The organism is Actinoplanes awajinensis subsp. mycoplanecinus, from assembly GCF_001509495.1.
GTDB lineage: Bacteria > Actinomycetota > Actinomycetes > Mycobacteriales > Micromonosporaceae > Actinoplanes > Actinoplanes palleronii.
In genome coordinates, this window is the sequence record NZ_LLZH01000300.1 from 1 (window position 1) to 56,063 (window position 56,063).

The window sequence follows — 56,063 nt, forward strand, 5'->3', positions numbered from 1 at the left end:
CCCGACCGGATCGTCCCCTCGATCTCCCCCGGCCCCAGCCCCGCACGCCGCGCCGCGGCCGCCAGCTCCCGATGCACCTGCCCGGCGTCGAGCAGCCCCGCCCCCACGAACCGGCCGAGCGCGAACGCCGCCCGGTTCAACGTGTCGTTCCGGCAGCCCACCGCGGCTCGGGCGACCCGATCGGACTCCGCCTCCAGCACAACCTCCGCGTACCGATCGGGGTGGGCGATCGGCTGCGGCGGCGCCGGCGGCGGCCCGGCGATCAGGTCCCGCAGCGGCGCCGGGATGAACGGCAGCGCCGAGCCCGGCCGCCGGATCCAGGTGTACCCGGTCCCGGCCACGTGCCGGGACGGCGGCGCCAGCACATACCCACCGGCGCCGCGCCAGTCCAGCCCGGGCACGAGGTGGACCCGGTTGCCGTGACCGGTCGGTTGGAACCACAGGTGGCGGCCGCCCCCGCCGGTCCGCACCTGCGGGCCGGGCGGCATCTCGTCACCGAGCAGGTGGCGCAGCCCGTGCCAGCCCTGCGCCGAGTCGACGTCGGCGACGTCCATGACCACGCCGGTGCGCAGCCCCACGTTGGCCTGCGGCCAGTGCGTCCACCAGAGGGTGATCACGTGCGGGTCGGTGCTCGCCTCGGTCAGGCCGTGCCGCAGCCGGGGATGCTTGCCGGGACTGTCGCATCGGGCTCCTCTCGCGCAGGAACAGACACCACCCTGGGCAGGCGTGTGCACCGGCAGCACCGGGATGCCGTGCCGGGCGTACGCGAGGGCAGCCATGAGCGACATTAGAACAAGCGTACGACAAAATCAGGCCTCCGGTAGCGCCCGCAGCACATGGGAGATGTGGTGCGATGTGCTCCATGCGATCCAGCTCGCCGAGCTGCCCGCGCCCCGGGCGGTGCGCGCCCGCCGGGCGATCTCGGCGTCGCCCCAGGAGAACCGGGCGCCCGCGGCCGGCCACTGCGGCGAGGTGACGAGGGCCCGGCACAGGTCGTGACAGCGATCGTCGCTACGGCCGCCGCGCCGCGCCCAGCGATAGATCCACCAGTCCCGGTCGGTGGTGTAGCGCAGCGTCGGCAGCTGCCGGTGATGCTGCACGCCGAGCCGTCGCACCGGGGACGTCACGCCGTAGTCCGCGTACCCGATCCCGGACTCGTCGAGCCGCGCCCACACCCGCGCGTCCAGCCGGCCCACCGCGACCGGCCGGTCGGTGGGCAGTTCGTCCAGGTTGGGCGGCATCGCACCGGACGCCACGCTCACCGATCGCCACGGCAGGGTCCGGGCCCAGCGCAGCACCCGGCGGGCCCGCTCCTCGACCTCGTCGGCATGCGACCGGCAGGCGGTCTCGGCCAGATCGATGATCAGGTCGACGTCACCGTGCTCGAGCGCCGTGGCGGCCAGGATGTGGTCGGTGACGGCGTCGGCCCGCGCCGGATTCCCGGCGTCGACGTGCGGCTGCAGCCGCAGCATCGCCCGTCGCTGATTCATCCGCGCGGCCAGACCGTGGGCCACCAGGCGGCGATTGCTTTCGTACGGCCTCAGCACCGGCATCGTCGCCACTCCCAGCCGGGCCAGCCGTTCCGTCAGGGCCAGTGGCTGTTCCGCCGGGTGGGGTGGCTCCGGCACGTTGCCGAAGTCCAGCGCCAGCACCCCGGTACGTGGTCGCAGCTCCCGCACCAGCGGAACGATGTCGATCGCCGGATCGAGCTCGACGACCGGCGTGACCCGGCCGGCCTCGTCGGGGGAGAGGTGCGCCAGGGCTGCGAACTCGCCTCGACGTGGCCGGAGAATCGGCTGATAAGCCCCTTTGGGCGTCATCGTCCCACGGTAGCCGGATCGACGGTTACCTGTGGGTTACGACCTGTATAAATGCGCGAGCATCGATTGGTTCGCCTCCCATCCGTCCGGGAACTTGACCGGCACGTTGAGGTGCACCGGCTCGGTCGAGGGGTGTGCGTCTAGCAGCTCGGGGATGCCCGAGCGGGCCACCACCACACAGGCGTGCCGGTGCCGCGAGGTGAGCACGCAGAGCCGGCCGGACTCCAAGTGGAAGGCGGTGGCGTCGCGCCGGCCGGAGAGCGGGTGCAGGACGACGGTCAGGTCGTACTCCCGGCCCTGCAACCGGTTGGCGGTGTCGACGGTGATGCCGGCCGCCTCCGGGGGCAGCAGCGCACGGATCGCCGCGGCCTGGTCGCGGTGCGCGGCGCCGATCGCGATCCGGTTCGGCGTGAGTGCGCCGGTGCCCGCCTCGGAGCCGGCCAGCCCGCCCCGGGCCAGGGCGCGGGCGGCGAGCCGGGCGCAGGCCGCGGCGGCCTCCGCGTCGGTACGCACGGTGAACCGGGCCGGCAGCTCGTGCAGCCCCCAGCCGGTTGCCGCGGCGGTGTCCAGCACCTGGTCGAGCGGGTTCTCGGCGGGTCGCTCGAAGTGCAGCGTGCGCTCACCCGGGCCGGTGCCGGAGCGGAAGCCGGTGAACGGATAGAAAGCCTCGGCCACCACCGGCGCGGCGGACGCCGGCAACCGCCAGGACACCGGCAGCCGATGCACCGGCAGCTCCGGGTTGTGCCGCAGCAGCACGGCCACCGCGCTCTGCATCGGATCCCAGGACAGGCCGGTCCAGCGCTCCACCTCGACGGTGGAGAACGGGTCGAGCTGACCGGGATCCCCCACGAACAGCGCCCGCTCGAACCGCGGCGCGACGCGTAACAGCGCGTCCGACCGCATCTGATAGGCCTCGTCGACGATCGCCCAGGGCCAGCTGCCCTCGGTGATGGTGGCCCACTTGGCGGCCGTCCCGATGGTGATCGCCGGTGAGGCGAGATCGGCCACCTTGGCGGCGACCCGGCAACTCGGATGGTCCTTGACCCGGTCGGTGCGCACGTAGTCGACCGCGGACAACCGGCCGACGGTGACCTCGGGGGAGCGTGTGCCGAGCCGCTCGATCAGGTCGTCGACCTGCTCGTTGGTCTGCGCCACGATCATCAGCGGCGCGCCGGTCGCGGCCAGCTCACCGGCCGCCCTGACCACGAGCGTCGACTTGCCGGCGCCGGGCGGCGAGTCGACGACCACACCCCGGTGCCGGCCGGAGTGAAGGTCACCGAGCACCGCGGCGATCACGGCGGCGGCCTCCTCGGCCGGGCTGACTGAACTCACCCGGGCACGGTAGCGCGGCCCACCGACAAAACCCCTCCGACGTACGGGGTGCGCCCGAGCCCGGCGCCTTCCACTGGGTACGCTGCGTCCTGTCATGGATCATGGTGAATGGGAGTGGCCGCCCGCAAAACTGGCGGCGCTGCGACTCGGCCGACGGCTGGCCGTACTGGTCCCGGCCTCGCTGCCGCACCGCTGGTCCTTCGTGCACATCGTGCCCAGCGGCGCCCCCGCCGACACTGCCGCCCTCCAGGCCGGCGCGGCCCGCAGTGACCCCACCCGCAGCTTCCTGATCACCCAGTGGGAGCACGAGGCCGACCACCTGGAGGGCTACGACCAGGCCCTGCACCCGGTCCGGATCCGCCACGCCGAGGCAGCCGGCGAACCCGAACTCCTCGCCGTCCTCCGCGACTGGCAACTCCCCCCAGAAGCCTTCAACCACTCCTGGGACACCGTCACGTAGGTGCGCTGCGCGCCGAAACTCCCCACGCAGCCCGTGTCCGGTCCTTGTGTGGGGAGTTGTGGTGCGTTGCGCGCCGAAAGTCCCCACGCAGCTCGTGCTTCGCGCCTGCGTGGGGACTTTCGGCTTTCGCGGCGGGAGATCTGTGGAGAACGCGCCAGCCAGCGATAACGCGTCGTAAACGCCGCACCGGGAGTAGCCCGGCGCGCCCGCGGTCGGCGACGGCGTGGGCCTGACCGGCGGCTCGATGGTCACTCGCTGTGCTGGCGTTTCGCTTTCTGTACCGCTTCCATTTCCGCTGGCGCGCGTTTCCCGATTCCCGATCGGCATCTCCGGTTCGCCGATCGAAAACGGAACATAATTGCCCGCATCGGTTCGGCGGTGGCACTGAAAAGTGCGGAACTGGGAGTTCGCCGGAGAGCGTCCGGCATTTCTGGCCGGCGCGGGGCGCTCGGGATTCTTCGGCGTCGTCCGGCTGGCACTTGACAGGGTGCCTCGAGGAGTCGGGCCGGGGGCTCGCCGTGCCTGCCGGGGCGGTTCTTCCGGCACCGGTTCCGCGTCCACCGGCGGGCGTCGGCATAGGTCCATTGTGTACCGGAGCAGCGGCTCACGCCGCGCCGTGCGGCTCTGCAAGATCGAGATGGGGCCGACGGGGCGAGTGGTTGTTCTGAGAGCGTTTGCAGCGGGTATTTGATCAGAGAACAGATGTTCTGACGGGAATCTGACACTTGGCTGTCTCGAGTTGCGCAGAGGTCAGGGGTTTGCCCGGTTGCCGCGTCCCGGGTTCGGGTGTGTGGATCTCGATGAAAGCGGGATACAGCACGTGGAACGTTTTCCATCCGCCGCCTCCACTTCGGAGCGGTCGGGCAAGATGATCATTCGGTTCACCGTCGTGCAGGTGGCGGACTGTTTGATCATGGAGGGTGAAAGGATGTTTGCTTCTTCGTCACCGGTCGGAAATAACTCGGGTGTTGAATATTGGGTGCGGAGGAATAGCGAAGCCGACCTGCAACTTGCGTGTGCGGTTCGCCGCGCAAGTTGCAGGTTTCGCTTCCTCTCGGCTCGATGCCCCGGCGTGGTGGCTAACCTTTGATCGACATGCGAGATTTCATTCATGCTTGTTTTTATGATCTCGTTGCGGCCCCTTCCAGTCGATCATCGGAAGTGCAACTCTTCTAGCCAGCAGTGACGTCGACATCACGGACGGTGGTGGTGGGGAATGCGTCCAGACGTACTCGTCGGTCCGAGTGATTGGCTGGTCGAACAGTTCGGCGACAAGGTCGCCGACGAGCTGTGGACCCGGGTCCCGGAGGCCCTGAGCACGGCAATCGACCGTGAGGTGCACGCCCGCCCGGCCATGACGCAGACCGTGGAGCGCGTGCTGGGCAATCCGCGGTGGCCGTTGCCCTATGAGGAGTTGGTTCTCTTCCTGGGCACGTTGCCGGGTGCCGAGATCATCAGCGTCCCCCGGTCGGTCTATCAGCTGGTCCTGATCAACGGCCATATCGTGGTGCCGTGGTGTTACGGCCAGTCGGCCCGCCTCTCGATGGCGGATGCCGAGGTCGGCCGTTCGTTCGGCCGGCTCGCCCGCGAGTTGCTCGGCCGGTTCGGCCCACCGTGGCGCCGCTCCCCGGTGGAGTCGCCACTGCCGCTCGACGCGGTCGACGAACGCGAGGTCGCCAAGATCTGCGCGGCCATCTCCCAGATCGACCCCAAGCCCGAGGTGGTCATCGCCGGTTTCGCCGGTGCACCCAATCTGGGACTGCTCCGCGCCTGCCTCGGCGAGGTCAAGTCCACCGACAACGGCACCCTCTACTGGAGTCACCTCGACGACCTGCCGCTCCCGCCGCCGGTCATCCCGCGCCCCCGGCGCATGCAGTTTCCCTGATCCTCCGCCCGTGGCGGGCCGGAGCCGCCAGGTGGATGCCGCCCGCCGCCCTGGGCGGCGTCCACCGGCTCCACCTCCGGGCCGGCAGCCCCAACCCCGATCGAAAACGGTCAGCCTGCCAAGCACCGCAGGCTGACCGTTTGCCGTCCGGGATGGCGGAACGGGCCAGCGTTGCGGTTGGCGTCGATCCGACCGCGGCCCGGAGGCGGGGCGGGGCCGCGGCCCTCGGGATCCGGAAACCCCGCAAGGCCAGGCGGAATCCACCCCCCAACCGCACTCACCGATTGCCGCGACCGCCTCTAGACTTCACCGGATGGAGTCGCCCACGACGATCCGGGACCGGGCTGTCGCGGTCGCCGACTACCTGCTTGCGGTGCGCGCCCAGATGGACCGCCCGGCCCGCACCCTGCCCTCCGACGCCCACTGGCTCGACGAGCTGCCGGCGCATCCGGACTGCCTGACCGGCCCGGGCGCGGACGGCGCCGCCTGGCTGCGGGTCGGCCGCCCTGAGCTGCCTCCCCCGGTGACGGTCCCGGCCGCCCTCCGCCGCCGGCTCCGCGGCGACATCACCGCCACCACCGAACCCTCCGCACCGCCGGCCGAGAAGAACGAGCCGGCGTCCGCAAAAGTGGAGACCGAGGACGACTTCGACACCTGGCGCGATCACACCTGGCGCCCCTGGTCCCTCCGCACCGCCGCCACCGAGCAGACCCGTGACCTGCACCGCCGTCTCTTCGACCGGATGCATCAGCTGGACATGGCCGCCACCACCACCGAGCTGGTCTGGGGCCACGGCATCCTGGAGACCACGATCGACGGCGCCCGGGTCCGCTACCCCTTGGTCGCCACCCCGGTGCTGATCGAATACGACCCGGACCGTGCCCTGATCAGCGTCGCTCCGGCCGGGCCGTCCCGGCTGCAGACCGACGCCCTGCACGGTCTCGACGAGCGTCATCTCAGCCAGCTGCAGGGCTTGGCCGGCCCCGGCGGCGTGGTCGAGGTCGATCTCTGGAACGAGCTGGAGCGCCGCGAGTTCTTCGAGCGCGCGCTGACCCGTCTCGGTCACGACCGCGTGGTGGTCACGACCGCTGAAGACAAACCCAAGACCACTTTTGTACGAGATTCTGCCGTTCTCTTCGCCCGGCCCCGCCAGCGTCAGCTCCGCGGTTTCCTGGAGAATCTCCGCAACCGACTGACCGAGAACCGCGGTACCGAGGGGGTCGGCGCCCTCGCCGCGATCCTGGCGCACGAGCCGAGCCGCCTGGCCATGCCCGACGATCATCCGGAGACCTGGGACCGGGTCGGCGAGCGCCTGCTCATGCCGCTCCCGACGAACGAGGCGCAGGAGTCGATCGCCCGCCGGCTGGCCCAGCACCGGAACGTGGCGGTGCAGGGCCCGCCCGGCACCGGCAAGACGCACACCATCCGCAACCTGATCTGCCATCTGATGGCGAACGGCAAGCGGGTGCTGGTGGTCGCGCAGAAGGAGGAGCCGCTTCGGGTGCTCCGCGACGGCTTGCCGCCCGAGGTGCAGGCGCTCTGCCTCGCGGTTCTCGGCCGCACCACCGACCAGCTGGTGCAGTTGCAGCTGGCCGCGCGGGAGCTCTCCGACCGGGCGGCGACGCTGGACAAACAGGCCGAGGCGCGCCGGGTGGAGCGGCTCACCGCGAGCCTGGAGGAGGCCGAGCACGAGCTGACCCACGCGACGGCGGGCCTGCGGCTGATCGCCGAGAGCGAGGCGACGACGTACCAGATCGGTGGGGTGAGCCTGCTGCCGGCGGAGGTCGGCGCGTGGCTGCGGGAGCGTGCCGCGGCGCACGGCGGCATCCCGGATCCGGTTTCCGGTCCGCCGCCGCTGACCATCGAGGACTTCGCCACGCTGCTCAAACTGTCTGCCCGGCTGACGCCGGAGGATCGTGCGGCGTCGATGCGACCGCTGCCGGAGATCATGGATTTGCCGGACGCCGCCTCGGCGGCGGCCCGGCGGGCCGAGATCATCGAGGCGGAGCAGCGTCTGTCCCGGTTGGCGGACCAGGGCGTTGATTTTGCTTCGGTACGACGTGAGCAGCGCGCCGCGCACCTCGAGCTGGTCAGTGATCTCCAGGAGGCTCATGCCTGGTTGCGCCGCCGCGAGGGCACCTGGACCGACCGCCTGGGCCGGCTGATGGACGACCAGCACTGGCGGGCCATGTGGGCCGATCACGTGTCCACCGTCGCCGGGCTGCTCGACGAGCTGGCGGCCAGCGCCAAGGAGCAGGCCGGGCACCGGGTGGTGATCGGTGACGAGCTGATCGCCGAGCCGCGCCTGCTGCTCACCCGGCTGGCCGAGATCCGGCATCGGTTCGCCGCGGGCAAGGGGCTGAACCGGCTGCTGCAGGCCGGGTTGTTCCGGGTCGCCGAACAGATCCGGGTGGACGGCGAGTCGATGCGTACGGCCGAGGACGTCGATCTGGTCGTGGCCCGGGTCCGTCGCGCGCAGGCGCACCGGCGGCTCGGTGACGTGTGGGCGGACTGGGTGGACCGGCTGCGGATAGACGAGCCGACCGGCGGCTGGACCGATCCGGAGGTGTGGGCCGGCGCGCTGCTCGCTGAGGGGGCCCGGTCCCTGGAGTTCGATCTGCGGCGCTGGCCTCCGCTGGTGGAGCGGGTGGCTGCTCGCGTACCCCAGATCGACCTGGAGTCGGACGGCGCGCGACTCGCGGCGGTGGCCGAGATGATGGACGGCGCCGGCGAGGTCTTCGCTCTCGACCAGGCGCACATCGCGGAGCGGACCGTGGCCGAGCGGCTGGCGCCGTGGCCGGAGCTGGCCGAGGCGTGGCAGAGCCTGGACGGGTGGGACGAGGCGGTCGGCGAGGTCCGCCGGGTGGCCCTGCTGCAGCCGGACGTGCTGCGGTTCCACGCCATGTACGACCGGCTGACCGGCGCCGCGCCGGAGTGGGCCGCCCAGATCGCCACCGGGGAGCACCCGGTGGTCTCCGGCCAGGCCTGCCTGGAGGCCTGGGAGTGGCGGCGGGCGCAGACCTGGTTCGACACCGTGATCGGCGACGTCGACCCGGCGGTGCTGGCCCGCCGGGTGGAGCGGGCCCGGGCGAAGATCCGGCGGCTGACCGGTGACCTGGTGGTCGCGTCGGCCTGGCTCGAGGTGGCCCGTGCCCTCGACGACCGGCGGCGCGCCGCGCTGGCCGACTGGACCACCGCCCTCCGCAAGATCGGTAAGGGCACCGGCCGCAGCGCCGCGCTGTGGCAGGCGCACGCGCAGCGGGCGATGGAGTCCGCGGTGAGCGCCGTGCCGGTCTGGGTGATGTCGGTGGACCGGGCGATCGAGCAGTTCGCCGGCGGCGCGAAGTTCGACGTGGTGATCGTCGACGAGGCGTCCCAGGCGGACCTGTTCGCGCTGCCGGTGCTGTCGCTGGCCGAGCGGGCCGTGGTGGTCGGCGACGACCAGCAGATCGGCCCGCAGCTGAGCTTCGTCGGTCCGGTGCAGGGGCTGATCCAGCGGCACCTGTCCGACGTGCCGTCGGCCGAGCACTTCGATCCGGAGTCGTCGCTCTACGACCACGCGGTGCGGCGGTCGCCGGAGCGGATCCTGCTGACCGAGCACTTCCGCAGCGTGCCGCAGATCATCGAGTTCTCCTCGCGGCACTACTACGACAACAAGATCATGCCGCTGCGGGCCGACCGGTCGTCGCTGGCGCCGATCCGGAACGTGCACTGCGCCGACGGGGCCCGGCAGAACCTGCCCGGGTACGGCGACGTCAACCTCGCCGAGGCGGACGCGCTCGTCGACCGGGTCACCAAGATCGTGGCGGATCCGCGGTACGACGGCCGGACGCTCGGCGTGATCAGTCTGCTGAGCCGCAGCGGGCAGGCGAACTACCTGCTCACCCAGATCCGGGAGGCGATCGGGGAGGACGAGATCCAGGCGCGGCGGCTGCGGGTGGGCGACGCGTACACGTTCCAGGGCGACGAGCGGGACGTGGTGCTGGTGTCCATGGTGGTGTCCGACAACGATCAGCGGGTGGCGGCGTTCACCAAGCGCGACTACCACCGGCGGATCAACGTGGCGGCGTCCCGGGCGCGCGATCAGCTGTGGATCTTCCACTCGGTGCGGCCGGCGTCGCTGCTCGCGGATGACGCACGGGGGCTGCTCCTGTCGTACGCGATGGATGTGCCCGCCGAGAACGCCGGGACCGATCCGGCGGCCCGGTGTGAAAGCGATTTTGAACGGGATGTCCTGCGCCTGCTCGCGGTCCGGGGTCATCGGCCGATCCCGCAGTTCCGGATCGGCGGGTACCGGATCGACTTCGTGCTGAACGCGCCGGACGGCCGGCGGCTGGCCATCGAGTGTGACGGCGACGTTTACCAGGGGCCGGAGCAGTGGCAGAGTGACATGAGCCGGCAGTCGGTCCTGGAACGGGTCGGCAACTGCGTGTTCGTGCGGATCCGGGGCAGCGTCTTCGCCCGGGAGCCGGAGGCGGCGATGCGGCCGGTCTGGCAGCGGATCGCCGAGCTGGAGATCGCACCGGTCGGCGATTGACGCTCACGCATCGCAAGCTTGTCGGAACGTGGTGTGCATGTGGACGGTGCCTTGCGGGTAGGACATCGCACAAGGTTCTCCAGCGAATACTTAAAGTGACTGTCCGTCATGGAGTGAGCGACGCCATTTCGGTGGAATTGGGTAGCAAAGCGGTCCGCCGTTCGGTTGTTTCGGTACTCTGGATGGGCGATAATTCCCTGCTCCTGGCCTTGCCCGCGGAAACGTCAAAACATTGACTCTGGCGTCCACTGTTACTACGGCCCGGTGACGGGTCGTAATAGGTAAGGGGTCTTTGGTGGCAGCGGGAGCAGCCGTGCGCGAGGGGGGAGGTGTCGGCGGATGACCGTGCCCGAAGAACGGGAACGTTGGGCCGTCCCGGCGACACCGTTGCCCGAGCAGCGCACGCCGGCCGAGGACCGTGCCGCCTGGTTCTCCTACACCACCGCGAACGACCAGATCGTCTGGTCCGCGGCCCTCTCCGCGTTGCTCGGCCGGGAACCCGCCGAGAAGGAGATGACCCGCCAGGTCCTCGCTCGGTACGTGCACCGCGACGACCAGGCCGTCGCGCTGGGCGCCATCACCGAGGCCTGGACCACCCGGGTCACCGTGCGGGCCACGCTGCGGCTGATGCGCAGCGACGGCGGCTGGTTCGACGTGGACTGCCGGCTGGAGCCGATGATGAGCCCGGACGGCACGGTCCGCGGCATCCGTGGCACGGTCCGGGACGTCACCAGCCGGGAGCGCGCCCGCCGCGAGGACGCCCGGCTCACCCGCCGCGGCGAGACCGTCCAGTCCTCGCTGGTCGAGCCGGACCCGGCCACCGGGCTGCTGACCCGGGCCCGGTTCGCCGACGAGATCGACCGCGCCCTGCGCCGCGCCGCCGGAGCGCTGCTGGTGCTGCGGGTGCAGGCCGAGGAGGCCGGCGACGGCGGCGAGGGTGTGCGCCCGGAACGCAACGCCGAGCTGCTGCACCAGGCCGCCCGGTTGCTGGAGGACCGGATCGGCCCCGATCAGCTGCTCGGCCGGGTCGGGCCGAACGAGATCGCCGTGCTGCTCGCCGCGGCCGGCTGGTCGTCGGCCCGCAAGCAGGCGGCCACGCTCGTCGAGGCGCTGCGCGCGGAGACCGGGGCACGGGCCTGGGGCGGCCTGGTCCGGTTCCGTACCGACGCCGAGGCGGGCAGCCACGACCTGTTGATCGACGCCGAGCAGGCCTGGCGGCAGTCCCGGGAGACCGACCAGCAGATCACCCTGGTCGCGCACCCGGTGCCGGCCCGGGACCGGCAGGGGTCGTACCGGAACCGGGTCGCCGACGCGCTCGGCACCGACCGGTTCACGCTCTACTCCCAGCCGATCCTGGAGCTGCAGACCAACCGGGTGACCCGGCACGAGCTGCTGCTGCGGGTGCTGGACGAGGCGGACGGCCCGCAGTCGCCGATCCAGGTGCTGGACACCGCGGAACGGCTGGACGCGGTCTTCGACATCGACCTGTGGGTGGTGGAGCGGGCCATGCGGCTCGCCGCCGAACAGCCCGAGATGGGCCTGCAGATCAACCTGTCCGGCCGCTCGGTCGGCGACCCCCGGCTCACCGCCGAGGTGGAACGCCTGCTGACCCAGTACCAGGTGAACCCGGAGCAGCTGACCTTCGAGATCACCGAGACCGCGCTGATCGGCAACCTGAGCGAGGCCCGCCGGTTCGCCGACCGGATCCGCGACCTGGGCTGCTCGCTGGCCCTCGACGACTTCGGCTCCGGGTACGCGTCCTTCCGCTACCTGCGGCTCTTCCCGATCGACCTCGTCAAGATCGACGGAGAATACGTCGTCGACCTGGTCGACAACCCGCAGGACCAGGTGCTGGTGCGGGCGCTGGTGCAGGTCTGCCAGGCGTACGGGATCCACACCGTCGCCGAGTTCGTGCAGGACGAGGCGACGCTGCGGATGCTCCGGGAGCTGGGTGTGGACTACGTCCAGGGATACCTCATCGGCCGTCCGTCACCCGTCGTTCCGGGCCGTCTGCCGAGCGCCTGAAAGGTGATGTTCTAGGACCCAGAGGTACACGACGCCGGAACCGGCCGAGGCCCCCCAGCCAGCCGGTTCCGGCGTCGTGTCGGGGTAGAAAGTCCTCGGACAGCGTACTCGCTGAGGTTCACGTAAGTCGATCGATTCGATGACCCACCGTGGAATGCTGTCCGCCCGGCCCATCCCGGACTGTCCGAACGCTACTAACCTTCCAGCATGAGTGAGCCCCGCTGGTTGACCCAGGAGCAGCAGGGAGCTTGGCGGCAGCTGGTTGAAGTGCTGGTCAAGGTGCCGGCGGCACTGGAGACACAACTGCAGCGGGACGCCGGGCTGACCCACGTGGGTTACCTGGTGATGATGACCCTGTCCGAGCACCCCGAGCGTCGCCTGCCGATGAGCCACCTGGCGAAGCGGGCCTGCGCCTCGCTCTCCCGGCTCTCGCACGTGGTGGCCCGGCTGGAGGAGAAGGGCTGGATCCGGCGCGAGCGCGACCAGGTCGACGGCCGGGTGCAGATCGCGGTGCTCACCGACGAGGGGTATACGAAGGTGGTGGCGACCGCGCCGGGGCACGTCGAGACGGTCCAGCAGCTGATCTTCGACCGGCTGTCCCCGGCGCAGGTGTGCCAGCTCACCGAGGTTGCCGAAGCGCTGCTGCGGATTCCGCCTGCTCCATAGTCTTGATCTGACCGTTCGATGGTGAAAGGTGCGTGCGGGAACATGAGTCAGCGGGTTCAGGGCGTGATCGCCCGGGAGAAGGGCAAGCCGGTCGAGGTGACCACGATCGTGGTGCCGGACCCCGGGCCGGGCGAGGCCGTGGTGCAGGTGAAGACGTGCGGGGTGTGCCACACCGACCTGCACTACCGCGAGGGCGGGATCAACGACGACTTCCCGTTCCTGCTCGGCCACGAGGCGGCCGGCGTGGTCGAGTCGGTCGGCGCCGGGGTGACCGACGTGGCGCCCGGCGACTTCGTGGTGCTGAACTGGCGCGCGGTCTGCGGCAACTGCCGGGCCTGCAACAAGGGCAAGCCGCAGTACTGCTTCAACACCCACAACGCCACCCAGAAGATGACCCTGGAGGACGGCACCGAGCTGTCCCCCGCGCTGGGCATCGGCGCGTTCGCCGAGAAGACGCTGGTGCACGCCGGCCAGTGCACGAAGGTGGACCCGGAGGCCCGGGCGGCCGCGGTCGGCCTGCTCGGCTGCGGCGTGATGGCCGGCCTGGGCGCGGCGATCAACACCGGCGGGGTGACCCGTGGCGACTCGGTCGCGGTGATCGGCTGCGGCGGGGTGGGCGACGGCGCGGTGGCCGGTGCGGCGCTGGCCGGAGCCACCACGATCATCGCGATCGACACCGACGACCGGAAGCTCGAGTGGGCCAAGGGCTTCGGCGCCACCCACACGATCAACGCGCGTGAGCACGACGTGGTGGAGCGGGTCCGCGAGCTGACCGGTGGCTTCGGCGCCGACGTGGTGGTCGAGGCGGTGGGCCGGCCGGAGACGTACAAGCAGGCCTTCTACGCCCGCGACCTGGCCGGCACCGTGGTGCTGGTGGGCGTGCCCACCCCGGACATGACCGTCGAGCTGCCGCTGCTCGACATCTTCGGCCGGGGCGGCGCCCTGAAGTCCAGCTGGTACGGCGACTGCCTGCCCAGCCGGGACTTCCCGATGCTGACCGAGCTCTACCGGCAGGGCCGGCTCGACCTGGACGCGTTCGTCACCGAGGAGATCCCGCTGGACGGGGTGGAGCAGTCCTTCGCCAAGATGCACACCGGTGAGGTGCTGCGGTCGGTCGTCGTCTTCTAGTTCTTCTCCGCTTTTACGCGTTCTTCTCCGCTTTTTACGCGGCTTTGGAGCAGTCGGGCTTTTAGGCGGCTTTGGAGTAGGCGGGCGCCGACCTGTCGGCCAGGAGATCGAGGCACAATGCCGCGGTCCAGCTGAAGGTCGGCGCTCCCAGGCCCTCCCCGGTCTCCGGGTGGAAGTACTCGTAGTGCCCGTGCTCGTGCACCAGGCGCAACATGGCCCGGCGCAGCTCCTCCGCCTCGCCGCGCAGCCCGTGCACCAGCATCCCGCGGCGCAGCAGCCAGTTCACGTTGATCCAGACCGGGCCGCGCCAGTAGCGACGGGTGTCGAAGGTGGCCGCGGTCCGGTCCGCGCTCGGCGCCGGCAGGCCGAACCGCTCCGACCGGGCCTCCTCCATGATCGCGGTGACCCGGTCGGCGGGCAGGTCCGGCAGCATCAGCGGCAGCAGGCCGCTCACGCAGCGCGCCGGGCTGAGCCGGCCGGTGCGGGCGTCCCGGGCCCGGAACGTACGGGTGACCGGGTCCCACAACCGCCGCGCGATGGCCGCGGTGATCTCCCGGGCCCGGTCCCGGTGCCGCCGCGCGTCGCCGGTCAGCCCGAGCACCCCGGCGATCTGCGCGAGGGCCAGCTCGGCGGTGCCCAGGATGCTGTTGAACGCCGGGCACTCCACCGCGAACGGGTGCCGCTGGGTCAGGTCGGTGTCGGAGTACCCGCCGTCCCGGTAGTTGCGGACCAGGCCGATGTACCGGGCGTAGTCCAGGTCGGTGGGCCGGTGCGCGGCGTGCGCGACGGCCAGGTCCCGGCGCGGGAACCGCTCCAGCAGGGCGAGGTCGGCCGGCACGTTGCCCAGCGCCTCGTCCCAGGCCGGGCTGTTGTCCAGCCCGGACTCCCACGGGTGCACGATCGAGGCCAGCCCGCTGCCACCGGCGTCACGCCGGTCGGTCAGGTACTCCTGCTGCGCCACCAGCCGCGGATACAGCCAGGCCAACGCGGTACGGGCCTCGCTCACCCCGTCCGCGCCGTGCGCCGCCGCGTGCCGGTAGACCTCCCAGGCGGCCAGGGCGTGCAGCGGTGGCTGGACGATGCCGGTGCTGCCGCGGGCCCGGCGACCGGCGTACGCGGGCACGTTCCAGAACCCCGGCCCGGGGAAGTAGTCGTCCTCGGCGGTGGCCGGGTCGAAGACGATGTGCGGCACCCGGCCGTCCGGCCACTGCGCCTCGAACAGGCTGCGCAGGTCACGCCAGGCCCGGGCCGGGTTCACGAAGGCCAGGCCGACCGCGATGAACGCGGTGTCCCAGCTCCACTGATGCGGGTACAGGCGCCGGGACGGCACCATGTGGTCACCGGACCAGTTGGTGTCCAGCACCCGCGCGGCGGACTGCCACAACTCGGCGGAGGGATCGGAGACGGCGACGGGGGGCGACGGCGGATAAGGGTGCATCTGGTCTCGGGGCCCTTTCCACTGCGGTCGCCGGTAGACCCCCGCCATCGGGCGCGCCGCGGTGCTTCTGAACGAACTGCCGGTTGCATCTTCGGTACCGCGGTGGCGACGGATGTCACCGGGGTGCCTCAGATCACGTCCGGGCCATCCTCGATTCTGCCCGGCCCGGGAATGTCGTACCCCGGTGGTTGGCTGTCGGCATGCCGTCGCTGGTGTTCCTTGCGCAATTCCCGGGTCTGCCCGTCGCCGTTCCGGCGGCCGGGGTCCGCCGTGTCATCCGCGCGCGCCGCGCCGTCGCGCTGGCCCGGGCGGGCCGCGCGTTCGCCACTGTGGAGGTGCCCGGCAGCGTGACGCCAAACCGGTCGACAGCATCGAGCTCCCCGCAAAACGGATTCGATGTTGATCGTGGGTTTCCTGTGACGGTGGCGCGCGGTAATGTTCTGGCTCCGACGCGTATCCATCGACAGGAAGGCGTTGGCCGATGACGCTGCGCATCCTCGTGGTCGGCGCCGGCATTGCCGGCTTGTCCGCGGCCCGGGGTCTGCGAGTCGCGGGCTTCCGACCGGATGTGGTGGAGGCGCTGCCCGCCACCATGAGCCCCAGTGCCGGGATCTATCTGCCCGGCAACGCCTCACGCGCCCTGCGCCTGCTCGGCCTCGACGTGCCGCTGCGCCCGCTGGGTGACCTGATCTTCCGGCATGTCTTCCTGGACGCCCGCGGCCGCGAGCTGTTCGAGATGGACGTCGCCGCGCTCTGGGCGGGTGTCGGCGAGTCCCGCGCGCTGTCCCGATCGGACCTGCAGCAGGTGCTGCTCACCGGGGTCGGCGGCGAGGTGCGCTACGACACCGAGGTGCGCGACCTGCAGATCGTCGAGGGCGCCGCCAAGGTCGAGTTCGCCACCGGCGCCATCGCGGAATATGACCTGGTCGTCGGCGCCGACGGCCGCCGCTCGATGGTCCGTGACCGGATCGGTCTCGGCGGACCGGCCACCCCGACCGGGCAGATCGTCTATCGCGCGGTCGTCTCCGGCGGCCCGCCGCTCACCGACTGGACGGCGGTGCTCGGCCGGCGATCGCAGTTCGTCGCCATGCCGATGGGCGGCCGCAAGATCTATGTCTACGCCGACGAGACCTCACCGGACTCTCCCGACCCGGCCGACCCGCGCGAGCGGCTGCGTGAGGTGTTCGGGTCGTTCGGCGGCCCGGTCCCGGCGATCCTCGACCGGATCGAGAAGGTGTCCGTCGCCCGGACCGACGAGGTGGTCCTGCCGACCTGGTCGCAGGGCCCGGTGGTGCTGGTCGGTGACGCCGCGCACGCCACCGCGCCGACCCTGGCCCAGGGTGCCGCGATGTCCTTCGAGGACGGCTACGTGCTCGGGCAGGAGCTCCGTCAGGCAGATGGGGACATTCCGGGCGCGCTGCGCGCCTATGAGGATCGCCGCCGGCCGCGCTGCGTCGACGTCCGGGATCGCACCCGGGAACGGGACCGCGCCAGGGACGTGCCACCGTCCCTGCGGGACCCGATGCTGCGCCGCCGTGGTCTCCGGATCTTCACCGACCACTACAAGGGCCTCGTCGCTTCGGTGTGACGCTGCTGTTCGTCCTAGGTGGCCCTTTGGTCACCCCGCGAAGGTCGAAGGTCGGCGGGGGACTATTCTGCCAGCGAGGTACGCCTGATCATTGGTGTGCCGAGTGGGACGAACGAGACAACGGAGGCAATTCGTGACGACCGTTGCGCCGTCGCCGATCGCGACCCGTCCATATCCGGTCAGGCGGCAGGTAAAGGGTTCGGCGTTCGCCCGAATCCTGCGCACGACGGACGCGAAGCAGATCGGGATCATGTACATGATCACCGCCTTCGTGTTCTTCCTACTGGGCGGCCTGATGGCGCTGCTCATGCGCGCCGAGCTGGCCCGGCCGGGTATGCAGTACCTGTCGCCGGAACAGTTCAATCAGCTCTTCACCATGCACGGCACGATCATGTTGCTGTTCTTCGCGACACCGATCGTGTTCGCGTTCGGCAACTACATCGTGCCGATCCAGATCGGCGCGCCGGACGTGTCGTTCCCGCGGCTGAACGCGTTCGCCTACTGGCTCTACGTGTTCGGCGGCCTGATCACCATCGGCGGGTTCCTCACCCCGGGTGGCGCGGCCGACTTCGGCTGGTTCGCGTACACGCCGCTGAGTGACTCGCTGCACTCGCCGGGCGTCGGCGGGAACATGTGGGTGGTCGGCCTGGCGATCTCGGGTCTGGGCACGATCCTCGGCTCGGTGAACCTGATCACCACGATCCTGACCCTGCGGGCACCGGGCATGACCATGTTCCGGATGCCGGTCATGGTCTGGAACATGCTGGTCACGGCGCTGCTGGCGGTGATGGTCTTCCCGTTCCTGGCGGCCGCGCTGTTCGCACTCGCCGCCGACCGCGTCCTCGGTGCGCACGTCTTCGACGTGGCGACCGGCGGGCCGATGCTGTGGCAGCACCTCTTCTGGTTCTTCGGGCACCCCGAGGTGTACATCATCGCCCTGCCGTTCTTCGGCATCATCACCGAAGTCATCCCGGTCTTCAGCCGCAAGCCGCTCTTCGGCTACAAGGGCCTGGTCGCCGCGACGCTGCTGATCGGCGCGCTGTCGATGTCGGTGTGGGCGCACCACATGTTCGTCACCGGTCAGGTGCTGCTGCCGTTCTTCAGCTTCCTGAGCTTCCTGATCGCGGTGCCGACCGGCATGAAGTTCTTCGTCTGGATCGGAACGATGTGGCGCGGCCAGATCAGTTTCGAGCCACCGATGCTCTTCGCGATCGGCTTCATGGTGACGTTCCTCTTCGGTGGTCTGTCCGGCGTGCTGCTGGCCTCACCCCCGATCGACTTCCACGTCTCCGACTCGTACTTCGTGATCGCGCACTTCCACTACGTGCTCTTCGGCACGATCGTGTTCGCGGTGTTCTCCGGCATCTACTTCTGGTTCCCCAAGATGTTCGGCCGGTTCCTCGACGAGCGCCTCGCGAAGGTGCACTTCTGGCTGACCTTCGTCGGCTTCCACACCACGTTCCTGGTGCAGCACTGGCTCGGCACCAAGGGCATGCCCCGCCGGTACGCGGACTACCTGCCGACCGACGGCTTCACCACGCTGAACACGGTCTCCACGATCGGCTCGTTCATCCTGGGCCTGGCCACGCTGCCGTTCCTCTACAACGTGTGGAAGTCCTACCGGGTCGGCCGGGTCGCTCTCGCCGACGACCCGTGGGGCCACGGCAACTCGCTCGAGTGGGCGACCAGCAGCCCGCCGCCGCTGCGCAACTTCGACAGGATGCCGCGGATCCGCTCCGAGCGTCCGGCCTTCGACGTGAAGTTCCCGGAGCTCGCCGCCGGTGACAACCGCGGGCTCGCCGGTCCGCCGGAGGGTGGTGCCCGCCCGCTGACCTCTGAGTCGGACGGCGGCGCTTCCTACCAGGAAGACACCGCGAGCAACAAGGATCACTAGGTTCTCCCGACGCGGCCCGCACTCCACTCGGAGTGCGGGCCGCTTCGTTTTCCGGACTGTTACCGGCGTTTTACGGACAACGTCGGGTTATGGACGTGAGCTGCCTTAAAGCCGGTGGTTTCTGTCGTACCCCTGGGGCAGGATCGGCGGCGGAGGTCAGGATCGTCATGTTGCTCAAGCCTTACCGGGAAACGCTCGCACTGCCCAAGATCCCGTCGCTGCTCGTGGTCGCGACGCTGGCGCGGATCCCCATCGCGGCCGCCGCGGTGGTGCTGACGCTGCACGTCGTCACCGACCTCGGCCGCGGTTATGGCGCGGCCGGCCTGGTCGGCGCGGCGGCGACGGTCGGCGGCTCGCTCGGCGCCCCGGTGATGGGCCGGCTGATCGACCGGCGAGGGCTCCGCCCGGTGCTGGTGCTGACCACCATCGCCGAGGTGATCTATTGGCTGGTGGCGCAGGCGCTGCCGTATTGGGCACTGCTGCCGGTCGCCGTGGTCGGTGGCTTCCTGGCCCTGCCGGCCTTCTCGGTGGCCCGGCAGTCGATCGCCGCGCTCACTCCCGAGTCGCATCGGCTGCCCGCGTTCGCCCTCGACTCGATGACCACCGAGCTGTCGTTCATGGCCGGCCCGGCCCTCGGCGTGCTGATCGCGACGAGCGTCGCCGGCCCGCGCGCCGCCATGCTGACCCTGGCCGTCGGCATCCTGCTGGGCGGCATCGGCCTGTGGCTGCTCAACCCGCCGATGCGGGCCCCGCACGAGGCGCCCGTCTCGGCCGGCGAGCGGGTTGCCCGGCGGGATTGGCTCAAGCCCCGGTTCGTCGCCATCCTGGCCGTCACGATGGCCGCCACCCTGGTGCTGGCCGGCACCGACGTGTCCGTGGTCGCCGTGCTTCGGGAGTCCGGCGAGCTGGGCTGGAGCGGCCTGGTGATGTCGCTGTGGGCACTGTTCTCCCTGATCGGCGGCTTCGCCTACGGCACGGTCCGGCGCGGCGTGCCGCCTCTCGTGCTGTTCGCCCCGATGGCGTTGCTGACCATCCCGGTCGGCATGGGCGGCTCGCAGTGGTGGCTGCTGGCGCTGCTGCTGATCCCGGCCGGCGCGCTCTGCGCCCCGACCATCACGGCCAGTTCCGCCGCGATCAGCAACATGATCCCGGCCGCGGCCCGCGGCGAGGCGATGGGCCTGCACAACTCAGCCCTGACCGTCGGCGTCGCCCTGGGCGGCCCGCTGGCCGGCCTGGCCATCGACTCGTTCGGCCCGAAGTGGGGCTTCGCCGCCGTCGGCATCGTCGGCGCCCTGGTGGCCCTGGCCGTCCTCCCCGCCGAACTCCGCCGCCGCCGCGCCGACCCCACCACCTCTCCCGCCCCAGCGTCACCCCGACCCGCCTCGCCCAGCCAGGCAGCGTCTCCAACCACCCCACCCGCCTCGGCTGCAGTCACCTCCGCCTCTCCCAGCCCCGCGGCACCCCCAGCCACCCCACCCGGCCCCGCGGCACCCCTGACCACCTCACCCGGCGCGGTGGTCGCCGCATCCGCCGCACCGGGCCCAGCGCGCTCTTAGCCGTGTCGACTGGCTGGGCAGGGCCTTCAGTCGCCTTGCCGTGACCGGCTGCGGGCCCGGTGACTGTCCGGTGCCGCCTCTGTTGCTGTCGCCGCCGCTGTCGAGGCTGCCTCGGCGGGACCCGTCCCGGCCGTTCCCGCGAAGTGGTTGCGGCCGAGCGAGTGCCGGGGCGGCCTGACCGGATTTGTGTAAGGCGGCCTCGGACCATCCGGTCCGAGGCCGCCTTGCTTGGTGCTCTGCCACGTGCCCGTTCCCGCGTGATTGTTCTGGCTGCTGAAGCTGTCCGATCCCGCGAGCTGGCCTCGTTCCGTTGAATGACGGCGGGTAAAAAGCGAGGAATTCTTCTTGTATGAAAATATCTCTTGGTGAATGCGGCTTTTATTGGCATCTGGCAACCTCTGGAACCAGCCCAATCGGGTGATCTGTGAAGCGCATCTCTGCATGACCGGGCAGGACCCCGCGCCTGCTCGCCCTGTTTGCGCGGCTCGCGCTGCTCATCGCCCTATCCGCGCCCTATCAGTGCTGCTAGTTCCGCTCACCTCGCTGGTCTTGCTCGGCTTACTCGGCTTGGTGGTTCCTCTGGTTCTGCTCGCCTCGCCGGCCTTGCTCCCTTCTCTCGATTTTGGTGACCCCCGAGGGGCGGTATGTGCTCGCGATCCCTGATCGCGTGCCCCCACCGCCCCCGGGTGGGTGGTGAAAGTCCGCACTCAGGGATCGCGTGCTCCTGCCGCCCCCTCAGCGTTGATCGCGTGCTCTTGCCGCCCTCTCGGTGCTGGTCTCGTGCTGCTGCCGCCCTGGGCCGGGTTGGACGTGTGTCGCCGCTGTGGTTGCTCCTTGCTTGATGCGACTGCCGGCACCGGCCGCGCCGGCACGGCCGGGGGCAGTGGTGGACCGGGCAGGGAAATCGGTTGGGGGGAGGGGCTCGGGCTGGGTAGGTTCGGTGCGGAACTCCGAATCTTCGGGCCCTGGAAACGTGTCGCAGATGGGTCCGAGACCTCGCCGATGAGCGGGGAGGAGGTGGCGACGTCAGTTCTCGCTGCCTGCTGTTCGAGGAGAAGTTCCATGGAAATCGGTATTGGCCTGCCCATCAGTGACCCTGCCCGCCTGCTGGAATGGGGCCGGCTCGCGGAGGAGCACCGGTTCGCCACGGTGGCCCTGCTGGATCGCCTGGCCTACGACAATCCGGAGCCGCTGACCGCGCTCGCCGTGCTGGCCGGTGCCACCACCCGGATCCGGCTGCAGACCGAAGTGCTGCTCGGACCGCTGCGCTCGACGCCGCTGCTGGCCAAGCAGGTCGCCACCCTGGACCGGATGTCGGCGGGACGGTTCGTGCTCGGCATCGGTGTCGGTGGCCGGGCGGACGATCACGAGATGGCCGGGGTGCCGATCACGCGCCGCGGCCGGATCCTCGACGCTCAGCTGGGGGAGTTGCGGAACATCTGGCGTGGTGAGGAGTACCGGGGCGCCCGGATCGGGCCGCTGCCGGTCACGCCGGGTGGGCCGCCGATCCTGATCGGCGGGTTCGCGCCGGAGGCGTTGCGGCGGGTCGCCCGGTTCGCCGACGGGTTCATCTGTGCGGCGCCGTTGAGCTGGGCGGCGGGCTTGGTTCGTACCGTGCGGGAGCAGTGGGCGGAAGCGGACCGGGACGGCCGTCCGCGCCTGGTGTGCCAGATCAACGTCGCGGTCGGTGACGCCGGGACGGTCGAGCGGGGACGCCGCGCGGTGGCCGATTACTACGCCTTCACCGGGCGGCCCGGCTGGGGCGAGCCACTCAGCGATCCGGCGCTGATCGCCGAGACGGTGGCCGCCTATCGCGAGTTCGGCGCCGACGAGCTGGTCCTGTACTGCTACGGCGACAACCCAGCCCAGATCGAGACCTTGGCCGAAATCGCCCACTGACCGCCGCCGAGACGGTCCCGGCGGCCCACCTGGTCTGCCGGGCCCGCCTCCGCGGTCCGGAGATCAGGTGGTCCGGAGGTCAGCAAGCAGCGGGCGACGCTGCCTCATGAGGGCCGCCGTTCGATTCTGATCGGCCGAATCCGACAGGTCAGAACTCCAGGTACATCACGTGCAGGCCGACTCGGCCGAGCGTCGGGTGCTCGAAGGCGCGCGGCACCGTGCCGATCACTGAGAAGCCCAGGCGGCGGTAGACCTGCACGGCGCCGGCGTTCGACTCGGCGACCGCGTTGAACTGGATGCCGGCGTAGCCCTGCTCCCGCGCCCAGTCGATCGCGAAACGGCACAGCGCGGTGCCGACACCCTGGCCGCGATGACCGGCCGCGACCATGAAGCTCGCGGTGGCGACGTGTGCGCCGGGCCCGGCCTTGTTCGGGCCCATCTTCGCGGTGCCGGCGATGCGTCCGGCTTGCGGATTTTCCGGTACGGCAGCAGCACCCTCAGCCACCACCGTCAGCCCCGGCGGCCGCTCCAGCCACGTCCCGCGCGCCTCCGACTCGGTCATCGCCGGGTCGTACGTGAACGTGTCCCCGTCCCGCACCACCTGCCGCACGATCGGCCACACCTGCGCCCAGTCGGCCTCCACCACCGGCCGGATCACCGACTCCGCCCGGCTGGACAGCTCAGATCGCGTCACCGGATCACGCCGGGTCGACGATCGGCGCGCCGGTGACACCGACCGACGCGGCCCGGAACTGCTCCAGGGCGGCATCGGTGGTCGCCCTGGCCACCCCGGCGGTCAGCTCGAGCACCACGGTCGTCACGAAGCCCTCGGCGGCCGCATCCAGCGCGGTCGCGCGTACGCAATGGTCTGTCGCGATGCCGACCACCTCGACCTCGGTGACGGCCCGGTCCCGCAGCCATCCGGCGAGGGTCTCCCCGGCCTCGGTGTGACCCTCGAACCCGGAATACGCCGCCTTGTGCTCGCCCTTGTGGAAGACCGCCTCGATCCGGTCGGTGACCAGCTCGGGGTGGAAGTCGGCGCCGGACGAACCGACCACGCAGTGCTCCGGCCAGGTGTCGACGTAGTCGGGGTGCGTGCTGAAGTGCGCGCCCGGATCCACGTGATAGTCCTTGGTGGCGACCACGTGGTCCCACCGCTGGCCGGCCCGGTCGAGCACCAGCGAGATGCCCTTGGCGACCGCGGCACCGCCGCCGACCGCCAACGAACCACCCTCGCAGAAGTCGTTCTGCACATCCACGATGATCAGCGCGCGTGACATCGAGAGCCCCTAAGCGGTGGGAATGATGATGACCGGAAGAGCCGGGTCGCCCGCGGAGAGCTTGAGGCCCTCCCACGGGATGGAGATCAGGCACTGCCGGAGGTGTTCGCGGGACTCCTGCAGGCTGGGGCGGTGCTGCGGCTCGCCGGAGGCGATGTACGTCCGCTGCAGCAGCCGGTCGTTGGCTTTGTGGTCGGGCACACCCTGGGAGACGATGATCTCCTCGATGGCGGTGCCGGTGGGTTTGTGCCGGCGCACCGCGGTCTTGCGGCCGCCGACCGTCGCCTTGTTCTCCGAGCGCTTGACGACCGGGCGGCCGGCCACCTCGACCAGCTTGTAGACCAGGCCGGCGGTGGGCGCTCCGGAGCCGGTGACCACCGCGGTGCCGGCGCCGTACATGTCGACCGGCTCGGCGGCGAGCGTGGCGATCGAGTACTCGTCCATGTCGCCGGAGACGATGATCTTGGTTTCGGTCGCGCCGAGCGAGTCGAGCAGCTCGCGGGAGTGCTGGGCCAGCACCGACAGGTCACCCGAGTCGATCCGGACGGCCCGCAGGTCGGGCCCGGCGACCGCGATCGCGTTCCGGATGCCCTGGGTGATGTCGTACGTGTCGACGAGCAGCGTGGTGTTCTTGCCGAGCGCCGCCACCTGCGAGGCGAACGCGGTCGGCTCGTCGTCGTGCAGCAGCGTGAACGCGTGCGCCGAGGTGCCGGTGGTCGGGATGCCGTAGGTCCGCCCGGCCGCGAGGTTGGAGGTGGACGCGAAACCGGCCAGGTACGACGCCCGGGCGGCGGCGACCGCGGCCTGCTCGTGGGTGCGCCGGGAGCCCATCTCGATGATCGGGCGGCCACGGGCGGCGGTGACCATCCGCGCGGCGGCGGCCGCGATCGCACAGTCGTGGTTGAGCACCGACAGGATCAGCGTCTCCAGCACCACGCACTCGGCGAACTTGCCGGAGACGGTGAGGATCGGCGAGCCGGGGAAGAACAGCTCGCCCTCGGCATACCCCTCGACCTCGCCGGTGAAGTGGTAATCCGTCAGCCAGGCGGCGGTCGACTCGTCGACCACGCCGGACGAGCGCAGGTAGTCGATCTCGCCCGCGTCGAAGCGGAACTCGGCGATCATGTCGATCAGGCGGTCGGTGCCCGCGACCACGCCGTACCGCCGGCCGGTGGGCAGGCGGCGGGCGAAGACCTCGAAGACGCATTGCCGATCCGCGGTGCCGTCCTTCAAGGCGGCACTGATCATGGTCAGCTCGTAGTGGTCGGTCAGCAGGGCCGGCGCGATGGTCTCCACGGCCCCACCCTATTGCGCCGAAGGTGACAGTGCGGTGACAGCCCCAGGAAGGGACCTTCGACCTGCGGTTCGGCGCTCCGATTCACGGGTACGGCCGAACCGGTGGCACCATGGGGGCATGGCGTCTCCTCAGGTTGCTCCCGTCGAAACGCCGGAGATCGAGGAAGTCCCGGCGGAGGACCGACCTTGGGTGACCATCGTCTGGGACGATCCGGTCAACCTCATGTCGTACGTGACCTGGGTCTTCCAGAAGCTCTTCGGGTACAACAAGGAAAAGGCCGAGAGGCTGATGATGGACGTGCACACCAAGGGCAAGGCGGTGGTTTCCACCGGTGCCCGGGAGCGCATGGAGATGGACGCCAACCAACTGCACGGATACGGTCTTTGGGCAACTGTGGACCGAGCCTGACAAAGCGGGTGGGGAAGAGCATGTTCCGACGCAGCGGCGGTCAGTGTGTGGCCACGTTCGCGCACGATGAAGTGCGTGTCTTGCGGAAAGTGGCCGCCGAGGTGGTGGGTCTGCTGACCGACGGGATGGATCACACCGATCCGGTGGTCTCCCGATTGTTTCCGGACATCTATCCGGACAAGCCGGAGGACTCGAGTGAGTTCCGGCTGTACACCGAGGGCGATCTGATGACCGCCAAGATCGACCAGGCCGGCGCCATCCTGGCCGCGCTCCCGGACGAGGGCGAGGGCGAGGTGCGCCTGGACGGCGAGGCCGCCGAGGCCTGGCTGCGGGCGATCAACGACGCCCGGCTGGCGATGGGCACCCGCCTCGACATCCAGGCCGACACCGATCTGGCCGAGGAGCTCGACGACGCGGTGCTGGAGGATCCCGGGTCCAGCCGGGTGTTCCAGCTGTCCGTTTATGCCTACCTGGGATACCTCCAGGAGTCCCTGCTCAACGCGCTCCCGGAGATCAAGTAACCGCGAGGAGTGTGTGCCTCGCCACGCTCGGAGCGACGAAATACTTCGGTAATGTGAACGGTGTGCTGACCATCGACAGTTCGATCGTGCGTGCGATCGTCGCCCACGCCCGCCGGGACCACCCCGACGAGGCCTGCGGCGTGGTCGCCGGCCCGCTCGGCACGGACGTGCCGGCCCGGCACATCCCGATGGACAATGCGGCGCGGTCGATGACGTTCTACGAGTTCGATTCGATGGAGCACCTGCGGGTGTGGCGCGAGATGGATGACAACGACGAGGAGCCGGTGGTCATCTACCACTCGCACACCGCGACCGAGGCGTACCCGTCCCGGACCGATGTCTCCTTCGCCGGCGAGCCGAACGCGCACTATCTGCTCGTCTCGACCCGTGAGCCGGATTCCGACGAGATCCGTTCGTTCCGTATCGTGGACGGTGTGGTGACCGAAGAAGAGGTCAACATCGTGGATGCAACGGTGAAGTCGTGAAGGTGAGTGTCGTGCAGTCGTACATGTTCGGGCAGAGCCCGGCGTCGGTGTTCTACGAGTGTTGCCGGGTCCGCTAGACCCCGACCTCAGCACCCGCCTGCCCACATCTCGACTCTCTAGGAGCATGACGACCATGGCTATCGAAGTCCGCGTTCCCACCATCCTGCGCAACTACACCGGCGGCGCGAAGATCGTCGAGGGCGCCGGCGACACCCTCTCCGGCCTGATCGACGACCTGGACGCCAAGCACAACGGCATCAAGGGCCGCCTGATCACCGCCGAGGGCGGGCTGCACCGGTTCGTCAACATCTACGTCAACGACGAGGACGTCCGGTTCCTCGGCGCGCTCGACGCGAAGCTGAACGACGGCGACTCGATCACCATCCTCCCGGCCGTTGCCGGTGGCGCCCTGGGCTTCGCGGCGGCAGCCGCCCTGCTGGGCCGGTAGCCTTCCAACCGCCCTGCCCTCCACCCTTAAAAAGGACAGAAGGCTTATATGGCTCGCTATGAGAGCCTGCTGGACGCGTGCGGGGGCACGCCGCTGGTCGGCCTGCCCCGTCTCTCCCCGGTGGTGCCCGAAGGGGCGCCGCCGGTGCGGCTCTGGGCCAAGCTCGAGGACCGCAACCCGACCGGCAGCATCAAGGACCGCGCCGCGCTCTTCATGGTGCGCGAGGCCGAGGAGTCCGGGCATCTCCGCCCGGGCGACACCATCCTCGAGCCGACCAGCGGCAACACCGGCATCGCCCTGGCGATGGTGGCGAAGCTGCGTGGGTACCGCCTGGTCTGCGTGATGCCGGAGAACGTCTCGGTCGAGCGGACCCAGGTCCTCCGGATGTATGGCGCGGAGATCATCTTCTCGCCGGCCGCCGGCGGCTCGAACCAGGCGGTGGCCACGGCCAAGCAGATCGCCGCCGAGCATCCGGACTGGAAGATGCTTTTTCAGTACGGCAATCCGGCGAACGTCCGCGCGCACTACGAGACCACCGGCCCCGAGCTGCTGCACGACCTGCCCACGGTCACGCACTTCGTGGCCGGCCTGGGCACCACCGGCACCCTGATGGGCACCGGGCGGTTCCTCAAGGAGAAGGTCGAGGGCATCCAGATCGTCGCCGCCGAGCCGCGGTACGGCGAGGTGGTCTACGGCCTGCGCAACATCGACGAGGGTTACGTCCCCGAGCTGTACGACGCGAGCGTCCTGGACCGCCGGTTCTCGGTCGGCACCCGGGACGCCGTACTGCGGACCCGTCAGCTGGTCGAGGTGGAAGGGATCTTCGCCGGCTTCTCCAGCGGCGCGATCCTGCACGCCGCGCTGGCGGTCGCCCACGAGGCGGTCAAGGCCGGTCGCCGGGCCGACGTGGCGTTCGTGATCGCCGACGGCGGGTGGAAGTACCTCTCCACCGGCGCGTACGGCGGCACGTTGAACGACGCGGAAGAGGCCCTCGAGGGCCAGCTCTGGGCCTGATCCGCCTCGGCCGGGTCAGTAACGGACGGCCAGCAGCAGGGCGCCGAACATCGGCGGCGCCGCGCTGAACAGCATGATCCACGGCAGGGTGCGCTGGTGGACGGCGAGGAACGCGCCGGAAGCCAGCCCCACGCTGAACATGGTCAGCATCGCGAGCGCCGGCAGGTACCAGCCCGGCGCTCCGTTGAAGACCGCCACCAATGCGTACAGGCCGACACCGACTCCGGTGAGACCGAGCATTGCGCAGTACCCCGCCATCGCGAGGACTCGAGTCGAATCGGGTGCCGGATCGTCTTCCGCCGGGAACCGGAACACCGCGGGTTCCAGCTCCCACGACGGTTCGAAGGGCATGATTTCGGGTAACGCACGCCGGGAGATACTGGCGGGCTCGACCACGGTCACGTCGCCTCCATCGGATCGCTTTCAGGTACTCACTCAGAGCAACGCGGAGGGCTTACCGGACGTGACGGTGGAAATGGTGACGACCGAGGTCACAGCGGCTGTGACGTGCGTTGTCGATTTAGCGACAAATCGATCAGTTGTTAACGTCAGGCAGTGGTCAGCGCGTACGCTTCGCACCGTGATTGACTGGTCTGACAAGTCCAGCGCAGACCGGTCGGGCGGGGCGTGGACGACCCAATCGTGGCCGACCCAGTGTGAGTCAGAGGGACCCGCATGCGACTAACCGTTCTCGGTTGTGCCGGGAGTTTCCCCGGCCCCGAGTCGGCTTGTTCGGCCTATCTCGTGGAAGCCGAAGGATTCCGGCTGCTGATCGACTTCGGGTCGGGAGCGCTCTCCGCCATGCAGCGGTATTCCGACATGCGCGCCGTCGATGCGATCCTGCTCACCCACCTGCACTGCGACCACATGCTGGACGCGTGCACCTACGTCGTGGTCCGGCGCTACGACCCGGCCGGCCCGCTGCCGCCGCTGCCGATGTACGCGCCGATGGGCGCCGCCGAGCGGATCGCCGCCGCGTACAGCGCCGAGGGCGAGCCGGTCGACGACGTCTACACGTTCTACGGCCTGCAGCCGGGCACGTTCCCGATCGGGCCGTTCCAGGTCACCGTCGACCGGGTGAACCACCCGGTGGAGACGTACGGCGTCCGCATCGAGCACGGCGGTCACGTGCTGGCCTACTCCGCGGACACCGCGCCCTGTGAGGCGCTGCTGCGTCTGGCGGCCGGCGCCGACCTGTTCCTCTGTGAAGCCAGTTACATGGACGGCGTGGTCAATCCGCCCGATCTGCACCTGACCGGCGGCGAAGCAGGCGAGGCCGCCACCAAGGCTGACGTGGCGAAGTTGCTATTGACCCACCTTGTCCCGGCCTGGGCCAGTGAGGCCTCTATTGTGGAAGCGGCCGGGGCCGCGTACGCGGGACCGGTCGAAGTCGTCCGCCCGGGTGCCAGATACGATCTCTGAGCCGGTACGGGGGCGAGATCGGCTTGCACCGCTGCACCTCGTGTCGTGACTTTGGAGTTGTTGCATGCGCATCGTTCGCCTGGCCAACTTCGTCACGGTCCATACCGGCGGGCTGCGGACCACCCTGCGCGAGCTCGGCAAGGGCTACAAGAAGGCGGGCCACGAGCCCGTCCTGATCATTCCCGGCCGTACGTTCAAGGACCAGCAGGTCCGCCAGGGCCGGGTGATCACGCTGCCCAGCGCGCAGATCCCACGGACCGGCGGCTATCGCGTGATGGCCGGGCGACGTGACCTGATCAAGCTGCTGGACAGCCTGAAGCCGGACCGGATCGAAGTCTCCGACCGCACCACGCTGCGCTGGACCGGCACCTGGGCCCGGCAGCGCGGGGTCCGGTCGATGATGGTCTCCCACGAGAGCCTGGCCGGCCTGCTCGGCGTCTGGGGCATGCCGAAGCGCGACGCCCTGGCCGACCGGTTCAACCGCCGGACCGCGGAGGCCTTCGACACGATCGTCTGCACCACCGCGTACGCCGCGGCCGAGTTCCGCCGCCTGGGCGTGCCGAACCTGGTCGAGGTGCCCCTCGGCGTCGACCTGAACACGTTCCACCCCAGCCGGCAGGACCCCGCGGTGCGCGCCCGTTACGCCCGCCCCGAGGAACTGCTCATCGTCTATGCCAGCCGGCTCTCCGCGGCGAAGCGTCCCGAGCTGGCGGTGGACACGGTAGCGGCACTGCGCAACGGCAAGTCGCCGGCGGTTCTGGTGGTGGCCGGTGAGGGCCGGCGACGAGCTGCGCTGGCGTACCGGGCGGCGCGGCTACCCGTACGATTCGCTGGTCACATCGCCGACCGCAAAGCTGTCGCCGCGCTGCTCGCCTCGGCCGACGTCGTCCTCGCGCCCGGTCCGGTGGAGACCTTCGGTCTCTCCGCGCTGGAGGCGCTGGCCTGCGGCACCCCCGTGGTGGTCGACCAGCAGAGCGCGCTGCCCGAGGTGATCGGCGACGCCGGGATAGCGGTGCCGGGCAACCCCGACGCGTTCGCCGACGCGGTCTCCCGGCTGATGGACCGGCCCGCGGACGAGCGACGGGCCGCCGCCCGCGCCCGCGCCGAGCAGTTCAGCTGGTCGCGCTCGGTCGAGGGCTTCCTGGACGCGCACGACCTGCATCCGGCCGTGGCGCCCGCATCGGCTCCGGCGCCCACACTGATCCGCCCGGCGGTCCCGCGGCCGCGTCTGGTGCGCGATGCTGGGGCGGACGAAGCGGGCACGCCCCGTTACGCATAGGGTTGGGGACATGGCGCGACCCGACGGCCGAGCGGCCGACCAGCTGCGACCGGTGACCCTGACCCGGCATTGGAGCATCCACCCCGAAGGTTCGGTGCTGGTGGAGTTCGGCAACACCCGTGTGCTGTGCACCGCCAGCGTCACCGAGGGGGTGCCCCGCTGGCGCAAAGGCTCCGGCCTGGGCTGGCTCACCGCGGAGTACGCGATGCTGCCGCGCGCCACGAACACCCGTGGTGACCGGGAGAGCGTCAAGGGCAAGGTCGGCGGGCGTACCCAGGAGATCTCCCGCCTGATCGGCCGCAGCCTGCGGGCCTGCATCGACCTCAAGGCGCTCGGCGAGAACTCGATCGTCCTGGACTGCGACGTGCTGCAGGCCGACGGCGGCACCCGGACCGCCGCGATCACCGGCGCCTACGTCGCCCTGCACGACGCGGTGACCTGGCTGGCCGGGCGCAAGGCGCTGGCCGGCAAGATCGACAAGGTGTTGCACACCTCCATCCAGGCGATCAGCGTCGGGATCATCGACGGCGAGGCCCGATTGGATCTTCCGTACGAGGAGGACGTCGCGGCCGAGGTCGACATGAACGTGGTGTGCACCGGCGCCGGAGACTTCGTCGAGGTCCAGGGCACCGGTGAGAACGGCGTGTTCCGCCGCGCCCAGCTGGACGAGATGCTCGACCTGGGCGTCCGGGGTTGTGCCGAATTGGCGGTCGCGCAGCAGAAGGCGCTTGCCGCGTGAGCGCCCGGCTCCTCCTTGCCACCGGTAACAAGAAGAAGCTCGTCGAGCTGCAGCGCATCCTCGACAACGCGCTCGGCCTGAGCCAGATCGAGCTGATCGGCCTGGGTGACTTCCCGGACTACCCGGACGTGCCGGAGACCGGCCTCACCTTCGGCGAGAACGCGCTGATCAAGGCCAGGGAAGGCGCCAAGCGGACCGGCCTGCCGACCGTCGCCGACGACTCCGGCCTGGCGGTGAACGCGCTCAACGGCATGCCCGGCGTGTTCAGCGCCCGCTGGTCCGGCGGACACGGCGACGACGCGGCCAACCTGGACCTGGTGCTGGCCCAGATCGGCGACGTCGGCGACGAGCACCGTGGCGGAGCGTTCGTCTGCGCGGCCGCGCTGGTGCTGCCGAACGGCCGGGAACACCTGGTCGAGGGCCGCCAGACCGGCCGGCTGCTGCGCGCCCGGCGCGGCGAGGGCGGCTTCGGCTACGACCCGATTTTCATCGGCGACGGCCAGGACCGCACCAACGCGGAGCTGAGCCCGGCCGAGAAGGACGCGATCAGCCACCGCGGCAAGGCGTTCCGCGAGCTGGCCAAGGTCATCTCCAAGGAACTGCCCCGCTAGATTTTTTTCTGACCCGCCCACGAGCCGTTCCGCAAGGTTCGTGGGCGGGTTTGACTTTGCCCCAGGGTCAAGGTTCAGCATCGATGGCATGCTCTCGATCGGCGCGTTCGCCCGGGTCACCCGGCTCTCTCCCAAGGCCCTCCGGCTGTATGACAAGTTCGGCCTGCTCCGGCCGGCCGTCGTCGACGAGGCATCGGGCTATCGCTTCTATGCGGAGGCACAGCTCGAACAAGCCCGGCTGATCGCCTGGCTGCGCCGCCTCGGCATGCCGCTGGCCGAGATCCAGCGAGTCTGCGCTCTGCCACCGGAGTCGGCGGCCGAGGCGGTGGCCAGGCACTGGGAGCAGGTCGAGGCCGAGACAGCCGCCCGCGCCCGCCTCGCCGGGTTCCTGATCGACCATCTCGCCGGCCGGGCCGCCGCTGCGGTCACCCTCGGGTTGCGGTGCGCGGCCAGCGCCAGGCCCGGCCCGCTCCGGGACACCAACGACGATTTTGCGTACGCCGGATCGCGCCTGCTGGCGGTCGCCGACGGCATGCGTGGTCACCGCGGCGACCAGGTCGGTGAGGCGGCGATCGGCGCGCTGAAACCCCTCGAGACGCTTGCCGACCTGACCATCCCGGCCGACGACCTGCTCGGGACGCTGGCCGAGGCGGTGCGCGAGGCGGAGCGGGCGATCGCGGCCATCTCCGAGGACGCCGTGACCACCCTGACCGCCCTGTTCTGGTCCGGTTCGCGGCTGGCCCTCGCCCACATCGGCGACACCCGGGCCTACCGCCTGCGCGACGGCGAGCTGGGCCAGATCACTCACGACCATACGTATGTGCAGGAGCTCATCGACGACGGCCGGCTGACCACGGCCGAAGCCGCCGTGCACCCGCAACGGGCGCTCCTGGTGCACGCCCTGACCCCGGGCGGCGGCGACTCACCCGACCTGTCGATGCACGACGCCCGGGCCGGTGACCGCTATCTGCTCTGCACCGACGGCCTCTCCACCGTGGTGCCGGCGGCCGAGATGTGCTCGGTGCTGAGCGGCCCGGCCGACCCGCAGCAGGCGGTCGGCGAGCTGATCGGCCGGGCGTATCGGTATGGCGCCCCGGACAACGTCGCGGTGGTGGTCGCCGACGTGGTGCGCCTCGACCCGCCGAGCGACTCGAGTGTTGTCGCGGCGCGCGGTGCCGGGCCGGGCGGCGACGAGTCGGGGCCGGCGTGATGGACCGGCGGCCGCTGGCGATCCCGGCCTTTCGTCGACTGTGGGTGGCCTCTCTGGTCTCCGCGGTGGGTGGCTCGTTCAGCGTGGTCGCGGTCCCGGTGCAGCTCTATGCGATGACCGGCTCGTCGGCCACGGTGGGCATGGCCGCCGTGGTGTCGTTCGTGGCGCTGGCCGGGTCGGCGCTCGGGACCGGGGCGCTGGCCGATCTGCGGGACCGGCGCCGGGTGCTGCTGGCCGCGCAGGCCGGCCTGGCCGTGGTCTATGCGGCGCTGTGGGTGCAGGCGGTGCTCGGCGGCGCTCCGCTGCCGGTCGTGCTGCTGCTGGTGGCCGGTCAGGGCCTGAGCCTGGGTGCGATCAGCACCATGTCCGGCGCGGTCCTGCCCCGCCTGGTCCCGGCCGACCTGCTGCCCGCGGCGAACAGTCTGAACTCCCTGGTCCGCTATACCGGCGCCATCCTCGGCCCGGCCCTGGCCGGCCTGCTGATCCCGGTCACCGGCCTCCCGCTCCTCTACCTCTGCGACGCGGCGGCCCTGCTCGCCGTCCTCCGCGCCATCCACCTGCTCCCGCCCCTCCCGCCGCTCCCGACAACCGCGCCCACCGCCGACTCCGCGGTGCCCGCGGCCTCGCCCGGGGCCGACTCCGCGGTGCCCGCGGCCTCGCCGGCGGCCGATCCCGCGGCGCCCATCGCCGTGGCCACCGCTGACACTGCGGCGCACGCAGCCTCGCCTACGGACCGCTCTGCGGCGCCCCCGGTGCCGCCCGTGTCTCCTGCGGCAGTCGTGACGGTGCCCGCGCCGACCGTCGGGTGGGCGGTGCGGGAAGTGGCCGGGCACCTGTCGGCCGGATTCCGCCGTCTGATGCGGAGCCGGGTGCTGCTCGCGGTGCTCGCTGTCGATCTCGCGGCGATGGTGTTCGGTATGCCGGTGGCGCTCTTTCCCGAGCTGGCCGAGCGGACCTTCGGCGGACCGTCCGGCGGCGGGCCGGCTCTCGGGCTGCTCTATGCCGCCTACCCGGCCGGGGTCGTGCTGGCCGGGCTCGGGTCGGCCGCTTTCACCCGGGCCCGTCGGCACGGCCTGCTGATGGCCGGTGCCGCGATCGCCTGGGGCGTGACGGTGGTGCTGCTCAGCCTCAGCCCCTGGCTGTGGGCGGCGGTGGTCGTGCTGGTGGCCGGTGGCGCGGTCAACTTCGTGCTGAGCACGTTCCGCAACGCGATCTCCCAGGCACATATCGAGGACGCCGTGCGCGGCCGGATCCAGGGCGCACTGACCGTCGTGCTGCTCGGTGGCCCGCAGCTGGCCAACCTTTTGCACGGCGCGGCCGGCGCCCTCATCGGCCCACGCCTGACCATCGGCCTCGGCGGCCTGCTCACGGTCCTGACCGTCACCGCGGTCCTTTGTGCGGTGCCTGAGCTACGCCGCTACCCGGACACGGTGGTGTTGTGCGATGCCCGAGCCGGGTCACTGTCCGGTCGCCGCGGTGTCTGAGCCGGGCTGTTCATCGGAGGGTGTGGTCAGGGAGGCGGCGACGGTGGTGACGAACCACTGTTCGAACTGGGGGGCTGACCAGCCTCGCTGGGTGATGAGCCAGTCGTAGTTGCGGATGTCCTGTGCCAGCCACAGCACGTCGGCGGCCTGATCCTGGCTGATGCGGATCTCGCCGGTCTCGGTCAGGTCCGCGGCGAACATCAGCATGCCTTGGCGGCGTTCCTCGAGATTCTTGCGCCAGATCGCCGCGGCGTCGGCGTCGGCGGTGGCGGCGCCGGCCAGTGCCACCATCACGCGAGCCTGCCGGGCGTGCACCTCGGCGAGGTGCCGGGCGTAGCGGGCGAGCTTCGGGCGCAGGCCGGTCAGCGCGCGAATGTCGCCGACGAACGACCGGTCCGGCATCGCCACCTGCTCGTCGTCGCCGACCAGGGTGACGTCGACCAGGTCGGAGAGCAGCTGGCGTTTGCTGCCGAAGACCGCGTACACCGTCTGGACCGCGACGTCGGCCTCGGCGGCGACGGCGGTGAGCGGGGTCGCGGCATAACCGGGGTCGACGAACAGCTTGGCAGCGGCGTCGAGGATCGCTCGCCGGGTCTGCCGCGCCTGTTCCTGACGCCTGGGCGACACATATCGGCGGTTGACAGCCACCGGTGCAGCGTAGTGCAATATTGGATAGAGCTTCACTCTATTCACTAAAGCCATAGGTGGTCGATATGCCGTTCGGCGTCGTTCAGGACATGCCCGGAGTCACCGAGCAGGAGTATCGGCAGGTCGAGAAGCACCTCGGCCCGGACCGTCCGCCGGGCCTGCTGGCCCACGTCGCCGGTCCCTCGGAGCAGGGCTGGCGGATCATCAACGTCTGGGCGGACGAGGCGGCGTTCCGGCGGTTCCAGTCGGAGCGCCTGGTCCGTGCCGCGGGCCTGGCCGCTCAGGAGGGCGGCTTCGACCCGACCAAGGCCGCCACGTTCCGGTCGGCCAGCGTCGACGGTGCCGAAATGCCGTTCTGATGGCGGACGCGTCCGCGCTGCGTGCCCGCAACGCGGTCTTCTGGGAGCAGGCGGCGCCCGGCTGGATCACCCATGCCGACTGGCAGGACGAGATCGGCCGGCCGCTGGGTGCCGCGGCGCTGGACTGGCTGCGGGTGCGGCCCGGGGAACGGGTGCTGGACGTCGGCTGCGGGTGTGGCGGCACCACTGCCGAGCTCGCCGGGGCGGTGGCGCCGTCGGGCAGCGCGGTGGGCCTCGACATCGCCGCGGCGATGGTGGCGGCGGCGCGGGTCCGGTTCACCGGGCCGGGCCTGCGGTTCCTGGTCGGCGACGTGGAGACCCTGGATCGAGTGCCCGGCGCGCCGTTCGACGCCGTGCACTCCCGGATGGCGCTGATGCTCTTCGCGGATCCGGTTGCCGGGCTGTCCACGATCCGGCGGTCGTTGCGCGCGGGCGGGCGGCTGGCCGCGACGGTGTTCCGCGACGGCGGGGTGAATCCGTGGCTGCCGGCGGCCATGCTCGGCGCGGCGCCGTCGCTGGGCGCGATGCCACCGTTGCCGATCGGGGACGAGCCGGGGCCGTTCGCCTTCGCCGACCCGGCAAAGGTGACCGGCTTGCTCACCGCGGCGGGCTTCACCGACGTCGCGGTCGTCGCGCAGGACGTCACGCTCGAGGCGCCGGACGATCCCGCAGCGGTCGCCGCCTGGCTGATCGAGATCGGTCCCGCAGGTGCGGCCTACCGGGCTGCTGATCCGCCGGCCCAGGCATCCGCCCGGGCCGGCACGGCACGGCTGCTCGAACGGTTCCGCACGGCCGGCGCCGGCTACCGACTACCGGCCGGCTGCTGGCTGATCACGGCGACGAGCCCAGGTCCCGCCGGGTAGGGCGGCGTTCATACCGAGCGTGCGTCTGTTGGTTGGTCACGGCGGCGAGCCTGCTGGCTGGGCACGGCGGCACGTTTGAATCCACCGCGCAGACAGGAATCTCGTTCATGACCTCGAGCCAGGCGATCCTCGCACTCCTCACCAGCGTCGCGGTCCTGTCCGGCTGCTCCGCCACGGACACCGCCACGCCGCCGGCCGGCGCCGCAACAGCTCGGACCACCGTCGCGGCAGCCGACTGCGGCGACGCCGCCACCAAGGTCCAGGAACACGTCACCAGCTCCGAGGTCCGGCAGGTCACGGTGAACGGCCAGTGCACCAATCTCACCATCGACACCGCACTGGCCGACGACGACACCGTCGGCGGCAAGGCGATCTGCGAGGCGGCCGGCGAGGTCGCCTACACCGGCGACATCAACTCGGTCACCGTGCTGAGCAAGTCGGGCGCCGAGATCTCCACCGGCATCGCCGGAGCAAGCTGCCTACCCTGACCGGCCCGAGGCCCGGGCCCGAGGCCCGGACCCGAGGCCCGGACCTAAGGCCGGGCGCCGGGCCCGGAAAAGGGAGAGGGGAAGAAGGGTCAGAGCGGCGCGCCGATGGCTGCCTCGATGGTGGCGCGGAGAGCCGGGCCGGCCAGGACCGTGCGGGTCTGCTCCAGGACCGGGGCCAGGAAGATGTCCGGCCCGGGCTTGCCCGCGAACGGCTCCACCGCCTCCACCGCGGCCCGCCCGGCCGGTGACGGCGTGATCGGCGCGCGCAGCTGGAGGCCCCGGACCGCGGAGAGCAACTCCACGGCCAGCAGGCTTGTCAGGTTGTCCAGGACGGTGCGGAGCTTCTTGGTGGCCGCCCAGCCCATCGAGACGTGGTCCTCCTGCATGCCGCTGGTCGGCAGCGAGTCGACCGACGCGGGGGACGCCAAGCGGCGGTTCTCGGCGACGATGCCGGCCGCGGTGTACTGGGCGATCATCAGGCCCGAGTTCACGCCGGCGTCCGGGGAGAGGAACGGGGGGAGGTCACGGCTGCGGGTCACGTCCAGCAGCCGGTCCACCCGGCGTTCGGAGATCGCACCGACCTCGGCGGCCGCGATGGCCAGGAAGTCGGCGGCGAAACCGAGGGGCGCGCCGTGGAAGTTGCCGGTCGACTCGACGCGGCCGTCCGGCAGCACCACCGGGTTGTCGACGACGGAGATCAGCTCGCGGCCGGCTGTCACCCGTACAAAATCGAGGGTGTCCCGTGCCGCACCGGCGACCTGGGGCGCGCAGCGGATCGAATAGGCATCCTGCACCGCGTGTGCCAGGTCATCCCGGTGCGAATCCATGATCGCGGAGCCCTGCAGCAGCCGGTGGATGTTGGCGGCCGAGGCGGCCTGCCCCGGGTGCGGCCGGATCGCGTGCAGTTCGGGCAGGAACGGCCGTTCCGAGCCGAGCATCGCCTCGGTGGCCAGTGCCGCGGTCACGTCCGCCATGGCGAACAGGTGCTCCGCGTCGGCGATCGACAGCAGCAGCATCCCGAGCATGCCGTCGGTGCCGTTGATCAGCGCGAGGCCCTCCTTGGCGGCCAGCTCCAGCGGGCGCAGCCCGGCGGTGTGCAGCGCCTCGGCGGCGGAGGCCCGGCCGCCGTCCTTGCCGACCACCCAGCCCTCGCCGAGCAGCACGATCGCGCAGTGCGCGAGCGGGGCCAGGTCACCGGAGGCGCCCAGCGAGCCGTGCTCCGGCACCCACGGGGTGATGCCGTGGTTGAGCAGGTCGACCAGGCCCTGTGCGAGCACCGGCCGGACACCGGAGCGGCCCATCGCCAGCGACCGCACCCGCAGCAGCATCATCGCCCGGACCACTTCGCGGGGCATCGGCGCCCCGATCCCGGCGGCGTGCGAGCGGATCAGCGCGTGCTGCAGCTCGGCGCGGCGTTCCGGAGCGATCGAGGTGTTGGCGAGCGCGCCGAAGCCGGTGGACACGCCGTAGACCGGGCGGCCGGAGGCCTCGATGCCGTCCACGATGGCGCGGCTGGTCGCCATCGCCTCGATGGCGGCGGGGGAGAGTTCGACCTTGGCGTCGCCGCGGGCCACGGCGAGCACGTCGGCGGGTTCGATCCCGGTGGGCTGAACGATAACGGTCATAAGGGCACTCCGTCGTGCATGCGGTTGATAGCGGTGGGGAAAGCGACCCGGCCGCCGCTGATCACGGTGCGGATCAGCGGCACGCCCGGGCGGTAGGCCAGGTGCAGGTGTGACGGCGCGTCCAGGATCAACAGGTCCGCCCGGGCGCCGACCTGGATCACGCCGATGTCGTCGCGGCGCAGCGACTGGGCCCCGCCCGCGGTCGCGGCCCGGACCGCCTCGGCCGGCGTCATCCGCATCTCCCGGACGGCCAGCGCGATGCAGAACGCCATCGACGAGGTGTATGACGATCCGGGGTTGCAGTCGGTGGCGAGCGCGACCGACACCCCGGCGTCGAGCAGCCGCCGGGCGTCCGGATAGGGCGACCGGGTGGAGAATTCCGCGCCGGGCAGCAGCGTGGCCACGGTCCGGCTCCAGCCTTCATGGCACATGCAGGCGACGGTCACCGAGGCCAGCGCGTCGACGTCCGCGTCGCTGAGGTGCGTGCAGTGGTCCACGCTTGCCGCGTCCATCTCGACGGCCAGCTGGACGCCCGGGCCCGGCCCGAGCTGGTTGCCGTGCAGCCGCAGGCCCAGGCCCATCGCCTTGCCGCACTCCAGGATGTTCCGCGCCTGATCTTCGTCGAAGGCGCCGCGCTCGACGAAGACATCAACCCATTTTGCGTACGGGGCGGCAGCCGCCAGCATCGGCCCGCAGATCAGCCCGACGTACTCGTCCGCGCGGCCCTGGTACTCGGCCGGCACGACGTGTGCACCGAGGAACGTGGTCTCGCTGGTGAACTCCGACGCGATCCGCAGTGAGCGGGCCTCGTCCGTGACGTTCAGGCCGTACCCGGATTTGATCTCGATGGTGGTGGTGCCCTGCCGCAGCGCCTCGCGTACCAGGCGACTCGCATTGTCGCGGAGTTCCTGGTCGCTCGCGGAGCGAGTGGCGCCGACCGTGGTCCGGATCCCGCCCCCGGTGTACGGCTCGCCGGCCATCCGCGCGGCGAACTCCGGCGCGCGGTCCCCGGCGAACATCAGGTGCGCGTGGCTGTCCACGAAGCCGGGCAGCACCGCGGCGCCGCCCGCGTCGATCCGCTCGTCGGCGTCCGGCGCCTCGGTGGCCGCGCCGACCCAGGCGATCCGTTCACCGTCCAGCACCACCGCGGCGTCGCGGGTCAGGTGACGGGCGCCGTTGGTGAACAGCTCGCCGATGTTGGTGATCAACAAGCTCATGCCAGCACCGCCGTGATCGCCGAGGTCAGATCCCGGGGTACGTCCATGGTCAGGTGCCGCCCCCCGGCCACGATCACCCGGCCGTCCACGATCACGTCGGTCACGTCGGCCGCCGTCGCCGCGAAGATCATCCCGGCCGGGTCGACCCCGGCCGTCCGCGCGCTGGACAGTGACACCGCGACCAGGTCGGCGCGCTGCCCCACCGCGATCTCCCCGGCGTCGGCCCAGCCCAGCGACGCGTGCCCGGTACGGGTGGCCGCCGCCAGCAGCTCACCCGCGCCGAAGTGCCCGCGCTGCCGGGTGGCCAGCCGCTCGTCCAGCTCCACGGCGCGGGCCTCCTCGAACAGGTCGATCACCGCGTGGCTGTCGCTGCCCAGGGTGAGGAACGCGCCCGCGTCGGCCAGCGCCCGGGCCGGCCCGATCCCGTCGGCCAGGTCCCGCTCGGTGGTCGGGCAGAGGCAGACGTACTGCCCCGCCAGCAGGGCGCGATCGTTGTCGGACAGGTGGGTGGCGTGCACCGCGGTGGTCATCGGCTGCCAGACGCCCATCCGGTCGAGCAGCTCGGTGGGGGAGCAGCCGTGCACGGCCTGGCACTGCTCGTTCTCGGCCGGCTGCTCGGAGAGGTGCACGTGCACCGGCAGCCCGTCGGTGCGCTGCGCGAACGTCGCCATCCCGTCGACCGGCACCGCGCGTACCGAGTGCAGCGCCGCCCCGATCCGCGCTCCCGCACCGCCGCGCAGGGCGCTGAACCGCTCGTACCAGCCGTCGTAGTCACCGTCGCCGAACCGGCGCTGCACACCCTCGAGGGGCTTCCCGTCGACGCTCGAGGTCAGGTAGACCGTGTCGAGCAGGGTGATCCGGATACCGGCCTCGGCGGCGGCCGCGGTCAGGGCGTGACCCATCGCGTTCGGGTCGGCGTACGGGGTGCCGTCCGGTCCGTGGTGCAGGTAGTGGAACTCGCCGACGCTGGTGATCCCGGCCAGGGCCATCTCGCCGTAGACCGCCTTGGCGAGGGTGAAGTAGTTGTCCGGGTCGAGTCGCCCGGCGACCTGGTACATCAGCTCACGCCAGGTCCAGAAGCTGCCACGGTCGCCGTGGGTGCGGCCGCGCAGGGCTCGGTGGAAGGCGTGCGAGTGCGCGTTGGCCAGGCCAGGCATGACGAGGCCGCGGAGTCTGGTGCCCGCAGTGCCCGGTTTTACCGCGGAAAATCTGCCATCGGTCACTTCTATCTGGACATTTTGCGCAATGGTCCCGCCGACCCAGGCGTATTCGGCCAGGTAGGTGGTCACGTCAACGACTCCAGCACCGTCGCCAGCGCCTCGACCCCGGCCGCACAGTCCTCGTCCGAGGCGCTCTCGGCCGGCGCGTGCGACACCCCGGTCGGGTTGCGGACGAAGAGCATCGCGGTCGGCAGGTGCGCGGAGAGCACCCCGGCGTCGTGCCCGGCACCGGTCGGCAGGATCGGCGCGTCACCGAGCAGCACGGACAGCCGCCGGGCCAGCTCGGTGTCGAAGGCCACCTCGGCGGTGACCGACTCGGCGACGACCGAGAGCTCGGTGCCGTCCACGCCGGCCCGCTCGTTGGCCCGCTTGAGCACCGATTCGAGCAGCCGGTCGAGCGTCGCGGTGTCCACGGCCCGGGCGTCCAGCCAGCCGCGGACCAGCGACGGGATCGCGTTCGTGGCGTTCGGTTCGGCCTCGACCCGGCCCACGGTGGCGTGTGCCCCGGTCAGCCGGGCCTCCTGGTTCGCGGAGAGCACGGTGTGCGCGAAGGTCAGCATCGGGTCGCGCCGGTCGGTCATCCGGGTGGTGCCGGCGTGGTCGCCGGTGCCGGTGAACTCCATCCGCCACCGGCCGTGCGGCCAGATCGCGCTACCGACCCCGACCGGGACCTCCAGCGCGCGGCCCTGCTCGATGTGCAGCTCGACAAACGCAGCGAGGTTCTCGATCGGCGCTGACTTGCCGGTCGGCAGGGACCCGAGCGCTTCACCGAACGTGACGCCGTCCCGGTCGGTCAGCGCGGCCGCCTTCTCCGGCGTGATCATGCCGGTGAGCAGGCGAGAACCCAGGCAGGGTACGCCGAACCGGCCGCCCTCCTCCTCCACGAACGCCCCGATAGCGATCTTGCGGCGTTCCGGCAGCCGGTCGACCGCCAGAAAAGCGCTGACGATGCCCAGCGGCCCGTCGTAACCTCCGCCGTGCGGGACCGAGTCGAAGTGCGAGCCGGTCAGCACCGTCCCCGGCGCCCACGGCTCGTCGCACCAGGCGAACAGGTTCCCGTTGCCGTCCTCGGTCACGGTCATCCCGCGCCGCTGCGCCTGGCCGCGGAACCAGTCGCGCAGGGTCAGCTCGGGCGGCGTCAGGGCGTACCGCAGGTAGCCGCCGCTCGACGCCCGGCCGATCTCGGCGATCTCGGCCCAGAGGGCGGCGAAGTCACTCATCGCGCATCGGGATCTGCACGCCGGGCGCGGCTTCCGACTCGTACCCGGCGTCCACGTGCCGCAGCACACCCATCGCCGGGTCGTTGGTCAGCACCCGCTCGATCTTCTGACCCGCCAGGGCCGTCCCGTCGGCGACGCACACCTGGCCGGCGTGGATGCTGCGGCCGATGCCCACCCCGCCACCGTGGTGGATCGAGACCCAGCTCGCCCCGGACGCCGTGTTGACCAGCGCGTTCAGCAGCGGCCAGTCGGCGATCGCGTCCGACCCGTCGAGCATCGACTCGGTCTCCCGGTACGGCGAGGCCACCGACCCGGAGTCCAGGTGGTCACGGCCGATCACCAGCGGCGCGGACACCTCGCCGCGCGCGACCATGTCGTTGAACTTGACGCCGGCCTTGTCCCGCTCGCCGTACCCGAGCCAGCAGATCCGGGCCGGCAGCCCTTGGAACGCGACCCGCTCGCCGGCCAGCTTGATCCAGCGGGCCAGGGGCTCGTTCTCCGGGAACAGGTCGAGCACGGCCCGGTCGGTGGCGGCGATGTCGGCCGGGTCGCCGGAGAGCGCCGCCCAGCGGAACGGACCCTTGCCCTCGGCGAACAGCGGCCGGATGTAGGCCGGCACGAAACCCGGGAAGTCGAACGCCCGCGCGTACCCGGCGAGCTGGGCCTCACCGCGGATCGAGTTGCCGTAGTCGAAGACCTCGGCGCCGGCGTCCAGGAAGCCGACCATCGCCTCGACCTGGGTGGCCATGCTGGTCCGGGCCCGCTCGGTGAACTCCTCGGGCTTGGTCCGCGCGTACTCCAGCGCGTCCGCGGCCTCCACCCCGATCGGCACGTAGCTGAGCGGGTCGTGCGCGCTGGTCTGGTCGGTCACGATGTCGATCTCGGCGCCGCGGCGGAGCAGCTCGGGGAAGACCTCGGCGGCGTTGCCGACCACGCCGATGGAGAGGGCCGCCCGCGCCGTCTTGGCCTGCCCGGCCCGCACCAGGGCGTCGTCCAGGGAGTCCGCGATCACGTCGAGGTACCGGTTGTCGACCCGGCGCTGCAGGCGGGTGCGGTCCACGTCGACGACCAGGCAGACGCCGCCGTTCATGGTCACCGCGAGCGGCTGTGCGCCACCCATGCCGCCGCAGCCGCCGGTCAGCGTGACCGTGCCGGCCAGGTCGCCGCCGAACCGCTTGGCGGCCACCGCGGCGAACGTCTCGTAGGTGCCCTGCAGGATGCCCTGGGTGCCGATGTAGATCCACGAGCCGGCGGTCATCTGTCCGTACATGGTCAGCCCGAGCTGCTCCAGCCGGCGGAACTCCGGCCAGGTCGCCCAGTCGCCGACCAGGTTCGAGTTGGCGATCAGCACGCGCGGCGCCCACTCGTGCGTGCGCAGCACCCCGACCGGCTTGCCCGATTGCACCAGCAGCGTCTCGTCGTCGGAGAGCAGGTCGAGCTCACGGACGATGGCGTGGAAGGAGGGCCAGTTCCGGGCCGCGCGGCCGGTCCCGCCGTACACCACAAGATCTTCTGGCCTTTCGGCCACCTCCGGGTCGAGGTTGTTCATCAACATGCGCTTGGCAGCTTCTTGCGGCCAGCCCATTGCGGTGTACGCGGAACCGCGCGGGGCACGGATCTCCATCGTCGTCATCTCCCTCTGCAGGTCCTAAACCACGAAGACGTTCCGGCGGGTGGCGGACGCCTCGAACTCCTCGAGACGGCTCTGCACCGCCTCGGGTGCGGCGTCGCACATCGCCTCGAGCAGCACCATGGCCATCGCCATCGGCCCGGTGTGCAGGTCGAACACGAGTTGGGTGCCGACCGCGGCGGGCAGCACCACGTCGGCCGTGTCGGCGATCGGGCTGACCGCCGAGTCGGTGATCGCGACCACGGCGAAGCCGGCGGCCTTGGCCTCGCGGACCGCCTCGACCGACTCGCGGGGGTAACGCGGCAGCACGATCGCCAGCATCGCACCGGCGCCCGCGGCGCGGGCCTGATCCAGCCGGTCCTGTAGCCCGGTACCGCCGGTGTCCAGCACCCGCACGTCCGGGAAGACCTTGCTGGCGAAGTACCCGAAGTAGCCGGCGAGCGGCGCGGCGGCCCGCAGGCCCAGCACCGGCAGCGGCCGGCTGGCGGCGAGCAGTGCCGCGGCGGCGCGGACGTCGTCGAGCCGGTGCAGGTCGTCGGCGAGCCGCCGCAGGTGCTCGGTCTCGGCCAGCACCGCACGCTGGATCGTGTTCTGCCCGGCCGGCTCGCTCGGCGCGTCCGAGGAGAGCGCGCGCAGCTCGCGGCGCAGCGCCGGATAACCGGAGTAGCCCAGGGCCATGGCGAACCGGGTCACCGACGGCTGGCTCACCCCGGCCAGCTCGGCGACCTCGGCCGCGGACAGGTAGGCCGCCTTCGCGGCGTGCTCGACCAGGCAGTGCGCGATCCGCCGCTGAGTCGGAGTGAGGCGCGCCCCCTGAAACAGGTCGAGCACCCGTTCCGCCGTCCTGACCACTCCGTCATTCACGCCGCCAGCCTATGCATAAAAACTTTCAGACACCAGGCCCCCGGCTGGTTCCTGGGGGTGTCTCGAGCGGCCGGAGGCACCCCTGAGGGCCAGCCGGTCTCCGCGCGGTCGCGGGCGGGCGGTGGCGGTCGAGGGGCTGGCGGAACGTGAAAAGGTGAGGGCATGCGGATCGCTGCGCTGCACACGTACCCGGTAAAGGGTTGCCACCGCCTGGACCACGACGAAGCCGGAGTGGAGCCCTGGGGCCTGACCGGCGACCGCCGGTGGATGCTGGTCGACGCCGGCGGCGTCGGTGTCACCCAACGCGAGACCCCGCTGCTGACCCAGCTCACCGTGCGGCCGCGCCCCGGCGGGCTCCGGCTCAGCGCCCCCGGGTTGCCCGAGATCGATCTGGACGAGCCGGCCGGCGGCCCGAAGGTCGCGGTGCGGGTGTTCCGCAACAAGCCGGAGGTGCCGGCCCGGCACGCCGAGGCGGGGAGCGCGTGGTGCAGCGAGTTCCTCGGCCGGGACGTGCGGCTGGCCTGGCAGGCCGACCCGACCGGGCGGACCATCCCGGAGGCGGCGCAGCCCGGTGACCGGGTCAGCCTCGCCGACGGCTACCCGGTGCTGCTGGCCAACACCGCGTCGCTGGACGCGGTGAACGGCTGGCTGGTCGAGGGCGGCGACGAGCCGGTGCCGATGCACCGGTTCCGGCCGAACCTGGTGGTCGACGGCGCGCCCGCGTGGGCCGAGGACGGCTGGCTGGGCCGGCGGCTGCGGATCGGCGAGGTGACCTTCCGGGTGTCGAAGGCCTGTCCGCGGTGCCGGGTGACCACTATCGATCAGGAGACCGGTGAGACCGGGCGGCAGCCGTTGACAGTGCTCGGGCAGCACCGCCGGATCGACGGCGGCCTGATGTTCGCGGTGAACCTGATCCCGGAGCTGTCCGCGGGTGACACCGGAGTGTTGCGGGTCGGCGACTCGGTGGTACCGCAGGAGTGACTCGGCACTCATTAGCGGTACTCGTGTCTTAGGAGTGTCTTAGAAGATTTGCTGGGAGCGCTCCACCCGACGAGTATCGCTCAGCGTGAGTGCTCATCGACGACCGTTCTCGAACCGTTGGCTGGCCGCCGGCGGCGCCGCTGTTCTCGCCGGGATCATCGGCGTGGCGTTGCTGCTGCAGACCGGCGGGTCGGCCTGCGCCGCGCCGCCGAGCACCAGCGCGAAGTCCGGCAAGGCGACCTTCTACGACCTGGCCGGCACGTCCGGTAACTGTTCGTTCGAGGTGCCCGCCGACGATCTCTACGTGGCGCTGGGCCCGGACCAGTACGCCGCGGGCGCGTCCTGCGGCGCGTACCTCGACGTCACCGGGCCGAAGGGCAAGGTCCGGGTCAAGGTCTTCGACTCCTGCCCGGAGTGCGACACCGGCCACCTGGACCTGAGCCGCACCGCGTTCAAGAAGATCGGCGCCGAGGTGGCCGGGATCATCCCGATCACCTACAAGCTGGTCGCGAACCCGTCGGTGCCCGGCCCGGTCACCGTCCGGATCAAAGAGGGCGCGTCGCAGTACTGGTTCGCCGCGCGGATCGACAACCACGCGAACCTGCTGTCCTCGGTCAAGGTCTCCAGCGGCGGCGGCAGCTTCAAGACCGCGCACCGCGAGGACTACAACTACTGGTTGATCGACAGCGGCGCCGGGTCCGGCCCCTACAAGATCAAAATCACTGATGTGTACGGCAACAGCACCACGGTGTCCGGAATCGACATGAAGCCTGGCGTGGTTCAGAAGACGTCGGCGTCGATCTCCGGCGGCTCCTCCACCGTCGAGAAGGCCACCACCACGAAGGCCAAGACCACGGCCTCGGCGTCGGCCTCACCCGCCGCGAAGAAGTCATCCCCCGCCACCAAGCCCACGACCGTTGCTCCGTCGGCGTCCTCGGTGGCCCCGCTGCTCGAGTCGGCCCCTGCCGCCCCGGGCACCACCGAGGACGCCCTGGTCAACCTCACCGCCGCCGACGCCACCAAGCCCAACTGCGGCTGACAGCACCCAGCAAGTCGACAGCCCGCCGCCGAGCGCACCCCGGCCGCGGGCTGTTTGACGTGTGCACAACCTGTGGATAACCCGCCAACCCCCCGTACAAAAAGGGCAAAAAGCTACAAAAAGCGGCCCGCAGCCACACCGCGGGATGCGAGCGAAGCGAAGCATGGGGGTAACCGCAACCCAGGCAGTGGGGTAAGCGCGACTGAACCGCCTACCCGGTCACCGTGATGCGGGGCTTCCGGGGGCTCGGCCCCCGGAGCCAGCATGACGAGGCGTCATGGTGAGCGCGTTTCGCGAACACACTGCGCCTGCGCCTTGTGCGGAAGAAGGGACTCGAACCCTCACGCCCTCTCGGGCACGGGCACCTAAAACCCGCGCGGCTGCCATTTCGCCACTCCCGCTCGTTCTGCTCATCAAGAGCAAAGCGTTGCGCAGAGAGTCTAAACGGTTCAGCCGGTCGGTGCCTCGTCGGTTCTGGCGGAACCTGGTCGTTCGGGCCCGCTGACCGGGTAAACCGTGCACGGCGGCCGCCTTGCGGGTTGGGTACCGCATGACAACCGCCGTGAGCCCGGACCACCCCGCGCCGCGGCGGGACTTGTGGATCGCCCTCCTCATCGGCGCGGATGGCCCGGAGTTGCACACTTTCGGCGAAGTCCGAGCCGATCGGGGTCAGTCCAGGCCGAGGTCACGGCGCAGCTTGGCGACGTGGCCGGTGGCCTTGACGTTGTAGAAGGCCCGCTCGATCGCGCCGTTCTCGTCGATCACGAACGTGGACCGGATCACCCCGGTCACCGTCTTGCCGTACAGCTGCTTCTCGCCGTACGCGCCGTACGCGATCAGCACGCTCTTGTCCTCGTCGCTGACCAGCGGGAACGTGATCGCGTCGCGCTCGCGGAACTTGGCCAGCTTGGCCGGCTTGTCGGGGGAGATGCCGACCACCTCGTACCCGGCGGCCTGCAGGGAGGCGAGTGAGTCGCGGAAGTCGCAGGCCTGCTTGGTGCAGCCGGGTGTCATGGCGGCCGGGTACGCGTACAGCACCACCTTGCGCCCGCGCAGATCCTTGAGCGAGAGCTGGTCGCCGTTGTCGGTCGGCAGGGAGAAGTCGGGCGCGGCGTCGCCGGCGTCGAGACGCACGATGTCAGTCATGGGACCGACGATAGTGCCGGGTCAGGGTGCCACCCGCCGGCCACTCCAGAGCTGCTCGGCGGCGGCCAGATCGCGGGGCCACTCCTCGCCCCGGCGCCGCAGCGTGTGCTCGCTGATCTCGTAGTCGCCGACCAGCCGGTGGAACTCGGCGAGCACGTCGGACTCGCGGAACGGTTTGCAGGAGAAGACGTTCACGAAGATCTCCCGCAGGTGCGGGTAGGTGTGGATGGCCGCGTGCGACTCGGCCAGGATCACCACCGCCGACTTGCCGGACTTCTCCGGCGGGCCGCCCTCGGTGGCGACCAGCGGGCCGGCGATCACCGTCATGCCGATCCGGTCGACCAGCTCGCGCATGAACGTCGTCAAGACCTGATCGTCGTCGAGCGCTGTGATGTCGGCGATGCCGGACAAGCGCAAGGTCAACTCATCGCCGTAGTGGTCATTTTCCATGACGCCTCCCAGGGCCGTGAAACGTACGTTACCGGCCTTCGGCGCCTCCGAATGTGCCACGTTTTCGCTGGCCAGAGGCCATGAGGGATTCCTTTCCGGCAAGCCAAGGTCACCATCAATTCCGTTTTCGGACCACGGTGGACGGTGTGGTTTCCGGTGTTCCGCCGCGGACAGTCGGATACCGGTCTGGCGACCCGGCGCGGATCTTCAGTACGCTCCGCGGGCAGATCGCGTCGAGAGCGGAGATCAGGGCCATGACTGAACCCACCGGCGGTACCACGCCGAACGGCAACACCACCGTCTCCGGCGAGGTGGTGGAGAAGATCGCCGCCGCCGCGGCGCGCAGCGTCCCCGGTGTCGCGGACCTGGGCGGCGACGTCTCCCGGTTCTTCAACAGCGTGCTGGACAAGGTCGGGCTGGACACCGTCGGTGACGCCAGCCGCGGCGTGTCGGCCGAGGTCAAGGACGGCACGGTGACCGTCAACGTGGTGGTCGTGCTGGCCGCCGGCACCGTGGTCGCCGAGGTGACCAGCGCCGTCCAGCTGAAGGTGACCGAGGCGGTGCAGAGCTACGGCCTGCGCGTCCTCTCGGTCAACGTCAACGTGGACGACATCGCGATCAGCTAGTGCAGCCGATGCTCGTGGGCGTAGACCACGATCTGCACCCGGTCGCGTAACTGGAGCTTGCCCAGCAGCCTTCCTACGTGCGCCTTCACGGTCGCTTCCGACAGGTGCAGATCTCCGGCGATCTCACTGTTCGACCGGCCCCGACCCACCAGAGCGAGAACCTCACGTTCCCGCTCGGTGAGCCGCTCCAGCCGGTCGTCCGCGGCCCGGGGGACCGGCAGGTGTGGCAGGAACGCGTCCAGCAGCCGGCGGGTGACCGCCGGCGCGACCACCGCGTGACCGCCCGCCACCGCGTGGATCGCGCTGATCAGGTCGGCTGGCAGCGCGTCCTTCAGCAGGAAGCCACTGGCCCCGGCGCGGAGCGCGGCGTACACGTATTCGTCCAGATCGAACGTGGTCAGGACGAGGATCCGGGCGGGACTGCCGGCGGCCACGATCGTCCGGGTCGCCTCGATCCCGTCCAGGACCGGCATGCGTACGTCCATCAGGACCACATCCGGCCGCAACGCCCGGGTCATCCGGACCGCCTGGGCGCCGTCGCCGGCCTCACCGACCACGGTGATGTCCGGCTGTGACTCCAGCATCAGACGGAAGCCGAGGGAGAGCAGCGGCTGATCGTCGACCAGCAGCACCGAGATGCTCATCCGGTGGCCTGGAACCGCAGCGCGGCGTGGACCCGCCAGCCGACGCCGGGGCGGGGGCCGGCCTCGACCGTCCCGTCGTACGGTGCGGCCCGCTCCCGCATCCCGGTCAGCCCGTTCCCGGCGGAGCCGGCGCCGTCGTCCAGCACGGTGATCTCCACACCCGCCGGGTGGTAGCGCAACGTCACCTCGGCGCTCGCCTCCGGGCCGGCGTGCTTGAGGGTGTTCGTCAGCGACTCCTGCACGATCCGGTAGACGGCCAGCCCGGCACCGGGACCCCACTGTCCGGGTGCGCCGGACCGGACCAGGGTGACCCGGATGCCGGCCGCTCGTACCCGCTCGACCAGAGCGTCCACGTCGTCCAGGCCGGGCTGAGGGGCGCGGTCCACGGTCCTGCCGGAAGAGCTCCGCAACACACCGACCAGCCGGCGCATCTCGCCCAGCGCCTCGCGGCCGGTGGCCGCGGCCTGGCCCATGACGCCGGCCGCGCGCTCCGGCGAACCCGCCGCGACCGCGGCGGCACCTTCCGACAGCGCGACCATCACCGCGATGTGGTGGGCGACCACGTCGTGCATCTCCCGCGCGATCCGCCCGCGTTCCTCGGCGACCGCGAGCCGGGCCCGCTGGTCCCGTTCGATCTCCAGACGCCGGGCCCGGTCCTCGAGCCCGGCCAGATACGCCGCCCGGGTCCGCTGGCTGATCCCGGTCAGTGTGGTCGCCACGATCAGCGCTCCCACCGCGGCGAGGGAGACCCAGGGCTGGCCGAACCCGGGCAGCACCGTGACGATCGCAGCCGGCCAGGCGTAGCGGGCCGGTCGGTGCCTGGCCAGCGCGTGCAGGGCCAGCAGCGGGACCAGCAGCGCTGCCGGGTTCTGCACGCCGAGTGCCTGTGGAACCCAGAACAGCGCGCTGACCAGCGCGAAGACCGGGATCGGAGCGCGCCGCCGCCAGATCAGCGGGATCGGCAGGACGAACACCATGATCCAGTCGAGCAGGTCTGTCGCGGTGACCGTCGCGCCGGTCCGCCCGGTCAGGATGACCGCACAGGCCAGGGCGGCCAGCGCGGCGATCCCGGCGTCCACCGCGTACGGGTGACGCCGGGCCGCCTCACGCGGGTTCATCGGCCCATTGTGGACCCGTCACGGGTCCCGCCTCCACCACACCGCCCCGCCGGCCGCGAGCGCCAGCACCACCCAGCCGGCCGTGACCAGGGCGGCTGGCCCGGGGTTCAGCATCGTGAACGGGTTGCCGCCGCTCGGCACCGCGTACAGCGCCTGCGCCGGCGGCGACCGGGACGTACTTCAGCACGTGATCGCGGACCGCGTCCGGCAGGGCCCCGCCGAGCAGTGCCGGCAGCACGAGGACCAGCAGTACATAGGTGGTGATCGCGGTCGCGGTGTGCCGCAGCAGCGCACCCAGCCCCAGTCCGATCAGAGCGAGCGCCACCGGTGCGGCCGCCGCGCCGATGATGGCCCGGCCCACCCCGGGATCGTCCAAGCCGAGCCGGGCCGCAGACGGCGCGAACGACTGGCTGACGACCAGCGAGGCGGCCGAGGCCAGAAGCATCACCGGCGCGGCCAGCGCGGCCGTTGCGATCGCTTTCGCCCACAGCACCGGCAGCCGTGCCGGCACCGCGGCGAACGTGGAGCGGATCAGCCCGCTGCCGTACTCGCCGGTCACCGCGAGAATGCCGAACACCCCGAGGACCAGGGAGAACACGTCGATTCCGAGGAAGGCCCGGCCGAGGATCCCGGGCGGAGTGTGGTCCGCGCCGGGCAGCCGGTTGGCGTTCCAGCCGATCACTCCGGCCAGCGCCACCGTCAGGAGCGTCACCGTACCGAACACGACCCAGGTGGAGCGGAGCGCGCGGAGTTTGCCGTACTCGGCGTGCAGGACCCGCGGGAACGTCACCCCGATCATGACCGCACCAGTGCCATGTAGGCGTCCTCCAACGAGGCGCGTGCCGGGGTGAGTTCGAAGATCCGTAGCTGGTGCGCGGCCGCGACCGTACCGATCTCCGTGACGTCGAGCCCGGTCACGTCGAGCCGACCGGCCGCCGGCGCGGTCACCGTCGCACCGTTCGCGACCAGGAGCTCGCGCAGCACGTCGGCGTCCGGTGACCGCACCAGGCTGGTGGCCCGGCCGAGCAGGTCGTCAAGGGCGGCGTCGGCGAGCAACCGCCCCTTCCCGATCACCAGCAGGTGATCCGCGGTCACGGCCATCTCGCTCATCAGATGGCTGGAGATCAGGACGGTACGGCCCTCGGCCGCCAGTTGCCGGAGCAGCGTCCGGATCCACAGCACCCCGTCCGGGTCGAGCCCGTTCACCGGTTCGTCCAGGATGACCACCGCCGGATCCCCGAGCAGCGCTGCCGCGATCCCCAGTCGCTGTCCCATCCCGAGCGAGAACCCGCCGGCCCGCCGCCCGGCCACCGCGGCGATCCCGGCCTGTTCGAGCACCTCGTCGACCCGGGCCCGGCCGATCCCGTGCGTCCGGGCCAGCCCGAGCAGATGGTCGCGCGCCGACCGGCCCCCGTGCACGGCCCGCCCTTCCAGCAGGGCGCCGGCCGTCGCCAGCGGCGCCGGATGCTCCCGGTAGGGCTTCCCGTTCACCGTGGCCCGGCCCGCGGTGGGCCGGTCCAGCCCGAGGATCATCCGCATCGTGGTGGACTTGCCCGCCCCGTTCGGGCCGAGGAACCCGGTCACCCGTCCCGGCCGCACCACGAACGACAACCCGTCCACCGCGGTCGTCTTCCCGAATCGCTTCACCAACTCGTCGACTTCAATCATGAGGTCGACGCTAGGAACATCCGGTCCCGGCCGGACCCACCCACGGTCTACATCCCGCGCCGGACACCCCCGACCCGGGTCTAGGCCGGCACGGGTTCCTGGTCCACGGCGGTGGGCACGGCGGCGCGCATCCGGAGCAGGCCGGTCAGGGCCAGGGCCACGCCGGTCGCGACGGTGACGGCGATGCACGCGCGGGCCAGCCAGCCCGGGCCGGTGGCCGGGACCACCGCCGCCAGGAACGCCTCCGAGCTGCCGAGACCCGCGAACGCGGTGAGCACAAAACCGGCCAGCGCCAGGTAGAACGGTGGATGCCGCCACGCCGCGCCGAGGGCCAGGGCGCCGCTGAGCACCAGCACGCCGTCCCAGCCGGAGCCGTCCAGGCCGCGCATCACCGCGTACGAAAAAACGGACAGACCCGCGATGATCGCGAGTGGCGCGACAAGCCGTGACCAGCGGCGGACCAGTGCCGTCAGCAGCAGGCCGAGCAGCGCCGCGCCCACCCACCAGGCCCAGGTCACCGGCGGCGGTTCGTAGTCGAGGGTGCCCCGGAGCTCGAAGACCCGCACCTGGTCACGCAGCGGCACGGCCCACTCCCGCAGCCGGTGCGCATGGTCAGGATCGGCCACGGCCTGCGGCGGACGGGCCGAGCCGAGCCAGTGCGTGCGCTGGTCGTGCCAGCGGACCGTGTCACCGGTGGCGATCCGTTCCCAGGTCGGCGGCGCGGTCGGATCGGCGGCAGGCGGCACCGGGGTGTCCCCGGCCAGGGTCTGGTTCACGTACGCCGCGGGCGAGCCGGTGTTCTGGTAGACGCCGTCCGCGCGCAGCTCGAGGTACGGCTCGCCGGAGTAACCGAGCACCTCGATCGCCCGCCCGGTGGTGTTCGTCAGCTCGAGCCGCGCGCCACCCTCGACCGTGCGGACCGTGAGCCCGTCCATCGGGCTGCTGAGCCCGGTGATCGTGGTGCGGTACGACGTGACGTTCGCCCCCTCCCCACCGTGGGCGGACGCGGGCGTGGCCGGCGCGATCATCGCACCGGCCACGGCCAGGATCAGGGTGATCCGTCTCACCCGGCGGCCTTGTCGACGGCCTGGGTGATCAGCTCGACGGTGGGCACGCTGTCCTGCGGCCCGGTCACCTGGGTGCCGTTGACCACGATCGTCGGCGTGCCGGTGAAGTGACGTGCGGAGAACGTCTCGGTCGCCTTGGTCGCCCATGCCGTGTACGTGCCGGCGTTCACCGCGGCCGCGAACTTGTCGCTCGTCAACCCGATCGACTTCCCGATCTCAATGATCTTGGAGTTGGACAGGCCGTCGCTGTTCTCCTCGGGCTGGTCGGCGTAGAGCGCGTCGTGGAACTCGGTGAACTTGCCCTCCTCGGCGGCGGCCGCGGCGGCGCCGGCCGACCGGGTCGAGTACTCGGTGCCGTTCGACGCGCGGTCCAGGATCGACACCACGTGGTACCGCAGGGTGACCTTGCCGGCGGTGGCCAGCTGGCGCAGCCCGGCCGAGCTCGTCGACTCGAAGTTCTTGCAGATCGGGCACATGAAGTCCTCGTACAGGTCGACGGTGACCGGCCCGCTGCCGACCGCGAACGCGGTGCCCTCGTCGACCGCCACGCTCGGGGTGACCAGCGCGGACTGGGTCTTCTCGTCCTTGCCGGACACCATCGAGTACCCGATCACGCCGGCGATGATCAGCACGGCGACCACGGCCACCGACGTCCAGGTGGCCACTGTGCGGCGGCGCTCCGCGAGGCGCTGCTGCTCGACGATCCTCCGGGCCTTGTCCGCCCGGTCCCGGCTGCCCTTGCTCACGACGATTCCCCCATCAGCACACCATCGATTGAATACCGGGTCCGCGGTCGCCACAGCAGGACTCCGGCGAGTGCCAGGAAACCGAGGTCACGCAGGATGTCCAGGCCGTACGTGGTGTTCCGCCCGGCACCGAGCTCGCCGCCCGAGCTGAAGCAGCCGCAGTCGATGCGCAGCCCCTTCGTCCAGGCCCAGACGATGCCGGCCATGAAGATCACCAGGAGGACGGCGGAGATCGCGGCGGTGAGCCGGGTGGCGAGGCCGATCAGCAGCAGCACGCCCAGGCCGATCTCCAGGAACGGCTGGACGCCGCCGATCATCTTGGCCACGTCGTACGACACCAGCTGGTACGCGTTGACCGCCCGCGCCGACTCCGCCAGGTCACCGATCTTGGTGGCGCCCGCGATCAGCCAGACGGCGGCCAGCCCGACCCTGGCCAGTGTGGAGATCCACGGCCAGACCGCGGACCGCGTAGTGGTTTCCATGGTCACGTCCTGTTAGACGGAGTTGATCGGGTTCCAGTTCCCGATCATCCCCGGCTGAGAGAATTCTCAGCTGGCCTGTGCCTTCGACACCGCGGTGATCAGTTCGTCCCGGGCCCGGGCCACCCGGGACCGGATGGTGCCCACCGGCACCGCCTCGACCTCGGCGGCCTCCGCGTAGGACAACCCCAGCACCTGGGTCAGCACGAACGCCGTGCGCCGCTCCTCGCCCAGCCGGTTCAGCAGATCGGCGCTGCTCAGCCGATGTGCCGGATCGGGCACCGGCACCTCGGTGGCGGCCTGCGCGGCGAGCCGGGCGTCCAGCTTCCGGCGGCGCACCACGGCCCGCAGGTGATCCGCGCAGGTGCGCCGGGCGATGCCGAGCAGCCAGGTCCGCACCGTCGACCGTCCCTCGAACGAGTCGAGCGCCCGGAACACCCGCAGGAACGTCTCCTGGGTCAGGTCGTCCGCGGCGCCCGGGTCGACGAGCGCGGCGGTGAAGCGCCAGACCTCGGCCTGGGTGGCCCGCACGAACGCGGCCTGTGCGACCGGGTCGCCGGCGCGGGCGGCCAGCGCCAGCGCGGTGGTCTCGTCCGTCTCCTGCTCACCAGCCGTCACGACCGGCATCGTACGCGGTGCCGGGGGATCTGGAACCATGCGAGGGCCGCCGGCGACCACCCGCAGGTGGCCGAACGGATGGTGATCAGAGAGCATGGCCGTCATGACCGTCTACCGACGCCGGCGCGCGACCGTTCTGCTCGGGATGCTGATCGGCATGATCGGTGTGCTGCTGTCGGCCGTTCCGGCCAGCGCGCACGCCGCTCTGGTCAGCAGCGACCCGAACAACGGCGTGATCGTGCCGGACGCGCCGAACAAGGTGACCCTCACGTTCAGCGAGTCGATCCAACTGATCTCCGGGAAGATCCGGGTGCTCGCGCCGGACGGGTCCCGCGCCGATCAGGGCGATCCCACCGCGGACGGCTCGCAGGTGACGATCCCGCTGCGCTCCGGGGGCGGCCGGGGCACGTACCTGGTCACGTTCCGGGTGATCTCGGCGGACAGTCACCCGGTGGCCGGGACGATCACGTACTCGGTGGGCGCGGCCTCCACACCGCCCGCGGCCGACGAGATCGAGGACGTCAAGGTCGACCCGGTGGTCCGGGCGCTCATCCCGATCGGCAAATATCTGGGGTACGCCGGGCTGGTGCTCCTAGTCGGCCCGGTGCTCGTCCTGGCGCTGCTCTGGCCGCAGCGGCTGGCCCGCCGTGGCCCCGGCCGGCTGATCTGGACCGGTATCGGGCTGGTCGCCGGCAGCACGGTGCTGGGGATCTGGCTGCAGGCGCCGTACACGCTCGGCACCACGCTCTTCGACGTCCGGGTCGGTGACCTGCGGGACGTGCTGGGCAGTACGTTCGGCGCGGTGATGCTGGTCCGGCTGGCCGTGGTGATCGCCGCCGGATTCCTGCTCCGGCCGCTGCTCGTCGGCTCGGGCGGCGAGTCGAAGCTCGACCTGGCCCTGCTCGGGGTCCTCGGGGTGGC

53 protein-coding genes, 1 tRNA gene and 1 pseudogene (1 of these 55 running past the window's edge) are annotated in these 56,063 nt (G+C 71.0%); 29 read left to right on the top strand and 26 right to left on the bottom strand.

Annotation, left to right across the window (positions count from 1 at the left end):
• The 3 genes from ADL15_RS35820 to ADL15_RS35830 form a co-directional block, all read right to left on the bottom strand.
• Positions 1-788: bifunctional DNA primase/polymerase (locus tag ADL15_RS35820; protein WP_067700707.1), on the bottom strand; the 788-nt coding region annotated here is incomplete at its 3' end.
• A gap of 21 nt (positions 789-809) precedes the next feature.
• On the bottom strand, positions 810-1,820 hold the full coding sequence (locus tag ADL15_RS35825) for a beta family protein (protein WP_083972208.1): 1,011 nt from the start codon (positions 1,818-1,820) through the stop codon (positions 810-812).
• 36 nt (positions 1,821-1,856) lie between these two features.
• On the bottom strand, positions 1,857-3,152 hold the full coding sequence (locus ADL15_RS35830) for an AAA family ATPase (protein WP_067700710.1): 1,296 nt from the start codon (positions 3,150-3,152) through the stop codon (positions 1,857-1,859).
• Between the two features lie 94 nt (positions 3,153-3,246).
• Here ADL15_RS35830 and ADL15_RS35835 point away from each other — a divergent pair, with 94 nt between their 5' ends.
• From ADL15_RS35835 to ADL15_RS35860, 6 genes are all read left to right on the top strand, one after another.
• Complete coding sequence (locus tag ADL15_RS35835) at positions 3,247-3,612, top strand: hypothetical protein (protein WP_067700713.1); 366 nt, start codon at positions 3,247-3,249, stop codon at positions 3,610-3,612.
• 1,216 nt (positions 3,613-4,828) lie between these two features.
• Positions 4,829-5,497 carry a hypothetical protein gene (locus ADL15_RS35840; protein WP_067700716.1) on the top strand — a complete coding sequence of 223 codons (669 nt, stop codon included), beginning with the start codon at positions 4,829-4,831 and terminating at the stop codon, positions 5,495-5,497.
• Between the two features lie 313 nt (positions 5,498-5,810).
• Positions 5,811-10,034, top strand: coding sequence for an AAA domain-containing protein (locus ADL15_RS35845; protein ID WP_067700719.1), 4,224 nt, complete (start codon positions 5,811-5,813; stop codon positions 10,032-10,034).
• Between the two features lie 339 nt (positions 10,035-10,373).
• Complete coding sequence (locus ADL15_RS35850; protein WP_067700722.1) at positions 10,374-12,059, top strand: EAL domain-containing protein; 1,686 nt, start codon at positions 10,374-10,376, stop codon at positions 12,057-12,059.
• 207 nt (positions 12,060-12,266) lie between these two features.
• Complete coding sequence (locus ADL15_RS35855) at positions 12,267-12,725, top strand: MarR family winged helix-turn-helix transcriptional regulator (RefSeq protein ID WP_067700725.1); 459 nt, start codon at positions 12,267-12,269, stop codon at positions 12,723-12,725.
• Positions 12,726-12,767: 42 nt separating this feature from the next.
• Positions 12,768-13,853 (top strand): S-(hydroxymethyl)mycothiol dehydrogenase, encoded by a 1,086-nt coding sequence (locus ADL15_RS35860; protein WP_067700728.1) that lies wholly within the window; start codon positions 12,768-12,770, stop codon positions 13,851-13,853.
• 61 nt (positions 13,854-13,914) lie between these two features.
• On the opposite strand, the gene ADL15_RS35865 is transcribed toward ADL15_RS35860, so the two are convergent.
• Positions 13,915-15,291, bottom strand: a complete 1,377-nt coding sequence (locus tag ADL15_RS35865) for an MGH1-like glycoside hydrolase domain-containing protein (protein WP_067700731.1) — start codon at positions 15,289-15,291, stop codon at positions 13,915-13,917.
• Positions 15,292-15,491: 200 nt separating this feature from the next.
• On the opposite strand from ADL15_RS35865, the gene ADL15_RS53455 reads away from it, so the two are divergent.
• From ADL15_RS53455 to ADL15_RS35885, 5 genes are all read left to right on the top strand, one after another.
• The gene (locus ADL15_RS53455; RefSeq protein WP_157441813.1) at positions 15,492-15,776 is read left to right on the top strand and encodes a hypothetical protein; all 285 of its coding nucleotides are present in this window, start codon (positions 15,492-15,494) and stop codon (positions 15,774-15,776) included.
• Positions 15,773-16,879 carry an FAD-dependent monooxygenase gene (locus ADL15_RS35870; RefSeq protein ID WP_067700734.1) on the top strand — a complete coding sequence of 369 codons (1,107 nt, stop codon included), beginning with the start codon at positions 15,773-15,775 and terminating at the stop codon, positions 16,877-16,879. The genes ADL15_RS53455 and ADL15_RS35870 overlap by 4 nt, the downstream gene beginning before the upstream one ends.
• A 133-nt stretch (positions 16,880-17,012) precedes the next feature.
• Positions 17,013-18,773 carry an aa3-type cytochrome oxidase subunit I gene (gene ctaD, locus ADL15_RS35875; RefSeq protein ID WP_067700737.1) on the top strand — a complete coding sequence of 587 codons (1,761 nt, stop codon included), beginning with the start codon at positions 17,013-17,015 and terminating at the stop codon, positions 18,771-18,773.
• A gap of 167 nt (positions 18,774-18,940) precedes the next feature.
• Complete coding sequence (locus tag ADL15_RS35880; RefSeq protein WP_067700740.1) at positions 18,941-20,329, top strand: MFS transporter; 1,389 nt, start codon at positions 18,941-18,943, stop codon at positions 20,327-20,329.
• Between the two features lie 1,062 nt (positions 20,330-21,391).
• Positions 21,392-22,228: an LLM class flavin-dependent oxidoreductase gene (locus ADL15_RS35885; RefSeq protein ID WP_067700743.1), complete on the top strand. Its 837-nt coding sequence runs from the start codon at positions 21,392-21,394 to the stop codon at positions 22,226-22,228.
• A 148-nt stretch (positions 22,229-22,376) separates the two neighbouring features.
• Here the strand turns inward: ADL15_RS35885 and ADL15_RS35890 are convergent, their stop codons facing one another.
• The 3 genes from ADL15_RS35890 to ADL15_RS35900 are packed head-to-tail and all read right to left on the bottom strand — an operon-like array spanning position 22,377 to position 24,804.
• A complete protein-coding gene (locus ADL15_RS35890; RefSeq protein ID WP_373872907.1) occupies positions 22,377-22,922 on the bottom strand; it encodes a GNAT family N-acetyltransferase in 546 nt (181 codons plus the stop codon).
• A gap of 4 nt (positions 22,923-22,926) precedes the next feature.
• Positions 22,927-23,508, bottom strand: coding sequence for an isochorismatase family protein (locus ADL15_RS35895; protein WP_067700745.1), 582 nt, complete (start codon positions 23,506-23,508; stop codon positions 22,927-22,929).
• A gap of 9 nt (positions 23,509-23,517) precedes the next feature.
• A complete protein-coding gene (locus ADL15_RS35900) occupies positions 23,518-24,804 on the bottom strand; it encodes a nicotinate phosphoribosyltransferase (protein ID WP_067700748.1) in 1,287 nt (428 codons plus the stop codon).
• Positions 24,805-24,922: 118 nt separating this feature from the next.
• On the opposite strand from ADL15_RS35900, the gene clpS reads away from it, so the two are divergent.
• The 5 genes and pseudogenes from clpS to ADL15_RS35925 all read left to right on the top strand — a co-directional run bounded on the left by clpS (position 24,923) and on the right by ADL15_RS35925 (position 27,681).
• Complete coding sequence (clpS, locus tag ADL15_RS35905; RefSeq protein WP_067700751.1) at positions 24,923-25,213, top strand: ATP-dependent Clp protease adapter ClpS; 291 nt, start codon at positions 24,923-24,925, stop codon at positions 25,211-25,213.
• 20 nt (positions 25,214-25,233) lie between these two features.
• On the top strand, positions 25,234-25,734 hold the full coding sequence (locus ADL15_RS35910; protein ID WP_067700753.1) for a DUF2017 domain-containing protein: 501 nt from the start codon (positions 25,234-25,236) through the stop codon (positions 25,732-25,734).
• Positions 25,735-25,796: 62 nt separating this feature from the next.
• A pseudogene (locus ADL15_RS35915) lies at positions 25,797-26,296 on the top strand (Mov34/MPN/PAD-1 family protein).
• 56 nt (positions 26,297-26,352) lie between these two features.
• Complete coding sequence (locus tag ADL15_RS35920) at positions 26,353-26,667, top strand: MoaD family protein (RefSeq protein WP_067700871.1); 315 nt, start codon at positions 26,353-26,355, stop codon at positions 26,665-26,667.
• A gap of 48 nt (positions 26,668-26,715) precedes the next feature.
• Positions 26,716-27,681, top strand: coding sequence for a PLP-dependent cysteine synthase family protein (locus ADL15_RS35925; protein WP_067700756.1), 966 nt, complete (start codon positions 26,716-26,718; stop codon positions 27,679-27,681).
• A gap of 15 nt (positions 27,682-27,696) precedes the next feature.
• Here ADL15_RS35925 and ADL15_RS35930 read toward each other — a convergent pair whose 3' ends face one another.
• A complete protein-coding gene (locus tag ADL15_RS35930) occupies positions 27,697-28,083 on the bottom strand; it encodes a hypothetical protein (RefSeq protein WP_067700759.1) in 387 nt (128 codons plus the stop codon).
• Between the two features lie 273 nt (positions 28,084-28,356).
• Between ADL15_RS35930 and ADL15_RS35935 the strand changes: the two genes are divergently transcribed.
• The 6 genes from ADL15_RS35935 (at position 28,357) to ADL15_RS35960 (ending at position 34,426) form a co-directional block, all read left to right on the top strand.
• Positions 28,357-29,103, top strand: a complete 747-nt coding sequence (locus ADL15_RS35935) for an MBL fold metallo-hydrolase (protein ID WP_067700762.1) — start codon at positions 28,357-28,359, stop codon at positions 29,101-29,103.
• Positions 29,104-29,167: 64 nt separating this feature from the next.
• Positions 29,168-30,382 carry a glycosyltransferase gene (locus tag ADL15_RS35940; RefSeq protein ID WP_067700766.1) on the top strand — a complete coding sequence of 405 codons (1,215 nt, stop codon included), beginning with the start codon at positions 29,168-29,170 and terminating at the stop codon, positions 30,380-30,382.
• 10 nt (positions 30,383-30,392) lie between these two features.
• A complete protein-coding gene (gene rph / locus ADL15_RS35945) occupies positions 30,393-31,121 on the top strand; it encodes a ribonuclease PH (RefSeq protein ID WP_067700769.1) in 729 nt (242 codons plus the stop codon).
• Positions 31,118-31,732 carry an RdgB/HAM1 family non-canonical purine NTP pyrophosphatase gene (gene rdgB / locus ADL15_RS35950; RefSeq protein WP_067700772.1) on the top strand — a complete coding sequence of 205 codons (615 nt, stop codon included), beginning with the start codon at positions 31,118-31,120 and terminating at the stop codon, positions 31,730-31,732. Before rph ends, rdgB begins: the two co-directional genes overlap by 4 nt.
• Before the next feature lie 88 nt (positions 31,733-31,820).
• Positions 31,821-32,942 (top strand): MerR family transcriptional regulator, encoded by a 1,122-nt coding sequence (locus tag ADL15_RS35955; protein WP_067700775.1) that lies wholly within the window; start codon positions 31,821-31,823, stop codon positions 32,940-32,942.
• Positions 32,942-34,426, top strand: coding sequence for an MFS transporter (locus tag ADL15_RS35960; RefSeq protein WP_067700778.1), 1,485 nt, complete (start codon positions 32,942-32,944; stop codon positions 34,424-34,426). Before ADL15_RS35955 ends, ADL15_RS35960 begins: the two co-directional genes overlap by 1 nt.
• Here the strand turns inward: ADL15_RS35960 and ADL15_RS35965 are convergent.
• Positions 34,400-35,074, bottom strand: coding sequence for a TetR/AcrR family transcriptional regulator (locus ADL15_RS35965; RefSeq protein ID WP_232344758.1), 675 nt, complete (start codon positions 35,072-35,074; stop codon positions 34,400-34,402). The two genes, ADL15_RS35960 and ADL15_RS35965, sit on opposite strands and share 27 nt — an antisense overlap.
• A 65-nt stretch (positions 35,075-35,139) precedes the next feature.
• Here ADL15_RS35965 and ADL15_RS35970 point away from each other — a divergent pair, with 65 nt between their 5' ends.
• The 3 genes from ADL15_RS35970 to ADL15_RS35980 all read left to right on the top strand — a co-directional run bounded on the left by ADL15_RS35970 (position 35,140) and on the right by ADL15_RS35980 (position 36,784).
• Positions 35,140-35,433, top strand: a complete 294-nt coding sequence (locus ADL15_RS35970) for a hypothetical protein (RefSeq protein WP_067700781.1) — start codon at positions 35,140-35,142, stop codon at positions 35,431-35,433.
• A complete protein-coding gene (locus ADL15_RS35975; protein WP_067700784.1) occupies positions 35,433-36,296 on the top strand; it encodes a class I SAM-dependent methyltransferase in 864 nt (287 codons plus the stop codon). Before ADL15_RS35970 ends, ADL15_RS35975 begins: the two co-directional genes overlap by 1 nt.
• Before the next feature lie 107 nt (positions 36,297-36,403).
• Entirely contained in the window at positions 36,404-36,784 is a 381-nt protein-coding gene (locus ADL15_RS35980; protein ID WP_067700787.1) for a hypothetical protein, read from the top strand.
• An 89-nt stretch (positions 36,785-36,873) separates the two neighbouring features.
• On the opposite strand, the gene hutH is transcribed toward ADL15_RS35980, so the two are convergent.
• Genes hutH through ADL15_RS36010 form a run of 6 tightly spaced genes read right to left on the bottom strand, consistent with a single transcriptional unit; the run spans position 36,874 to position 44,560 of the window.
• On the bottom strand, positions 36,874-38,409 hold the full coding sequence (gene hutH, locus ADL15_RS35985) for a histidine ammonia-lyase (protein ID WP_067700790.1): 1,536 nt from the start codon (positions 38,407-38,409) through the stop codon (positions 36,874-36,876).
• Complete coding sequence (hutI, locus tag ADL15_RS35990) at positions 38,406-39,626, bottom strand: imidazolonepropionase (RefSeq protein ID WP_067700793.1); 1,221 nt, start codon at positions 39,624-39,626, stop codon at positions 38,406-38,408. Before hutI ends, hutH begins: the two co-directional genes overlap by 4 nt.
• Positions 39,623-40,915 (bottom strand): formimidoylglutamate deiminase, encoded by a 1,293-nt coding sequence (locus ADL15_RS35995; RefSeq protein ID WP_067700796.1) that lies wholly within the window; start codon positions 40,913-40,915, stop codon positions 39,623-39,625. Before ADL15_RS35995 ends, hutI begins: the two co-directional genes overlap by 4 nt.
• Complete coding sequence (locus ADL15_RS36000) at positions 40,912-42,066, bottom strand: allantoate amidohydrolase (RefSeq protein WP_067700799.1); 1,155 nt, start codon at positions 42,064-42,066, stop codon at positions 40,912-40,914. The genes ADL15_RS35995 and ADL15_RS36000 overlap by 4 nt, the downstream gene beginning before the upstream one ends.
• Positions 42,059-43,699: a urocanate hydratase gene (hutU, locus tag ADL15_RS36005; protein WP_373872909.1), complete on the bottom strand. Its 1,641-nt coding sequence runs from the start codon at positions 43,697-43,699 to the stop codon at positions 42,059-42,061. The genes ADL15_RS36000 and hutU overlap by 8 nt, the downstream gene beginning before the upstream one ends.
• Before the next feature lie 15 nt (positions 43,700-43,714).
• Positions 43,715-44,560, bottom strand: a complete 846-nt coding sequence (locus ADL15_RS36010; protein ID WP_067700805.1) for a MurR/RpiR family transcriptional regulator — start codon at positions 44,558-44,560, stop codon at positions 43,715-43,717.
• A 162-nt stretch (positions 44,561-44,722) separates the two neighbouring features.
• Here ADL15_RS36010 and ADL15_RS36015 point away from each other — a divergent pair, with 162 nt between their 5' ends.
• Together ADL15_RS36015 and ADL15_RS36020 are read left to right on the top strand one after the other, a co-directional pair.
• Positions 44,723-45,541, top strand: coding sequence for an MOSC domain-containing protein (locus tag ADL15_RS36015; RefSeq protein WP_067700808.1), 819 nt, complete (start codon positions 44,723-44,725; stop codon positions 45,539-45,541).
• An 85-nt stretch (positions 45,542-45,626) separates the two neighbouring features.
• Positions 45,627-46,580, top strand: a complete 954-nt coding sequence (locus tag ADL15_RS36020) for an expansin EXLX1 family cellulose-binding protein (RefSeq protein WP_067700811.1) — start codon at positions 45,627-45,629, stop codon at positions 46,578-46,580.
• A 318-nt stretch (positions 46,581-46,898) separates the two neighbouring features.
• On the opposite strand, the gene ADL15_RS36025 is transcribed toward ADL15_RS36020, so the two are convergent.
• The 3 genes from ADL15_RS36025 to ADL15_RS36035 all read right to left on the bottom strand — a co-directional run bounded on the left by ADL15_RS36025 (position 46,899) and on the right by ADL15_RS36035 (position 48,176).
• Positions 46,899-46,981: transfer RNA gene (locus ADL15_RS36025), tRNA-Leu, on the bottom strand.
• Between the two features lie 268 nt (positions 46,982-47,249).
• Complete coding sequence (bcp, locus tag ADL15_RS36030) at positions 47,250-47,726, bottom strand: thioredoxin-dependent thiol peroxidase (protein WP_067700814.1); 477 nt, start codon at positions 47,724-47,726, stop codon at positions 47,250-47,252.
• A gap of 21 nt (positions 47,727-47,747) precedes the next feature.
• The gene (locus tag ADL15_RS36035) at positions 47,748-48,176 is read right to left on the bottom strand and encodes an S-adenosylmethionine decarboxylase family protein (RefSeq protein ID WP_067700817.1); all 429 of its coding nucleotides are present in this window, start codon (positions 48,174-48,176) and stop codon (positions 47,748-47,750) included.
• A gap of 254 nt (positions 48,177-48,430) precedes the next feature.
• Between ADL15_RS36035 and ADL15_RS36040 the strand changes: the two genes are divergently transcribed.
• Positions 48,431-48,802 (top strand): Asp23/Gls24 family envelope stress response protein, encoded by a 372-nt coding sequence (locus ADL15_RS36040; protein WP_067700820.1) that lies wholly within the window; start codon positions 48,431-48,433, stop codon positions 48,800-48,802.
• Here ADL15_RS36040 and ADL15_RS36045 read toward each other — a convergent pair.
• The 8 genes from ADL15_RS36045 to ADL15_RS36080 form a co-directional block, all read right to left on the bottom strand.
• The gene (locus ADL15_RS36045) at positions 48,799-49,446 is read right to left on the bottom strand and encodes a response regulator (protein WP_067700823.1); all 648 of its coding nucleotides are present in this window, start codon (positions 49,444-49,446) and stop codon (positions 48,799-48,801) included. The two genes, ADL15_RS36040 and ADL15_RS36045, sit on opposite strands and share 4 nt — an antisense overlap.
• Positions 49,443-50,564, bottom strand: a complete 1,122-nt coding sequence (locus ADL15_RS36050; RefSeq protein WP_067700826.1) for a sensor histidine kinase — start codon at positions 50,562-50,564, stop codon at positions 49,443-49,445. Before ADL15_RS36050 ends, ADL15_RS36045 begins: the two co-directional genes overlap by 4 nt.
• Positions 50,551-51,363 (bottom strand): ABC transporter permease, encoded by an 813-nt coding sequence (locus ADL15_RS36055; RefSeq protein WP_067700829.1) that lies wholly within the window; start codon positions 51,361-51,363, stop codon positions 50,551-50,553. The genes ADL15_RS36050 and ADL15_RS36055 overlap by 14 nt, the downstream gene beginning before the upstream one ends.
• Positions 51,360-52,232: an ATP-binding cassette domain-containing protein gene (locus ADL15_RS36060; protein WP_067700832.1), complete on the bottom strand. Its 873-nt coding sequence runs from the start codon at positions 52,230-52,232 to the stop codon at positions 51,360-51,362. Before ADL15_RS36060 ends, ADL15_RS36055 begins: the two co-directional genes overlap by 4 nt.
• Positions 52,233-52,312: 80 nt before the next feature.
• Positions 52,313-53,299 carry a hypothetical protein gene (locus ADL15_RS36065; RefSeq protein ID WP_232344759.1) on the bottom strand — a complete coding sequence of 329 codons (987 nt, stop codon included), beginning with the start codon at positions 53,297-53,299 and terminating at the stop codon, positions 52,313-52,315.
• Positions 53,296-54,045 (bottom strand): DsbA family protein, encoded by a 750-nt coding sequence (locus ADL15_RS36070; RefSeq protein ID WP_067700835.1) that lies wholly within the window; start codon positions 54,043-54,045, stop codon positions 53,296-53,298. The genes ADL15_RS36065 and ADL15_RS36070 overlap by 4 nt, the downstream gene beginning before the upstream one ends.
• The gene (locus ADL15_RS36075) at positions 54,042-54,527 is read right to left on the bottom strand and encodes a MauE/DoxX family redox-associated membrane protein (protein ID WP_067700838.1); all 486 of its coding nucleotides are present in this window, start codon (positions 54,525-54,527) and stop codon (positions 54,042-54,044) included. The genes ADL15_RS36070 and ADL15_RS36075 overlap by 4 nt, the downstream gene beginning before the upstream one ends.
• A 66-nt stretch (positions 54,528-54,593) precedes the next feature.
• Complete coding sequence (locus tag ADL15_RS36080) at positions 54,594-55,151, bottom strand: sigma-70 family RNA polymerase sigma factor (RefSeq protein ID WP_067700841.1); 558 nt, start codon at positions 55,149-55,151, stop codon at positions 54,594-54,596.
• A gap of 85 nt (positions 55,152-55,236) precedes the next feature.
• Here ADL15_RS36080 and ADL15_RS36085 point away from each other — a divergent pair, with 85 nt between their 5' ends.
• Positions 55,237-56,063: the 5' end (the start) of a copper resistance CopC/CopD family protein gene (locus ADL15_RS36085; protein ID WP_067700844.1), read on the top strand. The gene runs 835 nt beyond the window's last position; the window shows 827 of its 1,662 coding nt (coding positions 1-827); it begins with the start codon at positions 55,237-55,239; the stop codon falls past the right edge of the window.

Bases quoted from the DNA above. Each gene is read 5' to 3' on its own strand.
- ADL15_RS35980 (WP_067700787.1), top strand. From the start codon at position 36,404: ATGACCTCGAGCCAGGCGATCCTCGCACTCCTCACCAGCGTCGCGGTC.
- ADL15_RS35910 (WP_067700753.1), top strand. From the start codon at position 25,234: ATGTTCCGACGCAGCGGCGGTCAGTGTGTGGCCACGTTCGCGCACGAT.
- ADL15_RS36075 (WP_067700838.1), bottom strand. From the start codon at position 54,527: ATGGAAACCACTACGCGGTCCGCGGTCTGGCCGTGGATCTCCACACTG.
- ADL15_RS35865 (WP_067700731.1), bottom strand. From the start codon at position 15,291: ATGCACCCTTATCCGCCGTCGCCCCCCGTCGCCGTCTCCGATCCCTCC.
- ADL15_RS36000 (WP_067700799.1), bottom strand. From the start codon at position 42,066: ATGAGTGACTTCGCCGCCCTCTGGGCCGAGATCGCCGAGATCGGCCGG.
- clpS (WP_067700751.1), top strand. From the start codon at position 24,923: ATGGCGTCTCCTCAGGTTGCTCCCGTCGAAACGCCGGAGATCGAGGAA.
- ADL15_RS35845 (WP_067700719.1), top strand. From the start codon at position 5,811: ATGGAGTCGCCCACGACGATCCGGGACCGGGCTGTCGCGGTCGCCGAC.
- ADL15_RS35855 (WP_067700725.1), top strand. From the start codon at position 12,267: ATGAGTGAGCCCCGCTGGTTGACCCAGGAGCAGCAGGGAGCTTGGCGG.
- ADL15_RS36050 (WP_067700826.1), bottom strand. From the start codon at position 50,564: ATGAACCCGCGTGAGGCGGCCCGGCGTCACCCGTACGCGGTGGACGCC.
- bcp (WP_067700814.1), bottom strand. From the start codon at position 47,726: ATGACTGACATCGTGCGTCTCGACGCCGGCGACGCCGCGCCCGACTTC.
- ADL15_RS35970 (WP_067700781.1), top strand. From the start codon at position 35,140: ATGCCGTTCGGCGTCGTTCAGGACATGCCCGGAGTCACCGAGCAGGAG.
- ADL15_RS36045 (WP_067700823.1), bottom strand. From the start codon at position 49,446: ATGAGCATCTCGGTGCTGCTGGTCGACGATCAGCCGCTGCTCTCCCTC.
- rph (WP_067700769.1), top strand. From the start codon at position 30,393: ATGGCGCGACCCGACGGCCGAGCGGCCGACCAGCTGCGACCGGTGACC.
- ADL15_RS35840 (WP_067700716.1), top strand. From the start codon at position 4,829: ATGCGTCCAGACGTACTCGTCGGTCCGAGTGATTGGCTGGTCGAACAG.
- ADL15_RS36080 (WP_067700841.1), bottom strand. From the start codon at position 55,151: ATGCCGGTCGTGACGGCTGGTGAGCAGGAGACGGACGAGACCACCGCG.
- hutH (WP_067700790.1), bottom strand. From the start codon at position 38,409: ATGACCGTTATCGTTCAGCCCACCGGGATCGAACCCGCCGACGTGCTC.
- ADL15_RS35895 (WP_067700745.1), bottom strand. From the start codon at position 23,508: ATGTCACGCGCGCTGATCATCGTGGATGTGCAGAACGACTTCTGCGAG.
- ADL15_RS35925 (WP_067700756.1), top strand. From the start codon at position 26,716: ATGGCTCGCTATGAGAGCCTGCTGGACGCGTGCGGGGGCACGCCGCTG.
- ADL15_RS35835 (WP_067700713.1), top strand. From the start codon at position 3,247: ATGGATCATGGTGAATGGGAGTGGCCGCCCGCAAAACTGGCGGCGCTG.
- ADL15_RS35975 (WP_067700784.1), top strand. From the start codon at position 35,433: ATGGCGGACGCGTCCGCGCTGCGTGCCCGCAACGCGGTCTTCTGGGAG.
- ADL15_RS35960 (WP_067700778.1), top strand. From the start codon at position 32,942: ATGGACCGGCGGCCGCTGGCGATCCCGGCCTTTCGTCGACTGTGGGTG.
- hutI (WP_067700793.1), bottom strand. From the start codon at position 39,626: ATGAGCTTGTTGATCACCAACATCGGCGAGCTGTTCACCAACGGCGCC.
- hutU (WP_373872909.1), bottom strand. From the start codon at position 43,699: ATGACGACGATGGAGATCCGTGCCCCGCGCGGTTCCGCGTACACCGCA.
- ADL15_RS35860 (WP_067700728.1), top strand. From the start codon at position 12,768: ATGAGTCAGCGGGTTCAGGGCGTGATCGCCCGGGAGAAGGGCAAGCCG.
- ADL15_RS36055 (WP_067700829.1), bottom strand. From the start codon at position 51,363: ATGATCGGGGTGACGTTCCCGCGGGTCCTGCACGCCGAGTACGGCAAA.
- ADL15_RS35920 (WP_067700871.1), top strand. From the start codon at position 26,353: ATGGCTATCGAAGTCCGCGTTCCCACCATCCTGCGCAACTACACCGGC.
- ADL15_RS35885 (WP_067700743.1), top strand. From the start codon at position 21,392: ATGGAAATCGGTATTGGCCTGCCCATCAGTGACCCTGCCCGCCTGCTG.
- ADL15_RS35880 (WP_067700740.1), top strand. From the start codon at position 18,941: ATGTTGCTCAAGCCTTACCGGGAAACGCTCGCACTGCCCAAGATCCCG.
- ADL15_RS36040 (WP_067700820.1), top strand. From the start codon at position 48,431: ATGACTGAACCCACCGGCGGTACCACGCCGAACGGCAACACCACCGTC.
- ADL15_RS35825 (WP_083972208.1), bottom strand. From the start codon at position 1,820: ATGACGCCCAAAGGGGCTTATCAGCCGATTCTCCGGCCACGTCGAGGC.
- ADL15_RS36060 (WP_067700832.1), bottom strand. From the start codon at position 52,232: ATGATTGAAGTCGACGAGTTGGTGAAGCGATTCGGGAAGACGACCGCG.
- ADL15_RS35850 (WP_067700722.1), top strand. From the start codon at position 10,374: ATGACCGTGCCCGAAGAACGGGAACGTTGGGCCGTCCCGGCGACACCG.
- ADL15_RS35940 (WP_067700766.1), top strand. From the start codon at position 29,168: ATGCGCATCGTTCGCCTGGCCAACTTCGTCACGGTCCATACCGGCGGG.
- ADL15_RS53455 (WP_157441813.1), top strand. From the start codon at position 15,492: ATGCCGTCGCTGGTGTTCCTTGCGCAATTCCCGGGTCTGCCCGTCGCC.
- ADL15_RS36015 (WP_067700808.1), top strand. From the start codon at position 44,723: ATGCGGATCGCTGCGCTGCACACGTACCCGGTAAAGGGTTGCCACCGC.
- ADL15_RS35870 (WP_067700734.1), top strand. From the start codon at position 15,773: ATGACGCTGCGCATCCTCGTGGTCGGCGCCGGCATTGCCGGCTTGTCC.
- ADL15_RS36035 (WP_067700817.1), bottom strand. From the start codon at position 48,176: ATGGAAAATGACCACTACGGCGATGAGTTGACCTTGCGCTTGTCCGGC.
- ADL15_RS35935 (WP_067700762.1), top strand. From the start codon at position 28,357: ATGCGACTAACCGTTCTCGGTTGTGCCGGGAGTTTCCCCGGCCCCGAG.
- ADL15_RS35955 (WP_067700775.1), top strand. From the start codon at position 31,821: ATGCTCTCGATCGGCGCGTTCGCCCGGGTCACCCGGCTCTCTCCCAAG.